Raw genomic sequence first — 43580 nt, 5'->3', positions numbered from 1 at the left:
TTCTACAGACTTGTCAAGTGTTTTATGCAAAAAAAATGGGGGAATCAATAAAAATTAATGATACTAAAAATGAGTAATCACAGGAACTAGGGAGTTTCCGTGAAATCTCTACTAATACGAGGGGGGATTTTTATGAACTGGAAGGAAATTTATAAACGTAAGCTTGTTAAACCAGAAGAGGCTGTAACATATATAAAATCTGGAGATAGAGTTGTTGTTGGTCATGCAGCTGGAGAACCAACTGTATTAATTGATGCGATGGTTGCAAATAGAGAAAATTATAGAAATGTAGAAATAGTTAACTTGGTAGTATTAGGAACAGGGGAATATGCGAAACCTGGAATGGAAGAATATTTTCATGAAAATTCAATGTTTGCAAGTGCGTCAACTAGAGAAGCTATTGAATCAGGAAGAGCTGATTTTACCCCTTGTTTCTTTCATGAGGTTCCTAAGTTATTTAGAAAAGGGTATTTGACTGTTGATGTAGCTTTAGTTCAGGTTAGTTCTCCAGATGAACATGGGTATTGTAGTTTTGGAGTATCAAATGATTATACAAAACCTGCTGCTCAGTATGCAAAGGTTGTAATTGCAGAAGTAAACGATAAGATGCCAAGAACTATGGGAGATTCATTTATTCATATATCAGATATAGATTATTTAATTGAAACATCTCATAAAATAATTGAACTTCAACCGCCGAGTATTGGGAAAGTTGAAAAAAAGATTGGGGAAAATTGTGCATCTTTAATTGAAGATGGTTCTACACTACAACTTGGTATTGGTGCAATACCTGAGGCGGTACTTTTATTTTTAAAGGATAAAAAAGATTTGGGAATACATTCAGAAATGATATCAGATGGAGTAGTTGAACTAGTAGAAGCGGGTGTTATAACTAATAAGATGAAAACGCTTCACCCGGGAATAAGTGTTGTGTCTTTCCTTATGGGAACTAAAAGACTTTATGATTTCGTTGATAATAATCCTTCTGTTGAAATGTATCCTGTAAATTATGTGAATAATCCTATTACTATTATGAAAAATTATAAAATGGTTTCTATAAATTCTTGTGTACAAGTGGATATAATGGGACAAGTATGCTCAGAGTGTATAGGTTTAAAACAAATCAGTGGTGTCGGAGGTCAAGTTGATTTTGTTCGTGGTGTAAATATGAGTGAAGATGGTATATCAATAATTGCAATACCATCAACAGCTTCAAAAGGAAAGATTTCAAAAATAGTCTCATTATTAGATGTTGGTGCAGTAGTTACAACTTCAAGGACTGATGTGGATTATATTGTTACAGAGTATGGAATCGCGCAGCTTAAAGGTAAATCTTTAAGAAATAGAGCTAGAGCTTTAATAAATATCGCACATCCAGATTTTATAGAAGAACTAAAGGTAGAATTTACAAATAGATTCAAGAGTGCGTTTTAGTTAAGAGTATAATAAGGTAATGGCTTGATTAAGTAGTATTTAAATAATAATAAAATTTTAAGATATAATTCTAAAACCCGTAAAATTCATTAAAAAAAATGGATATTGCGGGTTTTTAAAGCCATGCCGCAAGGAGGGGGAAGCTACTTTGGGGTATTTAAAGGTATATGCGCATAAGTATGGAATAGGATTTTGCATAGCAGTATTTTTTGTAATACTCGAGGCGTTCTGTGATTTGATGCAACCAATGATTATGTCCAAAATCGTTGATACAGGAGTTGCAAATAAAGATCTGAATTATGTAATTAAAATGGGAGTTATTATGCTCATAATTGCTGGAGTTGGAGCGATATTTGCAAGTATTCGTAATGTTATGGCAAGTAATGTATCACAAAAACTTGGAACAGAACTTAGATATGATTTATTTAAAAAAATCCAAGGATTATCTTTTGAAACGTTGATAGGTTTGAAGGGGCTACTCTCGTTACAAGGCTTACAAATGATGTAACGCAGGTTCAAAATTTTATTAATGGACTTATGAGGGTATTTGTTAAAGCCCCAATTGTGGGCATAGGAAGCATTATAATGGCAACAAGACTAAACTTAAAGTTATCTATGATTTTATTTGCTATTGTACAAATTGCAGCTATTCTTATATATTTTAATATGAAAATTGGACTCCCATATTTTATTAAAGTGCAGAAATCACTTGATAGCGTTAATGGAGTTATGAGGGAGTATTTATCGGGAGTAAGAGTAGTTAAAGCTTTTAATAGATTTGAATATGAAACTGAAAGGTTTAAGGATAAAAATGATTTGCTTGCGTTATCTTCTACTAAAGCTATGAAAATAACATCGGTTTTCACTCCTATCATTGGACTTATAGTAAACGTTGGTATTATATTAGTGATTTGGATAGGTGGCATATATGTAAACAAAGGAAGTATGCATGTAGGACAAATAATAGCATTTACAAATTATATGACACAAATATTATTCTCACTTATGATGGTAACTAATGTTTTTACAATGTTTGTCCGCGCTAGAGCATCCGCGCAACGTATTAGTGAAGTATTTTTAGAAAAAAATAGTATGACTAATGGAATTGAAAATGTAGATAATTCTAAGTACAGAGGAAGAGTTGATTTTAAAAACGTATATTTTTCATATAATAAAGACAAGGAGCCTATATTAAAGGATATATCATTTAGTTGCCATCCGGGGGAAACTGTTGGGATAATAGGATCGACTGGTTCAGGTAAAAGTACCCTTGTGAATTTAATACCTAGGTTCTATGATGTAATAAGTGGAGAAATAAAAGTTGATGGTGTAAATATCAAAGAGCTAGATATAAAGTCATTAAGAGATAAGATTGCAATAGTGCCACAAAAGGCTCTTCTGTTTTCTGGAAGCATATTAGATAACATGAAATGGGGAAGTGAGAAGGCAAGCCTTGATGAAATTAAGGAAGCTCTAAAAGTGGCCCAGGCTAGTAACTTTATTGATAAACTTCCAGAAGGGTACAATGAAAGGATTGGACAAGGTGGCGTTAATTTTTCAGGAGGACAAAAGCAACGGATATCTATAGCAAGAGCACTTGTAAAAGGAGCTGAAATCTTAATGCTCGACGATGCAACTAGTGCGGTTGATACAGACACAGAAGTGAAGATAAGGAAAGGCTTAAAAAAATATGCTAAAGATTTAACTTGTATTATAATAGCACACCGAATAACTTCTGTAATGCGGGCTGATAAAATAATAGTAATAGACAATGGAGAAATAAAAGGAATTGGATGCCATGCGGAACTTTTAAAGAGCTGTGAAATATATAATGATATCTTCCTTTCTCAAATTGGAAAGGAGATGATGTAGATGCAGGGTAATAAATATAAGGATGATAATAAAACTGTTACTATGCCATTTAATGGTGGCAGAGGTGGAAGAAGAAATAGGTCACCTGTAGAAAAACCGAAGAATTTTAAAAAAACATTAAGAAGGCTGTGGAGTTATTTTGCAGCTGAAAGAAAAACATTAATAACAATATTTGTATTTATAATAATAGATTCGGCTATTGTACTTATAGGGCCATATCTTATAGGGAAAGCCGTAAATGCGATGTCATCTAATAATGGAAAAGTAGACTTTAATCTACTCAGTATAATAGTAATTGTTTTACTAATATCTTATTTGGCAGATGCAGCTATAAGCTTATTTCAGGGATTTGCCATGGCAAGTTCTAGTCAAAGAATAGTTAAAACTATTAGAAATAACTTATTTTTAAAACTCCAAAAGCTACCAATGGCTTTCTTTGATTCAAATAGCCATGGAGATATTATGAGTAGATTGTCAAATGATATTGATAATGTTAGTTCTACTATTTCTCAATCTGCAATTGTACTAATGTCAGGGATTATAACTATAGTAGGATCTTTTATTATGATGATAATTTTAAGTCCTATATTAACTATTACAAGTTTAATTACAGTACCTTTAGTATTTCTGTTAACTCGCTTCATTACTAAAAAGACAGGAAAGCTTTTTAAATCTCAACAAATGGAGCTTGGAAAACTAAATGGACAGATTGAAGAAACTATATCTGGAGTTTATATAGTAAAAGCTTTTAACCATGAAGATAAAACAGTGAAAGAATTTGATGAAATAAATCAAAGATTGTGCACGGTTGGATTAAAAGCTCAAATATATTCTGGATTCCTAATGCCAATTATGAATGTTATAAACAATATAGGATTTGCGGCAGTAGCTGGAGTAGGCGGAGTTCTAGCAGTAAGAAACATAATTACAGTAGGTATAATTGCCAGCTTTTTAAGCTATTCAAGGCAATTTGTACGTCCACTTAATAACTTAGCAAATATATTTAATACACTTCAATCCGCTGTTGCTGGAGCTGAAAGAGTATTTGAAATACTAGATGCAGGAGAAGAAACGCAAGATGTATTAGATTCAAAAGAGCTTAATAAGCCCAAGGGACATGTTAAATTTAGTAATGTGTATTTCGGGTATAGAAAAGATATAAGTATTCTTAAAGACATTAGTTTTGAAGCTCGAACTGGCGAGAGTATTGCACTTGTTGGACCAACAGGGGCGGGTAAGACTACAATTGTAAATTTGCTTACAAGATTTTATGATGTAACGAGTGGAGAAATATATATTGATGGTGTTGACATAAGGGAATATACAAGAGATAGCCTTAGAAGATGTTTTGGTATAGTGCTTCAGGATACTTATCTTTTTACAGGGACCATCAAAGAAAATATAAAATATGGAAATTTACAGGCAACAGATGTAGAAGTGCAAAATGCAGCTAAAATGGCAAATGCACATGAATTTATAAGGAGACTTCCAAGGGGGTATGAGACATTACTTTCAGAGAGTGGAAGTAATCTTAGCCAAGGACAAAGACAACTTTTAGCTATTGCAAGGGCAATCTTAACCAATCCATCTATATTAATATTAGATGAAGCCACTAGTAGTGTTGATACTAGAACTGAACTTAGAATACAAGAAGCTATGCTCAAACTAATGAAGGGTAAAACAAGTTTTATAATAGCACATAGGCTAAGTACTATAAGGGATGCAAACAAAATAATGGTTATAGATGATGGACAAATTATAGAGATGGGAAATCACGCGGAGCTTATAAGTAAAAAAGGAAAATACTATAATATGTATTTTAATCAATATAATAATAGTGATGAGTAGAGTAAGTTAATGGTAGTCACTAAATAAGTGAATTTATTTTGATGATAGGTCGGTATATGACTGCTTTTTCGTGGTATCATTATTAATGATAGATTTATTGGATAGGATTTATAGATAATCTTATCCTTTAGTTAAGATATTAATAAAGGAGATTATATAATGATTTTAAGTAGAGAAGATAAATGTTGGTGTAAAAGTGGACTAAAATATAAGGATTGTCATTTGGAGTTTGATAAAAAACTTCAGACTTATAAGAAACGATGTTGCACCGTTCCTAAGAAGAAGCTTATTAAAAATAAAGAACAAATTGAAGGAATTAGAAAGAGTGCTGTAATTAATAATGGTATTTTAGATTTAGTAAGTGAGAAAATTAAAGCAGGGATGACGACAGAAGATATTAATACACTTGCTCATGAATATACGATATCTAAAGGTGGAATTCCAGCTACTCTTAATTATGAGGGATTTCCTAAAAGTCTTTGTACATCAATAAATGATGAAGTATGTCATGGAATACCAAGTAAAGATGTAATACTTAAAAATGGCGATATTATAAATATTGATGTAACGACTATACTTAATGGGTATTATTCAGATGCATCAAGAATGTTTATGATTGGCGAAGTAAGTGATGAAGCAAAAAAGATAGTAGAAATTACAAAGGAATGTTTAAAAAAAGGAATAGAAGCAGTGAAACCTTGGGGCTTTTTAGGTGACATAGGAGCAGCGGTGCAAGAATATGCACAGAGTAATGGATATTCAGTAGTTAGGGATTTTGGAGGACATGGAGTTGGACTACAGATTCATGAAGACCCATTTGTTTCTCATTGTGGAATTAAAGGAACAGGTATGATTTTAGCACCAGGGATGGTATTTACAATTGAACCAATGATAAATGGTGGTAGTAATAAAATAGTCATTGATGAAGGTAATGGATGGACAGTATCTACAGCTGATGGGGCTCTTTCAGCACAATGGGAGAATACAATTCTTGTGATAGAGGATGGTATAGAGATAATATCAAAATAAATGGATAAGATTTACTTAAATGCTATTTAAGAGGCTAACTATAAAAAATATACAAGGAAGTACACAATGTTAGCCTCTGAAAATAGTAAAACTTATTATTATTTTTATAAAATATTTAACTTTTTTTACGCTTGTAAAGTTGCTTGTCCGCAGCTTGAATCAATTCATCGAAGGTAAGCTTCATATCTTGCGAATAAACTGAAAAACCTAAACTAATAGCTAATTTATATGGCTTTTTAGAAATTAAATTATATTTAGTGAAATTTGAATAAATCCGTTCACCAATTTTATTGATTTCATTTTCAGTAGATTTATTTGCCGCAATAATAGTAAATTCGTCTCCCCCAATACGTGCTACAACATCGTCTACTTCACATGATTCCTTAATTAATAGTGCTGCAGTTAAAATAGCTTGATCCCCTTCCTGGTGACCATAAGTATCATTTATTTCCTTTAAACCATCTATATCGCCAAAACACATAATAACTTTACCACCTGTTATAGAGGCAGATTTATAAAGGCTACCACCGTGCATGTAAAATCCTCGCCTATTAAATATACCTGTTAACTCATCAATTACATAACTGTTTTTTAATTCCCCGTTACGCTTTTCAAGTTCAATAACTGCTAAGTTTAACTGTTCTTCTGCTTTTATTCGTTCATTAAATAACATTTGAATTTTAAGGGTACTGCTAATCTGCTCTCTAAAAGTTTCATAAACAAATTCATTGATTGCATTCATATCAAAAGCGATATACCCATAATAATCGTCACCTGTAACTAAGGGAAATAAAATTAAATCATTTCTTTTTTTTTCATAAATAAATTGATCTGGCAAAATATCGAGTGTATCTATATACTGATCCTCTGCTAGATTACCTTCGTTGTATCCTAAAATTAACTTAGATTTAGAAGGTAATGTTAAATTACTTTCTCGAAAGCTGTTTATAGGAATATCAAATACACATAAATAACATTGTTTCATTCCATACCAAGGCATAGCATCACGAATTACATCTGTTAATTCGTGAAGATTTTGTACAGAATTAAAGCCTCTCATTATATCTCTTGTGCCGATATACATTCTTTTAAAATTAAAGTGCTGTGTGGCTTCTCTTTTATTTAAAATATTACCTACCAAAACACTAGCCATATAAAATATTTCATCTGATACCCTTAAAACTTTATAACTAGTAATAGCGGTGAGAACAAAACTTCTAATAACATAAAGGGCATCATTCCAAGAATAATCAAGATTCTTTATAAAAATAGAATTGAATAAAAGGTCCTTAAATCCTTTTATAAATTGCCCTTCTACTTTTTTTGCTAATACATCACACACAAATAAGTTAATTAAGTTAATAGTAATTGCTTTATAATCTAATATGTCAATTTTACTTATGCCAAGTTCTCTCCCTATTAAAGCCCCTATATGTTGCTGGTTCTTAATTAAGTAGTTTTTTAGCTCCTCACATTCGATATAATATAGAGTATCTTTTCTTAAACTCTCTTTTAATATTAGTGGTGTTTTACTTTTTAAAATATTGTAACAACCACAAGACTCTCTTACTATTAATTTTCCCTTTAAATAAGTACAGTGAGGTACTTTCTCCCCAGCAATAATTAAGTCTATTAATTTAGCAGCCTTTGAAGCCATTTCAAAGATAGGTTGATCAATAGTTGTAAAAGAAGGAGATAAAGACCTTACTTCGTCAACGTTATCAAATCCCGTTAATGATATGTCTTTTCCTACTTCAAATCCCATTTCCTTTAAACGATAAAACACCTCAATTGCCATTTCATCGTTTGCAACTACAATAGCTTCTGGTTTTTTATTTCTTTGTACCATAAGTTCATCTATTGCAATAGCTGCTGATAATTCATGGAAATCACCTTCAACAATTAATTCCTCGTTATAGGGTATATTATGTTCTTTTAATGCGTCAGTATATCCTTCAAACCTCATTACGGCTTCAGGATTAAAAGGAGACCCTGTTATAAAAGCTATTTTAGAGTAATGATGATGCTCAATCAAGTGATTAACCATAAAATGCATACATTCCTTGTTATCAAAAATTATGCTAGGAATGTCTTTAATATCTATTCCAATACTAACCATCGGTATATCTCTATAGCGGTCTAAAAATTTAATGAATTTTTCTAAACCAATATAATTCATAAGTAGTCCTGAGCATATAATTAATCCATCTAATTTATCGGTGTTAACTAAATCATAAATAACATTCTGTTTTGCCTCATCACGAATAGTAGATTCAAGTGCTCCACCGGAAAAAAAAAGCACATCAAAATTTCTTTCAGAAGCAACAGTTCTTATGCCTTTACAAATTGGTGATTGATAGAAACCATCAAAAGAATTAATTAAAACACCTATAGTTTTTCTTCTATTTGGCAATAATTTATTCATTGATAAAATCCTCCAGTTTATTGTTAATTATTTAGTAATTAAATTAATATTACCATTTATTGTTACTATATAGCAAGGAAATTTGGCTAAGTTGCATATCAGATTTTTTAATGGTGAAAAATATATCATATATAAGTTTAGTTATCTTAATAAATAGTTAACTCTTTTATCGTCTCTATATAGGGGTAGTCATGAATATACTATTTATAATAGTACATATAAGGAGGGTATTCGGTGGGGGTACATTTAGTTAAATCGGGTGATACTGTTTGGTCAATTGCAAATAAATATGGAGTTTCACCGCAAAGTATTATTGAAGCAAATGGACTTTTGAACTCTGTGCAACTGTTTAAAGATTGGACTTTGTTTGTGCCGCTGGGGAAAAAAGATCGTATGGTGAGGGAGAATGAGAATAGAGCAGCACCAGGATCTCCAAGGTCACTATCAGTACAAAGAAATACGTTAATTAGTGTAGTGCTTTTTTGGGAGCCTGCATATGACAATGTACAAGTGAGTGGATATTACATTTTACGAAATAATATTCCGATAGGATCTACGCCAAATCGAGTTTTTGTAGATACTAATATTAAAATTGGTCAAACTTACGAGTATAAGGTAACAGCTTATACGTCAGACAAAATTTTCTCTGGTTACAGTAATAGTGCAAAAGTTAGCATTACAACGTCGACAGGCATCATCTATTGGTCAAAAGCTAACCAATATTCTGGTTACTTAAAAGGCATGGATGTTTCTTTTTATACGCCAGAATTAAATTGGAATAAAATCAAAAATGATGAAGTGAAATTTGTTTATGTTAGAGCCGGTGGTAGTGTATTAAATAGTGGATACACACCTGATTTTATGGCACAAAAACATACTCTAGGAATAAAATCTGTAGGGCTTCAAGTAGGATTCTATTATATTCCATACTGGTCTAATTTAGATTACAATTTAGATAGAGCAAATGTTGAAGCTGAAAAATATGCTGATCATATATTTAGTATTATGAAGAAGGTTGGGATTATAGGTTATGGAGATCTACTTCCTGTTTTAGATATAGAGCCGCCCCTTGGTCAAATTGATAGCGGGCTTACGGGAAAACAAATAGTCGATTGGGCTAAAGTATTTTGTGACCATTTTAAGTTATACACAGGAAGAACTATAATGATATATACAAATAGATCATTTTGGAGTGAGTGGCAAGTTACAGCTGAAATTAATAAATTAAAGAATTTACCTCTTTGGAATGCTGAGTTTTATGAATTTAGTAACTATTTGAAATTTAGTGATGATACTCCTATGAGCTTTGGTGGGTGGAGTGGATGGAATATTTGGCAATTCACGCAATCAGCAATTATTGGCGGGTATACAAACATGGATCAAAATTGGTGTCCATCACTTGATTTAATAATGCCGCCTGCCAAACCAATAAACTTGAATGGATTCAATGCCTCGAAAGGAACAGTGAATTTAAGTTGGAATAGGAACACTGAGATAGATATAAAAGGTTACAATGTTTATAAAGATGGCGTTTGGATTTCAACAAACATTAATAACTTTATTACAATAGCTAATTTAAAAGTTGGAAGAACATATATATTTAAGGTTCAAGCGCTAGACATATTTAATGATGTTTCTAGTACAGCTGTAATAAATGTGTATATATCTAAATGAGATTTAAGGTATAACATTATATAGGGTAATCTTATTTCAGATAATATAAAAACACCACACTCCTATAAGAATGTGGTGTTTTTATATTATAATCTCTTACTTAAATACTTGTTTTATAATACTATTTAGATGATGTTTCATCATCAGTAACAATATCTTTTGAGCTTTTTTTCTTATTTAAGTATTCAGATATTTTTGTTTTAGAGTCTGTTACACTACTTTTAACATCGGTAACTTTATTGTCAATGTTGTCTTTAAGTTCTGTAGTTTTTTCTTTAACATTATTTGTGATATCTTTTGATGAATTAACAATATCCTCTCTAGTTTCTTTACCAGATTTTGGAGAGAAAAGTAAACCTCCTAATAATCCACTAAGACTTCCGGCTACTGTTCCAATAGCTACTTTTTTAGCAGTTTTAATTTTTGCTTGTTTTTGTATTTCTATTTTTCTTTTTTTAAACCAATTTGAAAATATCATAATTATTTCCTCCTTAAAATTTTAAATATTTGTTATTTTTAAATAAATGAAGATTTTAATATTATTAATTTGTATCACTATATCGTCTTGGTTTACTATGTTGGAGTATACTATGATGCCTACCATATATAAAGTAAATGGTTAGCCCAAGTAACAACCAAATTATAAATCTAATCCATGTTTCTAGAGGTAATGCTGTCATTAAATAAACACAAGCCATTATAGTAAGGATAGGTATAAAAGGTACAAAAGGACATCTAAACTTTCGCTCAGCATCTGGCATAGTTTTTCTTAGTACTATAACACCGATAGATACAAGAATGAAGGCAAATAATGTACCTATATTACATAGTTTTATTATCTCCTCTAGTGGCAAAAGTCCTGCCATAATAGCAGCTATACTACCTGTAATTATTGTGCAAAGTGTAGGTGTTTTGTGAACAGGATGAACTTTTGAAAATACCTTTGGAAGTAGTCCGTCTCTTGACATAACCATAAACACTCTTATCTGTCCATAAAGCATAACAAGTAATGTTGAAATCATTCCTATAACTGCACCTGTTCCAACTAGAGCAGCTCCCCAGTTAATACCAAAGCGCTTCAATGCATCTGGAATAGCATTGTTCTGACTAATTTCTTTAAAGGGAATCATACCAGTTATAACAACTGCAACTGCAACGTAAAGTACAATTACAACTCCCAGGCAAATAGCAAGTCCACGAGGAACATCCCTTTTGGGATTTATAGTTTCTTCAGCGGCTGTCGATACTGCATCAAAACCAATATATGCAAAGAACATTATTGAAGCGCCTGCCATTACACCTTTCCATCCAAAAGGAGAAAATGGTCTATAATTAGCTACACTAATATGAAATACACCAAGTACTATAAATAAAATAATTACACCAATTTTAATTAAGACTATGACGTTATTTAGTTTTGCACTTTCTTTTATGCCTACAAATAATATCCATGTTACAAGGCCTACTATAAAAACAGCGGGTAAATCAATAATCCCACCGGCCGATGGTCCAACAGATATTGCTTTAGGTAAATCAAGTCCAGCAGAGCTTAACAGCCCTACAAAGGTTCCTGACCAACCGGAGGCAACTGCAGCGGAGGAGACTAAATATTCAAGCATTAAATCCCATCCTATAATCCAGGCTATAATCTCACCAAAAGCAATGTAGGAGTATGTATAAGTACTACCTGCAACTGGAAACATTGTAGCTAGTTCTGCATAAGTAAGGGCACAAAGTCCACTTGTTATTGCAGCTACAATAAATGATAAAACAACTGCCGGGCCTGCCATATGAGCACCAACACCTGTTGAAACAAAAATACCGGTACCAAGAACTGCACCTATCCCAAGTGCTGCAAGGTCAGTCGATGTAAGATTCTTTTTTAAATCAGTTTTCTTTGCAGCTTTAAGTTCCATTTTTAGGGACTTTTTCTTCCACATTCTCTTCCAAATAAGTTTCAAAATATTTGTCTCCTCGCATATATTATTTTTCTTTTGTTAGTAATTTTAAAAGGTTTATTCATACTTCTGTATTAATTTAAGCACTTCAATAGATGCATCGAATCTTCTCTGAACATCATCACTTTCCATAGCAGTTCTTATAGTTTCAAGGGCTGATGGTAGCATCTTTATCAAGCTTTCATGTAAATCAATATTGTCGATAGTAGTTTCCTTTTTAGATAAGAACACCTTAAATTCATCTATACGATGTTTTAGATGTGCAACATAATTTTGCGCGCCTAATGATCTTCGAACAGCTTCAGGTAAACTAGATCTACTAATAGGGTTGTCCTTGTTAATAAATTCAACTTTTCTTTGATGAGGATAACCCTCAGCTACTTTAGTTGAATCATAATAATATGGACTTGTAACTTTTGCAAGATATATCTTATCTCCATAAGGGATAATACATAGGTCACCAACCTGAATATTATTTACAAACTGGTTGATAACACCAAGCTTAACATTTGAACAGGAATAATTATTCCTAGCAAGCTCTGTAAGAAGCTTGTTTTTAGGCATACCTGTTAAGTCAATTAAGTTACTCCAACCTATTGCAATTATATCATTTTCTAAAAACTCCTTTAATCTATTAATGTTTTCAGGATTGGTTCTTACCAACCATAAATCATCAAAATCTAACAATACAAACCCTCCTATAATTTATTTATTATTACCACTATACTACAAAACCGACTAAAAAGCAACTAAACTCTACTAAAAATTACTAAACAATAACAAAACAAGGGCGGAAGGTAATTAGATGATATACGCGGGTTCTCATATATCATCCTAATAATATTATAGTCTGCAAAATATAATGCATTAAATTTATTAAAATAGTCTTTTAATATTTACTTAACTGTATCTTTATAGTATGATATGTTTAAATAAATTATTGGAGGTAAAAAAGATGAAAATAAAAAAAAGTAAATCAATGACAATAGATATGAATGTTTTACAATTAAATTGTAGAAAATTTACAACTTCAGAAATAGGACGTGGAATAGGAATTAAACCTGCTAAAAAAGGAAGAAGAAGTTACAATAGAAAGCAAAAACATCAAACTGATGAGGTTTACCATAAAACTACCTACTTAATGTAGACTATTTGCAAGTATAGTTAAAAATGTTGAGCTTGGTAAACCTATAGAAATAATTTAATAGTAAAAATAAGCAAAGTTGTACTTCGGTATGGCTTTTTTATATTATGGATTATTTTAACGAGAAAAAGGTGAGGAGTAGAAAATGGAAAGTTTGATATATAGTTTAAATGCTACATTACCAGTATTTTTTGTTATTGTAATAGGTTATGTTCTAAAACAGGTAGGGATGTTGAATGATAATTTTGTACAAGTAGCAAATACATTTAATTTTAAGGTTACACTACCCATATTATTATTTACTGATATAGCATCGACTAATATTATTAAAAATTTTGATGGAAAATATATATTGTTTTGTGCTGTAGTAACAAGTATTTGTTTTTGGACAATTTGGGTTTTAACCAAAAAAACAATGAAAGATACTTCAATGATAGGTGCATTTGTCCAAGCATCCTTTCGTGGAAGTGCAGCAATACTAGGAATTGCCTTTATTAAAAACATTTATGGTGATTCTGGAATGGCACCATTAATGATTATAGGAGCAGTTCCTTTATACAATATATATTCCGTTATTGTACTTACATTCGAAGGGGATAATAATGAAAATGGAAGGGGAAATATAAAAAAAGCATTCATTAATATTATAAAGAATCCTATTATTATTGGGATTTTACTCGGAATGTTATCACCTTTATTAAATATTAGTTTGCCTAAAATAATAGATAAAACATTACAGAATTTGGCGGTTATGGCCACGCCATTAGCGTTAGTTACAATTGGTGCTGGATTTGAAGGAAAAAAAGCATTGGCAAAAATAAAGCCTACTTTAGTAGCTAGTTTTATTAAATTAGTAGTTCAAGGGGCAATATTTCTGCCATTAGCAGCAGTTCTAGGATTCCGAGATCAAAAGCTTATTGCTTTGGTCATTATGTTGGGGTCGCCAACTACAGTAAGCTGTTATATAATGGCGAAAAATATGAATAACGACGATACTCTGACTTCTAGTATTATTGTAGTAACTACGTTGCTATCTGCATTTACATTAACAATTATAATTTTTACCTTAAAAAGTTTGAAACTTGTTACGTAAATTAATTACGTTTGGGTAATTCCAACGTAGAGAGTTTTTCTACAACGTTTTTGTTGCAAGTCCTTTGGGAGCTTGTATTTTTTATTTTGTATATTTTAGAGTTGTTGCATAAATGGTGGCATTTATGCTATTGTTTTACGAGAAAAGGCTCTACACAACTAGGTATAGGAGTGCAAAATGAAGAAATACTTGGTGAACTGGCTTATCGCATATTAATAAAGCAGCCTGAGTTAGAGAAGGGAGACTTCCCTAACTCAGGCTTATAATCATTGGTGTTGATACGGTTGCTGGATATTTTTTTCAGTAGCGTTTATTATTAATGGTTTATTTTTGTTAAATTCTCCAGCTATAGATTGCCTAATAATTTCTATTTCAGCATTAGTTATTCCAGGTACTTTCTGTTTAATTAAAGTTTCGAACATAGTCACCTTAACTTGGACTTTATCCCCAACCACTTGGGAGAGTCTACAATGTTCCTCAACCACATTCCATATATCCCATGCAATAGCTTTTGTTTCTTGATAGTTTGTAAGCCCTATTTTAGCCACCCAATATTCAGCTACCTTTGGAGCGAATTTTAATACTTCTTTACCTACATAAGCTAAAAATCCAGTTAGAAACGTGAATAGTATTGGATAAAATATTGATAAAAAATCATTCATTTAAAATTAACCTCCAAAATTATTTAATATAATCTACGGATACATAACCACCATGTATCCCAAAATAAATACTATAAAAATTGTTAACTTTTTTATCTATTTTTACTTTATCACCTTTTTTTAGTTGACCTATAACTTTATAACCTGCACCTGCGCCACTTCTAACATTTAAAACATTTGCAGTAACTATACCAGTTGTTTTTGGTGTAGCTACTGTTTTAACTATCGTTGGTACTATTTTAGGTGTTAAAAGTATAGCATCATTAAATTTATTCATATCAACATTACCAGTGATACCTCTTACAGCACCTTTGTCGGTGTATTGGTGCCCTGAATATTTGGGAGCCATAATTACTCCACCATAGTTAGCTATCCATACTGGAAGGTTCTTAACCGTACTATTAAGATTATCTCTATAAAAGTAATCTCCTGTATAAATTCCAACTTCTTTATTCTTAGATATAAGATAATCTGCAAATTCCCTTGTTACTTTACTTGCTTGTGCTATAGTCCATGTACCTTCTACATCAATAATATACTTGCAGTCAGAAACCAATCCATTGATAGAATTTAAAAAGTGTTGCGCTTGAAGGCTTGAACTACTATGTGTTAAGAAATGGTAAAAACCTATTTTAAGACCGTTAAACTTTGCTCCTTGATAATATTCTTTTAGCATTGGATTAATATATCCAGTACCTTGTGTTGCTTTAATATAGACTATATTGATACCATTACCTTTTACTTTAGCAAAATCTATAAATCCTTGATAACTTGAAACATCTATCCCATTATAATTGGACATTAATATAACACCCTCCAGTTTTATACATAATAAGAGCCTACTATCAGCAAAACCTTATTTTAAGTTGGCACTATAGTTTATGAAAATTAATATTAATCGGTTACATGTAAAATAATAATTTAAACCAATATACATATGACAAAAAAATATACCCCGCACAGAAGATAAAAAATCTGGTTTGCGGGATACAAATTGCTTTAATTTATAAATCAAGATTAACTATAGTTCTACCTTTATGGTTACCGCTTAATATCATATCTATTTTTTCACTTAATTCATTAAGTGATACTTCATCAACATTAGCATCTAAATTATCAGGTTTCCAATCTGAGGATAGTTTATCCCAAATTTTAAGCCTAATATCCATAGGACAGTTAACAGAATCAATTCCTAGCAATGAAATCCCTTTTAAGATAAAAGGATAGACTGAACTTGAAAATTGATCGGAAGAAATATTTCCACAGCAGGTAACGCTACCTCCATAGTTAGTAGATTTAATTGCTGTAGATAACATATTACCACCTACAGTATCTATTACTCCAGCCCATCTACTCTTTAAAAGTGCTCTTCCAGAATTGTCATCTAAGTCCTTCCTATCGACTATATGTTTAGCACCAATTCCAAGTAGCATTTCTTTTTCAGAAGATTTTCCTGTGGCAGCTGTGACATTGTAACCGATCTTAGTTAATATTGAAATTGCGGTGCTACCAACACCACCGGTAGATCCCGTTACTAATATATCACCATCACTAGGTTTAACACCTGAGTTAAGTAGTTTATAAATGGATAGTGCAGCAGTGAATCCAGCAGTACCAAATATCATACTCTCTCTTAGTGTAAGGTGGTCTGGAAGATTTACAACCCATTTAGCAGGAACTCTAATATATTCTGCATAACCTCCGAATGTACCCATACCTAAATCATAGCCTGTTACAAGCACCTTATCGTTAACTTTAAAATTACTATTATAGCTTTCAACTACAATGCCTGCAGCATCTATTCCTGGAGTGTGTGGATAAACTCTAGTTACTCCTTTATTGCCAGTGGCAGAAAGAGCGTCCTTATAGTTAAGTGAAGAATATTTTACACTTATTAGTACATCACCTTCAGGTAAATCATCAATTTGTCTATTTACAATTTGTCTTACAAATTCCTTTTTTTCTGTTTCTGATACTAACATTGCTCTAAACTTAGTATTATCCATTTTCGACTCCTTTTCAAAATATAGATTTATGTAAAATTAATCATATTAAAATATGTACTTGATTTTAAAATGCATTTTTTTATTTGATTTACCGATACTAAATATAAGTTACCCACTAAGTTACTAACTTATGCTTAGTAACAAACACTTTAGTCACCTCAGTCACAGATTTTATTTGTTAGCAAATTTATTTACCATAAAATATAAAATAAAAGGAGGCACCTATTGAAATGATTTTTATCATTTTGAGATACCGCCAGTTTAACAATTAATGGTTGTTGTTTTCTGATATTTAGGGTGCTATATATGTAAGATAAATTATTTATATTAAAGTTCTCTATACTTTGTTTTTTTACATTTAGGACAGGGAGGTAAAGTATCAGTAGTATCATCTAATATTACTTTTTGACCGCAAATTTTACAAACATATTTGCCATTCCCAGGTTTTTCACCAGTTGAGTATATCATATATAATTCTCCTCTTCTTTTTATTTATATTATTATTAATATAATTTTAGCATAGTAGAATTGTTTTAACAATACTAGACGCTGAAGTGGTAATAGCTTTACTAGTTTAAGTTATTTATATCCTAAAATCAGATAAAAATTACACAAAATGAATAATTCATTGAAACCGAGTTCAATAGATGATAAAATGAAATAAAAATTCCATGCTATTATATATTTAATTTTTTTATTTTAGTTAGTTGGAATTGATATAGAAAGGGTTGGCTAATTATGGAAAATAACAGACAAGATTTGATGAGAACTATTCAAATTAAATTACCACGTTTAAGTAAAGGTCAAAAACTGATAGCCGAATATATTCTAAAGCACTATGATAAAGCAGCGTTTATGACAGCTGATAAATTAGGTGATAGTATAGGAGTAAGTGAATCAACTGTTGTAAGATTTGCAAGTGAGTTAGGATTTAGTGGGTATCCTAAACTACAAAAATCTCTTCAACAATTAATTAGAAACAAATTAACAACTGTGCAAAGAATCGAATTATCTAATGATTACATAACTCAAGAAAATGCACTAAGGAGTGTATTAAAAGCTGATATGGAAAATATTAAGACTACTTTGGAAAGTATAAATTATCAAACTTTTGAGGATATAGTTAATTCACTATTTAAAGCTAGAAAAATATATATAATTGGACTGAGAGACTCATCTTCATTAGCTGAATTCTTAGGTTTTTATTTAAATCTTATTTTAGATAATGTTAAGGTGGTTGCATATGGCGTTAGTGATATATTCGAGCAGTTGCTTAATGTAAATGAACAAGACATAGTGATTGGGATAGGTTTTCCTAGATATACGATGAGAACAATTGAAGCTTTAGACTTTGCTAAAAGTAAAAATGCTAATATTATAGTAATTACAGATAGTTTATTATCTCCATTAGCACAAAACGCTAATCACACGTTAATAGCACAAAGTAACATGACTTCCTTTGTGGACTCATTAGTAGCACCACTTAGTGTAATAAATGCATTGATCATAGCTGTTGGATTAAGAGAAAAAGAAAAGATTTCAAGTACGTTTTCTACTTTAGAGAACATATGGGAAGAATATAAAGTTTACAAATAAAAGTATGTTAAATAAAAGTATATATAGGAAGGAAGTATTTAATGATTTATTCTTTAGAGAATTCAACAATTAAAATAACAGCTAGTACTCGTGGAGCAGAACTACATTCTATAACTGGGAAAAAAGAAGGAACACAGTATCTTTGGAATGGAGATGCAAAATACTGGAAGTATCATTCGCCAATTCTGTTTCCGATTGTAGGAAACCTAGTAGATTCAAAATATAGGATTGATAAAAAAACATATGAATTACCATCTCATGGGTTGGGTAGAATATCAGATTTTAAATTTGTAGCACAAACTAATAATTCAATAACTTTTGAACTAAAGTATTCTGAGGAAACTATGAAAAGATATCCATTTAAATTTTCTTTACATATTAACTATACAATTGAAGGAAATACAGTTAAGGTAACGTATAATGTTATAAATTTAGATGATAAGGATATGTCATTTTCAATAGGTGCACATCCTGCATTTATGTGTCCTATTGAAAAAAATGAAAAATTAGAAGATTATTATCTTAAATTTAATAAGAAAGAAACAAGCGATAGAATGGAAATAACTAAAGATGGTTATTATTCACATAAGAGAAAAGAAGGTTTAAAGGATACTGATATCATGATTTTATCAAAAGATTTATTTAAAGACGATGCCTTAGTATTTGATGATTTAAAATCTGATAAAATAACTATAAAATCAAAAAATCATGAGAAGTCCGTATCTGTGGAATTCAAAGGATTTCCTTATATGGGAATATGGGCTCCAAAAAGGGGAGCACCATTTTTATGTATAGAACCTTGGTTTGGACATGCTGATTATGAAGATTTTACTGGCGAATTTAAAGAGAAAGAGGGCTCAATTGAATTAAATAGTGGACAAGAGTTTAAATATAGTTATAAGATATCTATTGTAGAATAATACATGATTATTAAAGCCTCAATAACTAAAATTATTGAGGCTTTTGTTGATTGTTTATTAAAAACAGTTGATTTAGTTAATATAAAAACCACACTCCTATAAAAATATAGGAGTGTGGTTTTTTAAAATATGAATTTTATTATTTTAGGTATCTAAATTAATGTATTGAATTCTATAATTATGCCTCTAAATGTGTTTCAGAAATCTTTATATCAGTGTGAGCATTTTTATCATCGTGATTCATGAAAGCATTAAGTACTACTGCAACTATGGAGGAAGAAACTATTCCACTACTAAATATAGATTTAAAAATTGTAGGTGTTTGGTCAAATAAGTTAGGTACAGCAGTAATTCCAAGTCCTATCCCAATAGAACAGGCAACAACTAACATATTTGAATTTCTGTTAAAATCTACTTTTGCAAGCATTTGTATTCCAGCTACTGCAACCATTGCAAACATAATAGTTGTAGCTCCACCAATAACTGGTTGAGGAACAATTGTAGCTAAGGCTGCAAATTTAGGAATTAAGCCAAGCGCAATAAGAATGATACCAGAAGCGATAACAACAAAACGGCTCACTACTTTGCTAAGTGCCAAAAGTCCTAAATTTTGATTGAATGTGGTATAAGGAAAGGAATTAAATATGCCACCTAAAAATGTTGCAATTCCTTCTGCACGAAGTCCACGTACAATATCTTTTTGTGTAATATCTTTTCCACAGACTTTACCTATACCAAGGTATGTTCCTGTTGATTCAATCATTACTACAAGCATTACAAAACTCATCATAATGATTGAACCTAGATCAAATTTAGGCATACCAAAGTTAAAAGGATGTACAAAACTTATCCATTTAGCATTAGTGACTTGTGAAAAATCAACCATTCCCATAAATGAGGCAACCATAGTGCCTAAAATTATACCAGTTAAAACAGAGATTGCTTGAAGAAATCCTTTAAAGAATTTATTGGAAAGTAGAACAATGACCATTACAAAGGCACCAAGTAAAAGATTACGTACACTTCCAAAATCTTTTGAGCCCGCACCTCCACCAATGCTAGTCACACCAACATTGATCAAAGAAAGCCCAATCATAGTAACCACAGTACCTGTTACTATAGTAGGAAAAAATTTTAATATTTTACCATACAATGGTGCAATAAGTACAACGATAATTGCGGCAACCATTATCGAACCATATGCTGTTTGCATTCCCAAGTTTTTTCCTATAATAATTATTGGGCCAACAGCTGCAAAGGTGCATCCTAAAATAGCCGGCAATCTAATTCCAACATATGATCCTATTCCAATTGCTTGTAGTAATGTTGCAATGCCACAAGTAAATAAGTCAGCAGCTATTAAAAGTGAAAGCTCAGCTGGCGACAAACCCACAGCATTACCAATAATTAATGGTACAGCAACCGCACCTGCATACATTGCTAGGACATGCTGAAGGCCTAGCGTGGCAAGTTGACCAATTGGAAGCATTTCATTTACTTTGTCTATCTTTGAAATGTCTACATTTTTTACTTTTGACATGGATATAACCCCCTAATAAGATATGAATTTTTAATGTTAAAAGAGTGTATTGTTTACACATTAGCTACATGGCAATAACAAAAACGTTAATCTCTCCACCTTCATTCTAATTAATTAGGCTGATTTTATTATAGTAAAGGAATGTTAAATTTACAATTAATTAATAAAATGAATATATTTGTAAACTAAATTTTTATTTGAATGTGCTAAGGTTATTAATTATAGACGAATTAGATTCCATTGCTTTCAAGAAAGTCCCGAAGTAAATTCATGCATACAGTTTTTCTATATTCAGCAGAAATTCTACCTCTTATAGGAACAATCTCATGATCATATTTTTTAAGATAATCTTCTTTTACAATCTTTGCTTCTTCAATAGTTTTGCCAGAAAGCATAACATCGATATCAGCTCGTCTTATGATAACATCACTTACTGCACCAAATGCAGTAGAGCAGTTAGTAATTTTACCATTTTCTACATTAAGAACTCCAGCAAAAGATACCCTCGCAATTGCCAAAGCATTTCTTGCACCAACCTTCTTATAATAATAATTATTAAGACCTGTTTTACTCATAAGAATTTCAACAAGTAGTTCATCAGAATGCATGCAAGTCCTTTTTCTACCTAGATAAAACTCAGTAATTGGAATTACACGTTCACCTTTGTTACTTACAAGACGTAATTTAGAGTTCGCGGCGAAAAGTATTAGAGCACTGTCAGCCTTAGCAGACCCATTACAGATATTTCCACCAATAGTACCTAAGTTACGGATTGCAGGTGCTGCAATTTCAGCTGATGCTTCCTTTAGAATATTTGGTACAAGGTTACTTTCAATAATATCAGTAAAGCTGCAGGCAGCTCCAATGCGAATATATTCTTCATCTTCTACAATATTCTTCATCTCAGTTATTTTATTAAGAAACAAATATGTTACATTTTCATCAGGTTTAATCATTAAATCCGTACCTCCAGCGTAGGGAGTAACAACTTCATTTGCAAGGATGTTTAATGCTAATTCAAGTGATGTTGGTAGATATTTATTTACCATAATCCTTTCCCCTCCTTTGCTGCAATACCAATTGCATTAACTATTGCATTATATCCGGTGCATCTACAGAGATTTCCAGAAATTCCATCACGAATATCTGCTTCAGTAGGATTTGGATTTTTGACAAGTATACATTCAGAAGCTAGTATCATACCAGGAATACAAAATCCACATTGGACAGCACTAACAGAGGAATATGCGCTACTAAGAACATCAAAACGCTTTGTTTCGCGATAGCCTTCAATGGTAATAACAGTACAACCTTCTATGCTACCCACAGCTACCATGCAAGAGTTAACTAATTTCCCATCAAGAATGACAGAACAGGCACCGCATTCTCCCTCTTTACAGCCACATTTTACTCCAGTTATGTGAAACTCATTTCGAAGTACATCTAGCAATCTCTGATTTGCATTGGCAATGGATGTAATTTCTTTTCCATTAAGAATAAACTTTATCATTATTTAAGCCCCCTTTGCAGTACTTTCATGGTATCTTCCGTTGTAAATGGAGCTTTATATAGGTTTTCACAAAGTGCATTTTCCATTGCTTCAACATAAGCTGGAGCAGCGCCAACGAGAGGAAGTTCTCCTGCACCTTTTGCTCCATATGGGCCATGGGTATATGGATTATTCATTATTTCAGTCACAAGATTTGGTACATCAACGGATGTTGGTATTGTATAATCACTTAGATTATTATTACGAATCATACCTTTATCATTGTAATCCATTTGTTCCATAGAGGAATAACCAATACCTTGAAGGAATCCACCTTGCATCTGACCGAGTATTATATTCATATCAATTGGAACACCAACATCAAAAATACCCCATGCTCCAAGAATTTCTGTAGTGGCTGTAAGTGTGTCTACTTTTACTTCAATAACATTTACAGACCATGAATAGGTTGGATATGCATCTCCTGTGAATTTTTCCATACTAAAAGGAATTACAAAATCAGGTTCAACAAAATGCTCTTCTATAATTTGTTCTTCTCCAGCTTTCCATTCCTTCTTAAGTCTCGTGGCGGCACGCTTAAGTAATTCTCCAACGGTCATTAGCGAGCGGCTTGCAACAGTTGGACCTGAATTGGGCACAAGATCTGTATCTGGATTAATATTTAATACCCTATCATAAGAAATGCCAAGGGTGTCCGCAACAATTTTACAGAAGGTAGTTTTTAAGCCTTGACCAATATCTGCGTTGCTTGCTAAAATGTCTACTGTATCATCCTTATTTTTCCTAATTTTTGCAACAGCCTTAATGAGGTCTCTCTCTCCACTACCAGTAAAACCACATCCATGATAATACATAGACAGACCAATACCCTTGCGGTATCTACCAGTTTGATTTTTATATAACTCTCGTTTTGCACGGTAATCAGTAAGAACATCAATTCGCTCTATCATTTCAGGTAGTGGGACATGAAAATGATACTTGCCACTTGTAGATGTAGAATCATATTGTTTAACCATATACTTTTCTTTAAGTTTAAGTGAATCAATACCCATTTTTTTCGAGATATGATCCATAATCATTTCTACTGCAAAGAATGTTTGAGGTGCGCCAAAACCACGATATGCTCCGCAAGGTACAGTATTTGTTTTCATAGCACGCCCAGCAACACGAAGATTATCTATGCGGTATACACCATTTGCACAAATCAAACCACGTTGCAGAACAACAGCTGAAAGTGTGGTATATGCTCCGCCATTAAACATAACATCAACATCCATACCAGTAATTTCGTTGTCTTTAATAGCTACCTTATATGTGCTAATAGATGGATGACGTTTTGAGGTATATTCCATATCTTCTCGTCTATCAAAAATTATTTTAACTGGTTTGTTTGCTTTTTTTGCGGCTACAGCAATTTGACAAGCTAGAATTGATGGAAACGCTTCTTTGCCACCGAATCCACCACCAGTAACATCTTGAATAATTTGAACATCCTTGTCTTCATAACCCATTGCTTTGGAAACTGCACCTTTTATATAATAGGGGCACTGCATAGAACCACGTACAGTAATTCTTCCATCATGAGGATAAGCAATCATACCTTGTGTTTCAAGATATGCCTGTTCTTGGTAACCAGTTTGAAAAGTTTCGATGAAAACATGATCAGCTTCTTTTAATGCATTATCTATATCTCCTTTTTCAAAGTTGTAATTGAAAAAAATTGTATCAGATTTAAACATGTCAAGAATTGGTACTAGTTCTTCATAGACAACAACAATTTCATTTAATATTCTATCAACTTCTTTAAAAACTGGACCGACAACCATCAAAATCGGATCACCAACATACTCTACTGTATCATTGGCAAAAACAGGAGTATCATCAAGAACTATATGAACAAGGTTTATACCTGGTACGTCATTTTTGTCAACAATAAAATAACCCTTTGGTAATTCCGGAAGAATAATATTTGTTATACGTGCCTTTGCCTTTGCGGAATGTAATAGTCTGCCATAATTCATATCCTCCATAACTTGATCATCTACATAAAGTGCACGACCGCTTATTTTTGTATCATGGTCTTTTTTCTTTACAGAATTACTAATAGCTTCCATTTGATTCCTCCTATACATTTAATTAATAGGCATTTGTATAAACACCTCAAACTTTATAATTACGTTTACTATCCATGTAGTTTACCAATTTTTCATAATCTGCTTTTGTGTCCGCATCAATCATGCAGCCGTAGTCATCTACAGGAACTGTTTCTATTTTATTTTTAAAAAATTGCCATACTTCGCGAAGACCGCCTTCTCCTTCAAACTGAAGTATATAATCTATACACCTATGTGAAACCAAGGGTGGGTGTTTACGGTGTCCATCAATAGTAGGAAATACTACCATAGCATTACTCTTTACCATGGTCTCTTTCACCTTAAGAAAAGTTTTAGTATCAACGGCTGGCATATCTCCTGGAAGAAGATAAAATGCATCACATGTATTAAGAGCATTAATCCCAATTTTTGCAGATGCTAACATATCTGTTTTTGAATATTTTAGGTTATGTGTAAATACTAATTGAGATTTATTATATTTACTTCTCAGTAGAACTTCAACTTCTTCCCCTCGATATCCTAATACAATAATAACTTGATTTACACCAGAATAGAGCATACTATCAACGCTGTGCTCAATCATAGTTTTACCATCCAACTTTAAAAGTGGTTTAAAGTCTCCCATACGACTTGATAAACCAGCAACTAGTATAATACCATTAATTTCCAATTGCATACCACCCTTTCTAAATAGGTAATTACTATGACGATATCTATTCTATATTATTTATTCTTTGACTTTTTATAAAATGTATCTTTTAATGGTAGTTCTGTACGAAATTTACCATCTAATCTGTAATAAGCATGTGAACATGCCGGAGCGGTTGGAATCAAACATAATTCTCCACAACCTTTTGCACCATAAGTTTCAGGAATTTTTCCTTTAGCATGTACAAGAATAACCTCAAGTTCTGGAGCAGCATTTGCTCTCATAAGGCCTAATGTACCTAATTTGGTTTTTGGATAACCTCCTTCAACTTTAAAATCCTCAGTCATTGCATATCCAAGGCCCATTACAATGCCACCTTCAATTTGTCCCTCAACAGATTGTATATTAACTGGTGTTCCAACATCAAATGCCGCAACCACTTTTTCAACTTTACCATCCTTATTTAGGATAACAACCTGAGCTCCATAACTATAACTTACATGGCTAATTGGATTCTCTTTTATAGCACCCATACGATCTGTCTTTGCAGAATATTCTCCATAAAATTCATGTCCATCTAAATCACTAAGCGTTAATCCCTTATCTAATTCTACTTTCAATTTTTCAGACCCTCGCCTTATAGCTTCGCCAGTCATTACAGTCTGCCTAGAGGCAGTACTAGTTCCTGCATTAGGGGTACGAACAGTATCCGCTCTTTCGTGGATAATAAGAGCAGGATCTAAGCCAGTTGTTTCACAAAGCACAGTAGTGCACATCATTGCAATACCTTGACCCATACATGCTGCAGAGGTTCGAATATGAACTTTACCGTCCTCAACGGATAAAATGCAACGCCCAATATCCTTGTTACCTACACCTGTTCCGCTGTTTTTTGATGCTATAGCAAGACCTGCATATGGACTTGATTCGTATACATCCTTAATAGCCTCCAAACATTCTGCCATAGCAACACTTTCATCTGCTATTTGACCATTTGGTAATACTTGACCAGGTCGTATTGCATTACGATAACGAATTTCCCAAGGCGTAATACCTACCATTTCTGCCAGTAGGTTAATATTATTTTCAGTAGCAAAGCAACTTTGTGTTGCACCAAATCCTCTGAAAGCACCACTAACAACATTATTGGTATAAACTGACATGCCTAGAATATCAATGTTTTGGTAATTATATGGCCCAGCTGCATGTGTGCATGCTCTCTCTAATACAGGTCCACCAAGAGATGCATATGCACCTGTATCCGCTATAATAAAACCTTTCATTGCTGTTAAGTAACCGTTCTCATCACAGGCTAGAGTAAACTCCATGTCCATTGGATGACGTTTAGTATGATAATCTAAACTTTCTTGTCTTGTGAATTTGATTTTAACTGGTTTTTTAGTATGCCATGCCATTAATGCTGCATGGTGTTGAACACTCATATCTTCCTTGCCACCAAAACCACCTCCAACAAGTTGGGAATGACAATGTACTTTATCCTTAGGAATTTGAAGCATATTTGATATTTCACGTTGTTCATCATACACAGACTGTGAACCAGAGTATAGCAAAATTCCATCTTTTCCTTCAGGCATAGCAATTGCACACTCAGGTTCCATAAATCCATGTTCCTGAGGGGGCGTTTGATATTTTTTTGTTGCTACATATTTAGAATTTTTAATTGCCTCTGCTGCATTCCCACGTTGAAGAATAGCACGGCTCATAATATTGCCATCAGCATGAATTAAAGGTGAATCTGCCTTTAAAGCATCAGTTGGTGAGGTAACCGGTTTCAATTCAGTGTAGTCAACTTCAACCAATTGACATACTTCGTCAAGTTTATCTTTATGGTATGTTGCTACGAGTGCCAGTGCATCTCCTACATACCTGGTAGTTTCACCTTCAGCCATAAGTACATCCCAGTCTTGCTTTATATGCCCAATAAAATTGTTGGGAACATCCTTAGCTAGTAGAATTTTCACACAGTCTGGGTGAGACGCAGCTTTGCTAATATCAATCTTGTTTATAATAGCTCTTGGATATTTAGAATGAACGGCTTTTGCATAAATCATACCAGGTAACTCAATGTCATCTACAAAAATTCCTGTTCCATTTATTTTTTCAGCTGCATCAACACGTTTAAATCTTTGTGCCATTTTCAATTCACTTGCAGAGGGTGGTATTTGAAGATCTTCTCTTATATATTTTGCTGACATTAAAATAGCTTCTTCAATTTTCTTATAACCAGTACAACGACAGATGTTACCATTAATTGCTTTTTTAACATCTGTTCTTGTTGGATTTAAATTAACATCGAGTAATGATTTTGCACAAATTATCATTCCTGGAATGCAAAATCCACACTGAACTGCACCAGCCTGCGCAAAACAATGTTCATAAACTTCTTTTTCGCGAGGAGTTAATCCTTCAACAGTTAGAATATGTTTTCCTACAAATCTTGAAACCTTTTGTACACAAGCTTTCACCGCTTTTCCATCTATTAAAACAGTACATGTTCCACATACTCCTTCACTGCATCCATCTTTTGCAGAAGTAATTCTTAAATCATCTCTTAAATAAGACAATAAAGGTTTGTCAGTATTACAAACTGAAATTTTACCATTGACATTTAAGGTAAACATAAATAACCTCCCATTTACAATAAATTACTAATTTGTTATTAGATTTATTATAAAGCAGAGGTTATTGTTTATCAAATTGTTTGTCAAAAGAACTTGGTTTTTATAAAATCCTGAAATTTAGAATAATCTGATAAATTCATCTTTTGCGTACTTACGTACATTCTGTTCAAACTGCTGATATTTTTTTAAAAATGCACCGCCTTCCTTTGTCAAATAGGTTTTGCCACCATTTTTGCCACCATGTTTTCTTTCAACTACGGTATAACCTAATTCATGTTCAAGCTCGTTTAGCATATTCCATGCTTTACTATAAGACAATGCAATATGTTTGCATGCACTTCGTACAGATTGTGTATCCTCTATTAAAATCAAAAGTAATTTTGTTTTAGAATTAAAAAACATAAATTCTTTTTCGATACTTATTCTAACAAAAGGGTGCAAAATATGTTGATTATGTTTTTTTAGAAGTTGATTTGAGCGTTCAATATCATCAGCATCATGAAGAATACCTTCATCGTCTATATCTATCCATTGCCTTTCCACCCCAATATTTCTAATTGCACCACGCATTCCAGTATTTCCATTGTATTTTAATATTTTTGGAATTAATTCTGAAGACATTAAAAGGGGATGGCCAGTCTTCCCATGATAAGATGGTGAAAGCAATTTTTTTCCACACTCCATCATTTTTTGAATGGTTTCTGGTGTAAACATAAGAATGTTTACTGGATTAAATATTACTTGATCACATTTATTTAGTAAATAAGATAGTCCAATTTTCGCAGAATCAAACATTTGTGAGGTTTCATACTTCTCATCACGTAAAAATATAACCCCATAATCAGCTAGATCATGTTCGATTTTTTCGGCCTCATATCCAATAATAACTACAATTGGGGATATTCCAACTTGCTGAAAGGTTAGAACAATCCTCTTTACTGCAGTGATTGAACCCATTTTTAATAATGGATGTGGTTGATTTTCTCCTGAGGTACAACCAGTTGCAACAATTATGCCACCTGTTGTTTTTTGCCTTTTTTTTTCGGAATTATCACTATGTGTTGGTATTGTCAAGATTGACACCCCCTTATTTTATTTATAAGTGTTTATTTTTTATGTTGTCTTGCTATTTCATTTTACAACTTATTATTTATAGTTTAAAGATAAAATAGAACTTTACTGGATGATATGGAAAAATTTAAAAGTCATTAATAAGCCATTAAAGGATTAATTATCGTAATAGCAAGGATTAGGTTTGATTAGCACAAAGATTCATAATATATAGTCAATTGGTCGTTGACAAGGGGGTGTCGTTATAATAAGATTAGATCAACTAGTCAGTTAGTTTTTAAATTACATTTATTTGTTTATTTATTAATAATAGGGAGTGATATTTATGGTAGAAATTAAAACTTTAATGGAAAATTTAGAAAAATTAAATTATGAAAATATGTACAATAATGATTTCTTATTGACTTGGGAAAAAACAGATGATGAGATTAAGGCAGTATTTACGGTGGCTGATATACTACGTGAAATGAGAGAAGAAAATATTTCGACTCGAATTTTTGATAGTGGGCTTGGAATTTCATTATTCCGTGACAATTCTACTCGTACAAGATTTAGTTTTGCTTCTGCCTGTAATCTTTTAGGCCTTGAGGTTCAAGATCTTGATGAAGGAAAATCTCAAGTTGCTCATGGTGAGACAGTAAGAGAAACTGCTAACATGATTTCTTTCATGGCTGACGTTATAGGTATCCGTGATGATATGTATATTGGGAAAGGGAATGCTTATATGCGTGAAGTGTCTAGTGCCGTACAAGATGGTCATAAAGATGGAATTTTAGAACAACGCCCAACGCTTGTTAGTTTACAATGTGATATAGATCACCCTACTCAATGCATGGCTGATGCTCTTCATATTATAAATAAATTTGGAGGTATTGAAAATTTAAAAGATAAAAAAATAGCTATGTCTTGGGCATATTCTCCATCTTATGGTAAGCCACTTTCAGTTCCTCAAGGTGTAATTGGATTATTAACTCGTTTTGGAATGGATGTTGTTCTTGCACATCCAGAAGGTTACGAAGTTATGAGTGAAGTCGAAGAAATTGCAATGAAAAATGCAACAAAATCTGGTGGATCATTTACAAAAACAAATTCTATGGAGGAAGCATTTAAAGACGCCGACATAGTTTATCCTAAGAGTTGGGCTCCCTTTGTTGCTATGGAGAAACGTACAGATTTATATGAAAAGGGTGATAAGGCTGGTATAGATTTACTTGAAAAAGAGCTTCTTGCGCAAAATGCTAAGCATAGTAATTGGCAATGCACTGAGGAGCTTATGAGCACAACAAAAGACGGAGAAGCACTTTATCTTCATTGCCTACCAGCAGATATCTCTGGAGTTAGTTGCGAAGTTGGAGAGGTTGCTGCTTCTGTGTTTGATCGTTACCGCACACCACTTTATAAAGAGGCTAGTTATAAACCTTATATAATAGCTGCTATGATATTCCTAAGTAAGGTTCAAAACCCACAGAAAACACTAGATACACTTATAAATTCAAAGAACGGAAGATTTTTAGGGTAAGGTAACATAATAAAAATGTATTAGGGGAGTGTTTTTATGAGTGATAAGATGAGATTAATTCCTTTTGAAAAAATGCTTACTTGGATTCCAAAAGAATTAGAGACAAAGGGATCTATTTTCGGCGTGAATAAAGATAAATTTTATTATAATGAAACGGGAAAAACAATTACGTTATTTAATGAAAAGCTTACCTCACCAATTGGCCCTGCAGCAGGTCCAAACTCTCAATTAGCACAAAATATTGTTTGTGCATATTTAACTGGTAGTCGGTTTATTGAATTAAAAACGGTACAGGTTATTGATGGTGAAGATATAACAGTAGCTAAACCATGTATCAACGCACAAGATGAGGGCTACAATGTAGAGTGGTCTACGGAACTAAAAGTATCAGAAGCATTTGACGAATATGTGAAAGCATGGTTTTTACTTCATGTCTTGATGAAAGAACTTAAATTTTCAAGCGAAAGAGATTTCATGTTTAATATGAGTGTAGGATATAATTTAAGTGGCATAAAATCAGCTAAAATAGATACTTATATTGAAGGGATGCGTGATGCTTCTTCTACAAAAATTTGGAAGGAATGCGAAGAAACACTTCTTTCTCATATGGACATGTTTTCAGAATTTAAAAAGCAAGATTTGGACAAAATTTCACATACTATCTGTAGATCTATTACAATATCTACTATGCATGGATGTCCTGCCAGTGATATAGAGGGAATTGCTACTTATTTTCTTAAAGAAAAGGGACTATATACTTATATAAAAATGAATCCAACACTTCTTGGTGAAAAATTTGTTCGTGAAACCTTAAATACTATGGGTTATGATTATATATCACTTAATGGAGAGCATTTTACAAATGATTTGCAGTACTTAGATGGTGTTAATATGTTAAGAAGATTGAAAACGCTTGCAAAGAAATTAAACTTAGAAATAGGAGTTAAATTAACCAATACACTTCCGGCTAAGATTACTAATAATGAGTTACCAGGAGAGGAAATGTATATGTCAGGCCGTGCACTATATGCACTATCTATATCTTTAGCAAGCAAGCTAGCTAGAGAATTTGATGGTGACCTTCAGATTTCCTATTCAGGTGGAGCAGACTTTTTCAATGTTGATAAGATATTAGCTACAGGTATTAACCCAATAACATTTGCAACCTCCATTTTGAAGCCAGGTGGTTATGCAAGAATAACTCAAATGGCTAAAAAAGTAGAAAAATATCTTGATAATGAATTCTCAGGAATAGATATAAAAATGCTGGAGAATTTAGCTAAGCAAGCACTTACTGATAAGCACTATCGTAAAGAACTACGTCTTGTAAGGAGTAGAAAACTTGATTCGAAGTTTCCAATTTATGATTGTGCAATAGCACCTTGCAGTATAGGGTGTCCAATTAACCAACAAATTCCACAATATGTAGCCTTGGTGGGAGAAAAAAAATATGATGAGGCTTTTTCAGTAATTGCAATAGATAATGCTTTGCCAGCAATTACAGGAACTATTTGTAATCATGATTGTCAGACTAAATGTACTAGAATTGATTATGATGAATCTGTATCAATTAGAGAGCTGAAAAAGATTGCTGTTTTGAATGCTCAGGATAAATTCACCGAAAATATTAAACCATCGGATATTAGAACAGGAAAAAAAGTTGTGGTCATTGGAGCGGGGCCTGCAGGAATCTCTACAGCTATTTTCCTTCGAAGAAATGGTGTGGACGTTACAGTAAAGGATAAAAGGAGAAGTGCATTGGGCATCGTTGCACATGTCATTCCAGGGTTTAGAATTTCTCCTGAAATGATTAAAAAAGACTTTGAAATGGCAAAAAAACAAGGTGTAAAATTTGAGTTTTGTGTCGATGAAAACTTTAGTTTAGATAAATTAAAAAAAGAATATGACTATGTAGTTCTAGCTACAGGAGCATGGAAACCAGGAAGAAATCCACTAAGTGATAGCGATAATAAAGCAATTGATGCTCTTTCATTTTTAGAAGAATATAATAATCAAAAAGGAAATGTCTCCTTAGGTAAGAATGTCTGTGTCATTGGAGGAGGAGATGTTGCGATGGATACAGTTCGCGCAGCTAAAAAAACAACTGGAGTGGAGAAAGCATCAATTATTTATAGAAGGACTAAACAATATATGCCAGCTGAAAAGGTCGAAATAGAACTTGCTATATCGGAAGGGGTATTACTTAGAGAACTCCTTTCACCAATTTCTATAAAAGATGGCTTGCTTTCTTGTGAAAAAATGATTTTAGGTGATATGGACAATTCAGGAAGAAGAGCTCCTGTTGGTACTGGAGAAATAATAATGATAGATGCAGATACAGTTATTATTGCAACAGGTGATAATATTGATAGCGATTTGTTAAGAAAAAATAAAATAGAATTAAATATCAAAAAATTTGCAATAGTTAAAGAAACATTAGAAACTAACATTGTAGATGTGTATGTAGTTGGCGATCTAAGAAAAGGACCAGCTACAATTGTTAAGGCAATAGCAGATGCAAAAATAGTTGCAAAGGATATTCTTATAAAAGAAGGTCTAAGCTCCGATTTTAGGATGGTAAATTCATGCGTTGATGAGAAGATGTTGTATAACAAGAAGGGAATATTAAAAGATCCAAAATCAGATGAAAAAGAGGCAAAACGATGTCTATCTTGTAACAGTATTTGTGAGTTGTGCGTAGATGTTTGTCCTAACAGAGCAAATGTAGTTGTTAAGGTAGAGGGAGATCTTGTTTCTACGCATCAGATTATACATCTAGATGCTTTGTGTAATGAGTGTGGTAACTGTGCTATATTCTGTCCTCATGATGGAAAACCATATAGGGATAAAGTTACAGTCTTCTTGAGCAAAGAGGATTTTGACACTAGTGAAAACAAAGGATTCTTTATTGAAGATATAGAAAAAGGTATTTGCCTAGTAAGAAATGAAGAAGATAATATTATAAGTTATACGCTAGGTCAGGATACAGCTATTTCAAAAGAAATGGTCAGTATGATACAAACTTCTATAAATAATTATGATTATATACTTTAGTATTAGATTTTATAAATGGGGGGTGGAAAAGTATGTTATTAATAGGGAACGGAAGAGTTATAACAAGGGATAGTGATAGAGGAATTATTGAGGATGGTTGTATTGCTGTTGAAGAAAATAAAATTGTAGAGATTGGAGTAACTAAGGATATTAAAAACAAATATAGCGAGGCAAAGTTTATTGATGCAAAAGGTAAACTTATTATGCCAGGTTTTATAAACACTCATATGCATTATTACAGCACTTTTGCTAGGGGAATGGCGAGTGACAGTCCGAAAGCAACAAAATTATCTGAAATTCTTAAGGGCTTATGGTGGAGACTTGATAAGACATTGACTTTAGAAGATGTTTATTACAGTGCACTTGTACCTATGATTGATCAAGTTAGAAATGGAGTTACAACTGTTTTTGATCATCATGCAAGCCCTAATGCTATTACTGGAAGTTTATTTAAAATTGCAGATGCAGCAAAAGAGATAGGAATTCGAAGTAATTTATGTTATGAAACTTCGGATAGGGATGGAGAAAAAAAATGCGATGAAGGTATTGCAGAAAATGTAGCCTTTATTAAGTATTGTAATAATAAAAATGACGATATGATTAAAGGAATGTTTGGACTTCATGCCTCAATGACTATATCAGATAAAACTTTATATAAATGCTTAGATTCAATAGCAAATTTAAATACTGGATTTCATGTTCATACTGGAGAAGGCATTGAAGATGCAAAGGACTGCATGCAAAAGTATGGCAAAGGCATTGTAGAGAGATGGTATGATGCTGGCGCTTTATGCGATAAGACAATAGCAGTACATTGTATTCACATTAAAGAAAAAGAAATGGATTTGTTAAAAGAAAAAAATACAATAGTTGTTCATAACCCTGAATCTAATATGGGAAATGCAGTAGGCGTTGCTCATATTCTTGAAATGTATAAAAAAGGTATATTGTTAGGGCTTGGTACAGATGGATATACATCAGATATGATGGAATCTTATAAAGTAGCCAATATTATTCATAAACACGTAAAAGGTGACTCTACAGTTGCATGGAATGAAATTCCGGATATGCTATTTAATAATAATAGAATAATTACCGAGAGATTTATTAATGGAAAAGTTGGTATTTTAAAAGAAGGGGCATTGGCAGATGTCATAGTAGTAGATTACAATCCACCAACACCAATTAATGAAAATAATATTAATAGTCATTTGCTCTTTGGTATTAATGGACGATCTGTAGATACAACAATAATTAACGGCAGGGTTGTTATGGAAAATAGAAAATTAGTTAATATTGATGAAGAAAAAATTATGGCAAGAAGCAGAGAACTTGCAAGTGATGTATGGAAGCGCTTTTAAGGGATGGGAAACAATAATTATTGATTAAAATTATTTAAATAAATAGTTAAAATATAAAAAATATTGGAGGTTATCAATGGGAGCAATTATAAATGAGGCGGAGATTTTAAAGGTAGCAGAAAGAAATAAATCGGATATGTTTAAGTTTTTAAGAGATATGATAGCAATTCCAAGTGAGAGTTGTAATGAAAAAAGGGTCATTGAAAGAATAAAAGAAGAAATGGTAAAAGTTGGATTTGATAAAGTAGACATAGATCCTATGGGAAATGTATTAGGTTATATAGGACATGGAAAACATATTATTGCTATGGATGCACATATCGATACAGTTGCAATAGGTGATATAAATTTATGGGAAAATGATCCATACAAAGGGTATGAGGACAATGAAGTGATAGTTGGTAGAGGTGGATCTGATCAAGAAGGCGGAATGGCTTCCATGGTTTATGCTGGAAAAATCATTAAAGATCTTAATCTTGAAGGCGATTATACATTAATAGTTACAGGTACAGTTCAAGAGGAAGATTGTGATGGATTACCATGGCAGTATATAATAAACGAGAGCAAAATAATACCTGAATTTGTAGTAATTACGGAGCCAACTTCTTGTAATATATATAGAGGACATAGAGGACGTATGGAAATAAAAATGACAACTCATGGTATAAGTTGTCATGGATCTGCACCAGAAAGAGGAGACAATGCTATATTTAAAATGGCACCTATACTTAATGAATTAAAGGAGTTAAATGAGAGATTAATTGATAATGCTTTCCTTGGAAAAGGTACATTAACCGTATCAGAAATATTCTATTCATCACCTTCAAGATGTGCTGTGGCAGATGGATGTTCAGTTTCAATAGACAGAAGACTTACTGATAAAGAAACATGGGAATATGCCATCCAGCAGATAAAAGATCTACCTTCTGTAAAAGAAGCAAAAGCTGAAGTGGAAATGTATGATTATGAAAGACCATCATACACCGGGCTTATTTATCCTACGCAGTGTTATTTCCCAACATGGGTTTTGCCAGAGCAGCATGTTGCTTGTCAAACACTTGTAGAATCATATATTGGCCTTTTTAATAAGAAGCCATTAGTTGATAAATGGACATTTTCCACGAATGCAGTTTCAATAATGGGTAGATACAATATACCTTGTATCGGATTTGGTCCAGGACATGAAGATCAAGCACATGCACCAAATGAAAAAACATGGAAAGATGAATTAGTTAAATGTGCAGCAATGTATGCATTAATACCTAGGACTTATATGAATAAAATAATTAAAAAATAATTTTGGAGGAATATAAAATGAAACCAACTCTATTAGTTGTTGCTTTAGGTGGAAATGCACTCCAAAAAGTAGGAACGCCTGCAACATCCGCGGCGCAGTTAAAAGTAATTGATAAAACATCAGAGTATATGGCTCAGTTAAAATGCAGAGGGTATAAACTTGTAATAGTTCATGGAAATGGACCTCAAGTTGGAAGAATAGTAATGGCACTCGAATCTTCTGCAAGTGTTACTCCACCGATGCCTCTTGATGTTTGTGGTGCAATGAGCCAGAGTTATATAGGATACCATATCCAGCAATCATTAAGAAATGCATTGCTTAAAGCTAATAAGCATGTACCAGTTGTAACTATTGTAACTCAGGTAATTGTTGATAAAGATGACATAGCATTTAAAAATCCAACAAAGCCTATTGGACCTTTTTACACTAAAGAAGAAGCTGAAAGTTTTGAGAGTGAAAGAGGATATATAATGAAGGAAGACTCAGGAAGGGGGTTTAGGAGAGTTGTAGCGTCTCCTATTCCCCAAAAAATAGTTGAATTTTCAACAATAGAAAGACTGCTAGACACAACTATTTGTGTAACAGCAGGGGGTGGCGGTATTCCTGTAATACTAGAAAAAGATGGTTCACTTAAGGGGATTGAGGCAGTTATAGACAAAGATCTAGCAGCTGAAAAGCTTGCTGAGGATATAGATGCAGACATTTTATTAATACTTACAGAAGTTGAAAAGGTATCAATTAACTATAATAAGCCAAGTCAAGAAGACCTTAACTGCATTACGGTACTTGAGGCACAGAGGTATATGCAGGAGGGTCACTTTGCACCAGGTTCAATGCTTCCAAAGATAATGGCAGCTATTGCGTTTGCAAAATCAAGCCCATCACATAAGGCGATAATTACTTCACTTTATAGTGCACTTGATGCCTTGGATGGAAAGACAGGAACAGTTATAACATTAAATAAATAATAAAAGAAGTTACAATAGTATATTAAGAAGGGAGTCTTATCTTTGGGTATTTTGCTCATTGGCGGGAAGGTCGTAACTGCAGTGGATACTTATTATGCAGATGTGCGAATAGAAAGCGATAAAATTGGATCAATTGGTAGTGATTTAGGGAAAATAAATGACGAAATAATAGATGCTCATGGTTGTTATATTATCCCTGGTGGAATAGATACTCATACACATTTTGATTTGAATGTGGGAACAACAATAACAACTGATGATTTCGAAAGTGGAACAAAAGCTGCAATTGTTGGTGGAACTACTACAATAATCGATTATGCAACTCAAAGTAAGGGAGAGTCTTTAAAAGAGGCTCTTCATGCACAACATGAAAAATCTGCTGGAGTTTGTTACTGTGATTATGGTTTCCATATGGGTATCACCGATTGGAATGATGAAGTAGCACTTGAAATGGAAGAAATGATTAAAGAAGGAGTAACTTCCTTTAAGCTATATATGGCTTATAAGGGAAATCTTCAAGTGGATGATGGAGTAATATTAAAAGCGCTTAAAAAAAGCAGAGAAACCAAAACATTGATATGCTTTCATTGTGAAAATGGAGACGTAATTGATGAGCTTATAAATGAAGCAAAAATTAAGAATCATACTACGACCTACTATCATGCTAAGACTAGACCTGTCGAAGCTGAAAGAGAAGCGATAACAAGGCTTTTAAATTTTTCGCAGATTATGGATACACAAGTATATATTGTGCATTTAAGTTCAAGAGAAGGATTACTTAGTATTCTTGATGCTAAAAAAAGAGGAGTAAAAGTTTTTGTTGAAACTTGCCCTCAGTATTTACTTTTAAATGATTCATGTTATGGAGAAGAAAAGAGCGATAGTTTTGAGGGAGCAAAATTTGTGATCTCACCTCCACTTAGAAAAGATTATGATCAGGAAGCATTGTGGAAAGGTATAAGCCAGGGAGAAATAACAACTATTGGATCAGATCATTGTTCTTTTAATTATAAAGGGCAAAAGGATATTGGAATTAACGATTTTACAAAAATTCCAAATGGAGCGCCAGGTGTGGAGAATAGAATGGGGCTAATTTATACTTATGGAGTAGTAAGTGGCAAGATAAGTATAAATGAAATGGTTGCAATAACTTCAACTAATGCAGCAAAAACATTTGGAATGTTTCCACAAAAAGGAACAATTGCAGTTGGAAGTGATGCAGATATAGTAGTTTGGGATCCTAATTTTAAATCATATATTACAGCTGTTAATCAAACTCAAAAGGTAGATTACAATGCTTTTGAAGGATTTGAACAGCGGGGTAGAGTACTACATGAGTTTTTAAGAGGAAATAAATTAATTTCTAATGGGGAACTGGTTGAAAAAGAACCTTTTGGTAAATATGTTTTTAGAAAGATAAATAAGTAGGGAATACATGATTTAAGTAGTAGTTAAAGTGGGGGGCTTTTAATGCGTATTGATTATGCAGTTAAAGGAAATATTATATTTACTAAAGTATTTGGCAAATATGAGGTAATTAGGAATGGATATATAGTAGTGCAAGGCAATCTTGTAAAAGGTGTTTATAAAAAACTTAATGAAGAATTTAGTGATTTAAAAGTAATAGATTACGGGAATGCAATGATAATACCTGGATTTGTTGATATACATTTGCATGCATCGCAGTTTGCAAACCTAGGCTTGGGAGTCGATAAGGAACTTATGCCATGGCTTGAAGAGTATACTTTTCCCGAAGAAGCTAAATATGTAGATATTAGTTATGCTAAAAAAGTATACTCATCTTTAATAAAAGAATTGTGGAAATTTGGAACAACAAGGTCATGTGTTTTTGCTACAATCCATAAGGACTCAACAAAGTTATTAATGGATATGTTTGCAAAGGCTGGTCTATCAGCGTATGTAGGGAAAGTTAATATGGACAGAAATTCTCCGCAAGATTTAACGGAAAGAGCAGTGGACTCAATTCGTGATACAGAGGAAATACTTAAAGAATACTCAAGCAAATATGAGTTAGTAAAGCCTATAGTTACACCAAGATTTGTTCCAAGTTGTAGCTCTGATCTATTAAAAAATCTCGGAATTCTTGCAAAAAAATATAATGCTCCTATACAGTCACATTTGAGTGAAAATTATGATGAAATAAATTTTGTTAAAGAACTTCACCCAAATTGTAAAAACTATACGGGTGTATATAATGAAGTTGGATTACTTGGAGATGTACCTACTATAATGGCTCATTGTGTTTTGGTGGATGCAGATGAAATAGAACTTTTGGCTAGAAAAAAGGTATTTATAGCACATTGTCCTAGTTCAAATTGTAATTTAGCAAGTGGCAATGCTCCTATTAGAAGATTGCTTAAAAAAGCAGTTAAAGTAGGTCTTGGAAGTGATATTTCAGCAGGAAATTCATTAGCAATGATGGATATTATAGTAAATGCTGCGCAGGTGTCAAATATGAAATGGATTGAAAGTGGTAGAGTAGATAAGCCTTTGAATATATCAGAATTATTTTATCTTGCAACAAAAGGCGGAGGAGAATTTTTTGGAAAAGTGGGGAGTTTTGAAGAGGGATACGCATTTGATGCTCTAGTTATTGATGACAGTAGTATGCCAACTTTTAAAACATTATCAATAGAAGAAAGACTTCAAAGGTTTATTTATACTGGGGATGATAGAAATATTAAAGTAAGATATGTAGCTGGCAGAGAAATAGAAGAACCGGAATATTATTTTTAAAAATCGATGATAAATTATAATTTTGGGGGTTATTTTATGAAAATCGATATAATTAAAGAAAAATCTTCATTTTTGGAATCCTATTTTCATTTGAAGGAAAATAAATCAAATGTAAAGACAGAAATACTTGCTGGAATAACTACTTTTGTTACAATGGCGTACATTATATTTGTTAATCCTAGTATTCTAAAACTCGCTGGTATGAACTCAGCAAACGCAATGGGTGATGCAGCTACAAAGTTTAGTGTAGGTACTGATCCAATAGTATCGGCTGTTTTTGTAGCTACTTGCCTTGCAGCTGCTATTGGTACATTTATAATGGGGTTTTATGCTAACTTGCCTTTTGCTCAGGCTCCAGGGACGCTTCTTACTATAATAGGAATTACGATAACGGGTATTTTAATGGCTAGAGGGGTTAAGGGTTCAATTCTTATTGGAATAATTTCAACCACAATAATAGGTATTCCACTTGGAATAACATCCCTTGCAAATATACATGTTTTCAGTGCACCTCCATCACTTGCTCCTACATTTGCAGCATTTGATTTTAGTGGTCTCTTATCAAAAGGAGGTACTTCAGTAGGTGGTGCTATTCTTAGCGTTTTTATGGTTGTTATAACAATTTGTTTAGTTGATCTTTTTGATACTATTGGAACACTTGTTGGAACTGCTACAAAAGCAGGAATGCTTGACGAGAATGGTAAGGTGCTAAGAATGAAAAAAGCCCTTTTGTGTGATGCAGTAGCAACAACTGCAGGTGCTTTTTTAGGAACAAGTACAGTTTCAACATATGTTGAATCTACAGCTGGCGTTTCAGAAGGAGGAAGAACTGGCCTTACTTCAGTAACAGTAGGTGTATTGTTTATTCTATCACTATTTTTCTCAGGCCTTGTTGGATTGGTTCCTGGACAGGCAACAGCACCAGCACTTGTAATAGTAGGTGTTTTAATGATGTCTACCATTAAAAATATAAATTTTGATGATTTTACAGAAGCACTTCCAGCATTTTTTACTATAGCACTAATGCCTTTTACTTATAGTATAGCTAATGGAAGTGCAGCTGCTATGATTTTCTATCCAATAATGAAAATAGCCACAGGTAGGCAAAAGGAACTGAGTCCAATTGTATATATACTTGCTGTATTGTTCCTTCTAAGATATATTTTACTTCCTTTTGTGTAAAATTATAAAATCGTGACTTAACGGGGGAATAAAAGTTGTAATTAAAATTGGAAAATTATATAATAATATTGAAACATTTGAAGCAAAAAAAATATAAGTTTATTTACTATTTAAAATGTTACAAGAGAGAGAGAGGATATTATTTTATGTCTAATGATGTTAAACAAAAGATACTTGATGCTGCAATGGAAATAGTGTCGAAAGAGAAGATTAGTGGTACTCGTATGCGTATGATTGCTCAGGAGGCTAATATGAGTCAATCGAATTTACATTATCATTTCACATCAAAAAATGATATATTGATTTCTCTTTTAGATAAGATGCAAGAAGAATTCTCTAATGATCGTAAAAATTACATTAGTTTGGAAAATAAAACTGTAAACCAAAATATCAGAGGCTTTTTTGATCAGAAAAAAAATGATATTCTTAACAAGAAAAAATTTGATTATACACAAATTGATTATTGGGTTCAAGGAACAGTGAATGAAGAAATAAGATTAAAGTTTCAAAATACGTTTGAAATTTGGCGTGAGAGTATTCGAGAGGTTTTAAGTAAAGGTGATCAGATAGAAGACACAGATCAAAAGTATTTGGACATGTTGCCATATTTAACTGTGTCCTTAATGTTAGGAGCTTCTTTACAATATCTTATTGATGAGGGCAAATTTGATCTAGACGAATATTTTAATTTAGCAGAAAAAATGATCTTTGGTAAAATTATAAGAAAGTGATTTTATAATAAAATATATTGTATAGGAGAGGTTGGTATGAGAGATATAGAATCAATAAAATACATTACTAATGAAGATGCGAGAAAAGTAGATAATAAGAAAGCATCTGTAGAATTTATTGATAAGAAAGAAGTTAAAAAGGTTAGGAGTTTCCATAAAAGCTTTTTAGAATATAAAGTAACACCACTTCATAGCTTAAAGGAATTGTCTAAAGAGTTAGGAGTCAGTAATATATGGGTGAAAGACGAATCTTATAGATTTGGACTAAATGCTTTTAAAGTACTGGGGGGTTCATATGCTGTTGGTAAATACCTAGCAGACAAATTAAATATGGATATTTCTGAGCTTTCTTTTGAAAAACTTAGATCTAAAGAAATCAAAGAAAAACTGGGAGATATTACTTTTGTTACAGCAACTGATGGTAATCATGGTAGAGGAATTGCTTGGGCAGCAAAGATGTTAGGACAAAAAGCAGTAGTGTTTATGCCAAAAGGGTCATCAGAGGTAAGATTAAATAATATAAGAAAAGAAGGAGCAGAAGCTTCTATAACAGATTTAAATTATGATGATGCGGTAAGACTCGCCAATAAATATGCGCATGAGCATAATGGAGTAATGGTGCAAGACAGTGCATGGGAAGGTTATACGGATATTCCAACTTGGATTATGCAAGGATATGCAACACTTATAGATGAAGCTATAGAGCAGATAAAAGAGGAAGGAGATATTCCTACCCATGTATTTCTTCAAGCAGGTGTAGGTTCTTTTGCTGGAAGTATACAAGGATATTTAGCAGCTGAATTTGGCTCAGATAGACCAATAACTACTATAGTTGAACCAAACGAGGCAGCATGTATATTTAACTCCGTTAAAGAAAAAGATGGAGAAGCTCATGCAGTGACAGGATATATGCCAACCATAATGGCTGGACTTGCTTGTGGAGAGCCTAATATTGTTAGCTGGGGAATATTAAGAGATTATGCTGATATGTATATATCTTGTCCTGATTATGCAACAGCAAGAGGAATGAGAATACTTGGGAATCCATTAAAGGGTGATCCTAAGGTTATTTCAGGAGAATCTGGTGCAGTTTGTTTGGGAATGGTAAGCTTGATTTTAGGTGATAGTAATTTAAAAGAAATAGCTAAGAAATTAAATATAAATAAAGATTCAAAAATACTTGTTATAAGTACAGAGGGAGATACTGATCCAATTAGTTATAAGAAAATAGTTTGGGATGGAGCATATGCAAGTATATAACTATAAATATATGTAAAAAATATTAACACTTATTTTTGAAAATATGATACTATTTAGTATGTTAGTATATTTTTACCATCAGAGAAATCTGATGGATTTTAACTTTGAATAATAAAAATTTTTATGGCTTTGCAAGAGTATGCCATAGAAAATGATAGTGTTAACTAACCTATGAAAAAACTAGATTGAAAATTTTAAGATTTAAATTGTACTTTGAAAAGTGAAAATATATCTAAAAGGAATGAAACATTAGTTTTGTTATCA

At 32.6% G+C, this 43580-nt stretch carries 35 protein-coding genes; 20 read left to right on the top strand and 15 right to left on the bottom strand.

What is annotated here, in order from left to right:
* The first annotated feature begins 132 nt into the window (after nucleotides 1-132).
* From KPL37_RS13070 to KPL37_RS13055, 5 genes are all read left to right on the top strand, one after another.
* Nucleotides 133-1434: an acetyl-CoA hydrolase/transferase family protein gene (locus KPL37_RS13070; RefSeq protein ID WP_216150056.1), complete on the top strand. Its 1302-nt coding sequence runs from the start codon at nucleotides 133-135 to the stop codon at nucleotides 1432-1434.
* A gap of 148 nt (nucleotides 1435-1582) precedes the next feature.
* Nucleotides 1583-1942 (top strand): ABC transporter transmembrane domain-containing protein, encoded by a 360-nt coding sequence (locus tag KPL37_RS20275; RefSeq protein WP_343216267.1) that lies wholly within the window; start codon nucleotides 1583-1585, stop codon nucleotides 1940-1942.
* Nucleotides 1943-1959: 17 nt separating this feature from the next.
* Entirely contained in the window at nucleotides 1960-3306 is a 1347-nt protein-coding gene (locus KPL37_RS13065; RefSeq protein ID WP_343216268.1) for an ABC transporter ATP-binding protein, read from the top strand.
* Nucleotides 3307-5154, top strand: coding sequence for an ABC transporter ATP-binding protein (locus KPL37_RS13060; RefSeq protein WP_216150055.1), 1848 nt, complete (start codon nucleotides 3307-3309; stop codon nucleotides 5152-5154).
* A gap of 159 nt (nucleotides 5155-5313) precedes the next feature.
* Nucleotides 5314-6183: a methionyl aminopeptidase gene (locus KPL37_RS13055; protein ID WP_216150053.1), complete on the top strand. Its 870-nt coding sequence runs from the start codon at nucleotides 5314-5316 to the stop codon at nucleotides 6181-6183.
* Nucleotides 6184-6298: 115 nt separating this feature from the next.
* On the opposite strand, the gene KPL37_RS13050 is transcribed toward KPL37_RS13055, so the two are convergent.
* The gene (locus KPL37_RS13050) at nucleotides 6299-8608 is read right to left on the bottom strand and encodes a GGDEF domain-containing protein (RefSeq protein WP_216150051.1); all 2310 of its coding nucleotides are present in this window, start codon (nucleotides 8606-8608) and stop codon (nucleotides 6299-6301) included.
* 234 nt (nucleotides 8609-8842) lie between these two features.
* On the opposite strand from KPL37_RS13050, the gene KPL37_RS20270 reads away from it, so the two are divergent.
* Entirely contained in the window at nucleotides 8843-10282 is a 1440-nt protein-coding gene (locus KPL37_RS20270; protein WP_216150049.1) for a GH25 family lysozyme, read from the top strand.
* A 121-nt stretch (nucleotides 10283-10403) separates the two neighbouring features.
* Here KPL37_RS20270 and KPL37_RS13040 read toward each other — a convergent pair whose 3' ends face one another.
* The 3 genes from KPL37_RS13040 to KPL37_RS13030 form a co-directional block, all read right to left on the bottom strand.
* Nucleotides 10404-10760, bottom strand: a complete 357-nt coding sequence (locus KPL37_RS13040) for a YtxH domain-containing protein (protein WP_216150047.1) — start codon at nucleotides 10758-10760, stop codon at nucleotides 10404-10406.
* A 64-nt stretch (nucleotides 10761-10824) separates the two neighbouring features.
* The gene (locus KPL37_RS13035; protein ID WP_216150059.1) at nucleotides 10825-12222 is read right to left on the bottom strand and encodes an amino acid permease; all 1398 of its coding nucleotides are present in this window, start codon (nucleotides 12220-12222) and stop codon (nucleotides 10825-10827) included.
* Nucleotides 12223-12297: 75 nt separating this feature from the next.
* Nucleotides 12298-12927, bottom strand: coding sequence for a hypothetical protein (locus KPL37_RS13030; protein WP_216150045.1), 630 nt, complete (start codon nucleotides 12925-12927; stop codon nucleotides 12298-12300).
* 268 nt (nucleotides 12928-13195) lie between these two features.
* On the opposite strand from KPL37_RS13030, the gene KPL37_RS13025 reads away from it, so the two are divergent.
* Nucleotides 13196-13387 (top strand): hypothetical protein, encoded by a 192-nt coding sequence (locus KPL37_RS13025; protein WP_216123886.1) that lies wholly within the window; start codon nucleotides 13196-13198, stop codon nucleotides 13385-13387.
* A 142-nt stretch (nucleotides 13388-13529) separates the two neighbouring features.
* On the top strand, nucleotides 13530-14477 hold the full coding sequence (locus KPL37_RS13020; RefSeq protein ID WP_216150043.1) for an AEC family transporter: 948 nt from the start codon (nucleotides 13530-13532) through the stop codon (nucleotides 14475-14477).
* 266 nt (nucleotides 14478-14743) lie between these two features.
* Here KPL37_RS13020 and KPL37_RS13015 read toward each other — a convergent pair whose 3' ends face one another.
* From KPL37_RS13015 to KPL37_RS13000, 4 genes are all read right to left on the bottom strand, one after another.
* Nucleotides 14744-15139, bottom strand: a complete 396-nt coding sequence (locus KPL37_RS13015; RefSeq protein ID WP_216150041.1) for a hypothetical protein — start codon at nucleotides 15137-15139, stop codon at nucleotides 14744-14746.
* Nucleotides 15140-15158: 19 nt separating this feature from the next.
* Nucleotides 15159-15941 (bottom strand): GH25 family lysozyme, encoded by a 783-nt coding sequence (locus KPL37_RS13010; RefSeq protein ID WP_216150039.1) that lies wholly within the window; start codon nucleotides 15939-15941, stop codon nucleotides 15159-15161.
* Nucleotides 15942-16143: 202 nt separating this feature from the next.
* Nucleotides 16144-17145: a YhdH/YhfP family quinone oxidoreductase gene (locus tag KPL37_RS13005; protein ID WP_216150037.1), complete on the bottom strand. Its 1002-nt coding sequence runs from the start codon at nucleotides 17143-17145 to the stop codon at nucleotides 16144-16146.
* Between the two features lie 327 nt (nucleotides 17146-17472).
* The gene (locus tag KPL37_RS13000; protein ID WP_246578276.1) at nucleotides 17473-17613 is read right to left on the bottom strand and encodes a zinc ribbon-containing protein; all 141 of its coding nucleotides are present in this window, start codon (nucleotides 17611-17613) and stop codon (nucleotides 17473-17475) included.
* 270 nt (nucleotides 17614-17883) lie between these two features.
* Here KPL37_RS13000 and KPL37_RS12995 point away from each other — a divergent pair, with 270 nt between their 5' ends.
* Together KPL37_RS12995 and KPL37_RS12990 are read left to right on the top strand one after the other, a co-directional pair.
* Nucleotides 17884-18741: a MurR/RpiR family transcriptional regulator gene (locus KPL37_RS12995; RefSeq protein WP_216150035.1), complete on the top strand. Its 858-nt coding sequence runs from the start codon at nucleotides 17884-17886 to the stop codon at nucleotides 18739-18741.
* Nucleotides 18742-18782: 41 nt separating this feature from the next.
* Nucleotides 18783-19661 (top strand): aldose 1-epimerase family protein, encoded by an 879-nt coding sequence (locus KPL37_RS12990; RefSeq protein ID WP_216150033.1) that lies wholly within the window; start codon nucleotides 18783-18785, stop codon nucleotides 19659-19661.
* A 178-nt stretch (nucleotides 19662-19839) separates the two neighbouring features.
* Here the strand turns inward: KPL37_RS12990 and KPL37_RS12985 are convergent, their stop codons facing one another.
* The 7 genes from KPL37_RS12985 to KPL37_RS12955 form a co-directional block, all read right to left on the bottom strand.
* Nucleotides 19840-21201 (bottom strand): nucleobase:cation symporter-2 family protein, encoded by a 1362-nt coding sequence (locus KPL37_RS12985; RefSeq protein ID WP_216150031.1) that lies wholly within the window; start codon nucleotides 21199-21201, stop codon nucleotides 19840-19842.
* A 230-nt stretch (nucleotides 21202-21431) separates the two neighbouring features.
* Nucleotides 21432-22250, bottom strand: coding sequence for an FAD binding domain-containing protein (locus KPL37_RS12980; RefSeq protein ID WP_216150029.1), 819 nt, complete (start codon nucleotides 22248-22250; stop codon nucleotides 21432-21434).
* Entirely contained in the window at nucleotides 22244-22711 is a 468-nt protein-coding gene (locus tag KPL37_RS12975) for a (2Fe-2S)-binding protein (protein ID WP_216150027.1), read from the bottom strand. Before KPL37_RS12975 ends, KPL37_RS12980 begins: the two co-directional genes overlap by 7 nt.
* Nucleotides 22711-24825 (bottom strand): xanthine dehydrogenase family protein molybdopterin-binding subunit, encoded by a 2115-nt coding sequence (locus tag KPL37_RS12970; RefSeq protein ID WP_216150026.1) that lies wholly within the window; start codon nucleotides 24823-24825, stop codon nucleotides 22711-22713. The genes KPL37_RS12975 and KPL37_RS12970 overlap by 1 nt, the downstream gene beginning before the upstream one ends.
* A gap of 46 nt (nucleotides 24826-24871) precedes the next feature.
* Nucleotides 24872-25495, bottom strand: a complete 624-nt coding sequence (locus KPL37_RS12965) for a nucleotidyltransferase family protein (protein WP_216150025.1) — start codon at nucleotides 25493-25495, stop codon at nucleotides 24872-24874.
* Between the two features lie 53 nt (nucleotides 25496-25548).
* Nucleotides 25549-28116, bottom strand: a complete 2568-nt coding sequence (gene xdh, locus KPL37_RS12960; protein ID WP_216150024.1) for a selenium-dependent xanthine dehydrogenase — start codon at nucleotides 28114-28116, stop codon at nucleotides 25549-25551.
* Between the two features lie 117 nt (nucleotides 28117-28233).
* Nucleotides 28234-29190, bottom strand: coding sequence for an NTP transferase domain-containing protein (locus tag KPL37_RS12955; RefSeq protein ID WP_246578275.1), 957 nt, complete (start codon nucleotides 29188-29190; stop codon nucleotides 28234-28236).
* A gap of 322 nt (nucleotides 29191-29512) precedes the next feature.
* Between KPL37_RS12955 and ygeW the strand changes: the two genes are divergently transcribed.
* The 10 genes from ygeW (at nucleotide 29513) to dpaL (ending at nucleotide 43316) form a co-directional block, all read left to right on the top strand.
* Nucleotides 29513-30706 carry a knotted carbamoyltransferase YgeW gene (gene ygeW / locus KPL37_RS12950; RefSeq protein WP_216150023.1) on the top strand — a complete coding sequence of 398 codons (1194 nt, stop codon included), beginning with the start codon at nucleotides 29513-29515 and terminating at the stop codon, nucleotides 30704-30706.
* Nucleotides 30707-30742: 36 nt separating this feature from the next.
* A complete protein-coding gene (ygfK, locus tag KPL37_RS12945) occupies nucleotides 30743-33760 on the top strand; it encodes a putative selenate reductase subunit YgfK (RefSeq protein ID WP_216150022.1) in 3018 nt (1005 codons plus the stop codon).
* Nucleotides 33761-33792: 32 nt separating this feature from the next.
* On the top strand, nucleotides 33793-35121 hold the full coding sequence (gene ssnA, locus KPL37_RS12940) for a putative aminohydrolase SsnA (protein WP_216150021.1): 1329 nt from the start codon (nucleotides 33793-33795) through the stop codon (nucleotides 35119-35121).
* Nucleotides 35122-35197: 76 nt separating this feature from the next.
* A complete protein-coding gene (locus tag KPL37_RS12935) occupies nucleotides 35198-36418 on the top strand; it encodes a YgeY family selenium metabolism-linked hydrolase (RefSeq protein WP_216150020.1) in 1221 nt (406 codons plus the stop codon).
* 17 nt (nucleotides 36419-36435) lie between these two features.
* On the top strand, nucleotides 36436-37386 hold the full coding sequence (gene arcC / locus KPL37_RS12930) for a carbamate kinase (RefSeq protein WP_216150018.1): 951 nt from the start codon (nucleotides 36436-36438) through the stop codon (nucleotides 37384-37386).
* Nucleotides 37387-37428: 42 nt separating this feature from the next.
* A complete protein-coding gene (gene hydA / locus KPL37_RS12925) occupies nucleotides 37429-38814 on the top strand; it encodes a dihydropyrimidinase (protein WP_216150017.1) in 1386 nt (461 codons plus the stop codon).
* 42 nt (nucleotides 38815-38856) lie between these two features.
* A complete protein-coding gene (gene guaD / locus KPL37_RS12920) occupies nucleotides 38857-40143 on the top strand; it encodes a guanine deaminase (RefSeq protein WP_216150014.1) in 1287 nt (428 codons plus the stop codon).
* Nucleotides 40144-40179: 36 nt separating this feature from the next.
* Nucleotides 40180-41325 (top strand): NCS2 family permease, encoded by a 1146-nt coding sequence (locus tag KPL37_RS12915; RefSeq protein ID WP_216150012.1) that lies wholly within the window; start codon nucleotides 40180-40182, stop codon nucleotides 41323-41325.
* Nucleotides 41326-41393: 68 nt separating this feature from the next.
* Nucleotides 41394-42056, top strand: coding sequence for a TetR/AcrR family transcriptional regulator (locus KPL37_RS12910; protein WP_246578274.1), 663 nt, complete (start codon nucleotides 41394-41396; stop codon nucleotides 42054-42056).
* Between the two features lie 36 nt (nucleotides 42057-42092).
* On the top strand, nucleotides 42093-43316 hold the full coding sequence (gene dpaL / locus KPL37_RS12905; RefSeq protein ID WP_216150010.1) for a diaminopropionate ammonia-lyase: 1224 nt from the start codon (nucleotides 42093-42095) through the stop codon (nucleotides 43314-43316).
* The last annotated feature ends 264 nt before the right edge of the window (nucleotides 43317-43580 follow it).

The sequence above is a fragment of the Clostridium frigoris genome (assembly GCF_018861865.1).
GTDB lineage: Bacteria > Bacillota > Clostridia > Clostridiales > Clostridiaceae > Clostridium_AD > Clostridium_AD frigoris.
Note: the sequence above shows the minus strand (reverse complement) of the source record. Positions and strands in the feature narration are given on the sequence as shown.

Excerpts from the sequence above, each read along its gene's own strand:
- KPL37_RS13070 (WP_216150056.1), top strand. The coding sequence starts at position 133 with ATGAACTGGAAGGAAATTTATAAACGTAAGCTTGTTAAACCAGAAGAG.
- KPL37_RS13060 (WP_216150055.1), top strand. The coding sequence starts at position 3,307 with ATGCAGGGTAATAAATATAAGGATGATAATAAAACTGTTACTATGCCA.
- KPL37_RS13055 (WP_216150053.1), top strand. The coding sequence starts at position 5,314 with ATGATTTTAAGTAGAGAAGATAAATGTTGGTGTAAAAGTGGACTAAAA.
- KPL37_RS13050 (WP_216150051.1), bottom strand. The coding sequence starts at position 8,608 with ATGAATAAATTATTGCCAAATAGAAGAAAAACTATAGGTGTTTTAATT.
- KPL37_RS13040 (WP_216150047.1), bottom strand. The coding sequence starts at position 10,760 with ATGATATTTTCAAATTGGTTTAAAAAAAGAAAAATAGAAATACAAAAA.
- KPL37_RS13035 (WP_216150059.1), bottom strand. The coding sequence starts at position 12,222 with ATGTGGAAGAAAAAGTCCCTAAAAATGGAACTTAAAGCTGCAAAGAAA.
- KPL37_RS13025 (WP_216123886.1), top strand. The coding sequence starts at position 13,196 with ATGAAAATAAAAAAAAGTAAATCAATGACAATAGATATGAATGTTTTA.
- KPL37_RS13020 (WP_216150043.1), top strand. The coding sequence starts at position 13,530 with ATGGAAAGTTTGATATATAGTTTAAATGCTACATTACCAGTATTTTTT.
- KPL37_RS13015 (WP_216150041.1), bottom strand. The coding sequence starts at position 15,139 with ATGAATGATTTTTTATCAATATTTTATCCAATACTATTCACGTTTCTA.
- KPL37_RS13010 (WP_216150039.1), bottom strand. The coding sequence starts at position 15,941 with ATGTCCAATTATAATGGGATAGATGTTTCAAGTTATCAAGGATTTATA.
- KPL37_RS13005 (WP_216150037.1), bottom strand. The coding sequence starts at position 17,145 with ATGGATAATACTAAGTTTAGAGCAATGTTAGTATCAGAAACAGAAAAA.
- KPL37_RS13000 (WP_246578276.1), bottom strand. The coding sequence starts at position 17,613 with ATGATATACTCAACTGGTGAAAAACCTGGGAATGGCAAATATGTTTGT.
- KPL37_RS12995 (WP_216150035.1), top strand. The coding sequence starts at position 17,884 with ATGGAAAATAACAGACAAGATTTGATGAGAACTATTCAAATTAAATTA.
- KPL37_RS12990 (WP_216150033.1), top strand. The coding sequence starts at position 18,783 with ATGATTTATTCTTTAGAGAATTCAACAATTAAAATAACAGCTAGTACT.
- KPL37_RS12985 (WP_216150031.1), bottom strand. The coding sequence starts at position 21,201 with ATGTCAAAAGTAAAAAATGTAGACATTTCAAAGATAGACAAAGTAAAT.
- KPL37_RS12980 (WP_216150029.1), bottom strand. The coding sequence starts at position 22,250 with ATGGTAAATAAATATCTACCAACATCACTTGAATTAGCATTAAACATC.
- KPL37_RS12975 (WP_216150027.1), bottom strand. The coding sequence starts at position 22,711 with ATGATAAAGTTTATTCTTAATGGAAAAGAAATTACATCCATTGCCAAT.
- KPL37_RS12970 (WP_216150026.1), bottom strand. The coding sequence starts at position 24,825 with ATGGAAGCTATTAGTAATTCTGTAAAGAAAAAAGACCATGATACAAAA.
- xdh (WP_216150024.1), bottom strand. The coding sequence starts at position 28,116 with ATGTTTACCTTAAATGTCAATGGTAAAATTTCAGTTTGTAATACTGAC.
- ygeW (WP_216150023.1), top strand. The coding sequence starts at position 29,513 with ATGGTAGAAATTAAAACTTTAATGGAAAATTTAGAAAAATTAAATTAT.
- ygfK (WP_216150022.1), top strand. The coding sequence starts at position 30,743 with ATGAGTGATAAGATGAGATTAATTCCTTTTGAAAAAATGCTTACTTGG.
- ssnA (WP_216150021.1), top strand. The coding sequence starts at position 33,793 with ATGTTATTAATAGGGAACGGAAGAGTTATAACAAGGGATAGTGATAGA.
- KPL37_RS12935 (WP_216150020.1), top strand. The coding sequence starts at position 35,198 with ATGGGAGCAATTATAAATGAGGCGGAGATTTTAAAGGTAGCAGAAAGA.
- arcC (WP_216150018.1), top strand. The coding sequence starts at position 36,436 with ATGAAACCAACTCTATTAGTTGTTGCTTTAGGTGGAAATGCACTCCAA.
- guaD (WP_216150014.1), top strand. The coding sequence starts at position 38,857 with ATGCGTATTGATTATGCAGTTAAAGGAAATATTATATTTACTAAAGTA.
- KPL37_RS12915 (WP_216150012.1), top strand. The coding sequence starts at position 40,180 with ATGAAAATCGATATAATTAAAGAAAAATCTTCATTTTTGGAATCCTAT.
- dpaL (WP_216150010.1), top strand. The coding sequence starts at position 42,093 with ATGAGAGATATAGAATCAATAAAATACATTACTAATGAAGATGCGAGA.